We start from the raw sequence: 57,671 nt of genomic DNA on the forward strand, positions 1-57,671 counted from the left end.
ATATGGTTTCTTAAGTATACCCTTATTTAATAAAAGAATTTTTTAAAAAAGTATTGACTTTTTATAACTGGTCTATATATTAAAAAGGAGCTAACACTACTTTAAGTGTTATGGCTCCTTTTTTATTTATAAGTTTATTAAATTTTTATAATTAAATTAATTAGTAGCTATAGTAACATTCATTAATTTTATTGCCTTTGGACCTATAAAGTTATTTTCTCTTTGTAATTCCTTAGATAAATATAATTCTTTTTGTAATTCCATTATATTACCTGAAATTGATCCACCTGTAACTGGAGTAACTTTACTACCATCAAAATACCATGCTAGTCTTATTTCACCACCAAAATTCCCTGTTAGTTTATCTACTGTAAAATCTGAAAATGCTGCTATTTCTAGATAAGGTTCTTCTTTTAATTCATCAATAGTTTTACTTCCACCTGAAATAATAAAGTTATTGATATTTCCTGTTGGTTTAATATTTAAATAATAAGCATACTTATTACTAGCAATATAATTTTTTAATACTCCATCTTCTATTACTGTTACATCTTCTAATGGAAAACCATCTTCATCAAAAAAGTTTGATTTTGTTGAATTACTCATAAATGGATCAACTTTTATAGAAATAACATCTCCTAAAACATCTTCTCCTAGGATTTTATCTCCTACTTTCCAATTAGACTCTTCTTGATAGATAGCTTGTGCATTACTTTTAAAAGTATAAAATGAAAATATTTCTGGGACTGCTCCTCTTGTTAATATTACTGGTATTTTACCCATATTAGGTGTTTTAACTGCTCTAGCCCTATCTTTACATATATTAAGCATGCCCTCTACATCATCAGATATAGAAGTTGAATCAAAGCTTGAAAAGTTCAAACATCTATAAAGTTCAACTTCCTCATCTTCTCCCATCCAAGTTGGTATATATTCAACCATACACTTATAATTTACTCCCTCTACATCTACACCTTCGGAATTTATTATACGAGTATATATCTTATTTAAGAAAATTTCACAAGAATTAATTCCTCCATTTTCATATATATCATTTTTATATACCGCTTTTATTATTTCATTAATCCAATGAGGTAAATCTTCCTTTGAAAAATTACTTTCATTATTATTTTTATATAAATTAGACTTTTTCACTAAAGGATAGTATTGATTTTTTGCAAATTGAGCCGCAAAAACAGCTTCATTTACTGCAAACTCTATTTCTTTTTCTGTCATAGTAGGATATATATTAATAGTTGCTTCTCCTCTATACTTTATACCATTCTCTTCTAAATCTTTATAAATTGCTACTTTAAAATGATGTACATCTTTTGCTCTATCCATATCAACACTTTTTTTAACTAGAAAAAGTTCATTTGCTTCAACTTTTTGCTCAGTAATTTTATATCCATCAATATTTTTATTATTTATAATTATATTTTTTATTATATTTATCATTAACCTAACCTCACTTTCGCCTTTATATATGGCCCACCATTAGATGTTTTTACAAACTCCTTATATCCCTTACCACAGTATCCTGATCCTTCCATATCCATATGGTCTGAAACCATAGTAATTGACTTTAATATATCTGGAACAAACCCAGTCATATACACCGGTGATATTAAATTTCCTGTTAGGTTTCCATCTATAATTTCTCTTCCAACTAAAGCAATACATTGCATTCCCCAATTTTTAGGATCTTCCATTCCACTATACATCTTCTCAATAAGATAACCCTTTTTAACTGAAGCTATCATATCTTCAACTTTATCATTTCCAGGTTCAAAAAATGTGTTAGTCATTCTTGAATAAGCTTTTCTTTCAAAAGATTCTCTCTTCCCATTACCTGTAGGTATTGTTCCTAATTTTAATGCTGAGAGTAAATCTGATATACCATTTTTTAATACACCATTTTCTATTATTACTGTATCTGTCCCAATTGTTCCCTCATCATCAAATAAGTAAGAAGATACATCTTTAATTGCAGCTGCTCCATCGTGCATTGTAGTTAAATTTGAGGCTACTACCTTATTTATATACTCTGCCCCTTTTGCTCTTTCCTTTACAAACATATCCATTTCTACTCCATGTCCAAAGGCTTCATGTGCAATTAATCCTGTAATATCTGGAGCGCATATAACATCATATTCGCCTGGCTCTACACTTTTAGCATCTAAAAGTTTTATACTTTGATCAACTATTTTTTTTACATTTGCTTTTGCTTCTTCTACAACTTCAAAACCTTTTAACCCAGAATAAGAATCATAATAATATTTTGTATTATTTTCTCTTCTAGCAATTGAGAACATCATACATTGACTTATTATATATGATTGATCTAAATCTTTTTTATTTGAAATAAACATCTTTGATATATGACTTGTCTCAAAAGCTATATTAAAATTTACAATTAAATCTGAATAGGATAACCCTTCATCCTTTATTGCTATTAATTTATTTATTATTTCCTCTGAAGTAATATCTTTAGGATCTATTAATACTTCCCCTAAATAACTTTGCACTATTTCCTCTTCATTTATAACTTCATATGAGTTCTTTGAATTAAATTCAGATACTTTATTTAACTTAGATTTTATTTCATCTACAATACTATTTAATTTATCCTCACTTATTTCATTAAATGAATATTCGCTATAATTTACTCCATTGTGTACTCTTACAACAAACCCTCTTTCCCCTAAAAAGCCATCCCCTATTAATATTCCCATTTTATTAACTGCATATCTTTTTGAATTTATATCTGTTCCTAAAACTGAAACATAACTATAGCTTTCTGATAAAATATTAATAAGCTTTTTAATTATAGGCTTACTATTATTTAAAAACTGTGAATTTGATACCTTCATAAAATAACCCCCTGTATATATCTTTTAATATTCTATATTTAATTAAATTTTACAATCATTAAATATATGTATATTTTTCCTTAATTTCTCAATTAATTATATACTACTTTTTATTTATATTCTACATAATAAAAAGTTATTGTTATTTATTAAAATTTATAATTAATCACCTTTTCTAATACTTATCACTATAGTATAATAATAACAAAATTATATTATATATGGAGGCCATTTATATTGTTAAAAATAATTAAATCAAAAGGAGTTATTCATATGTGGGTTATTTACGCTTTACTGTCAGCTTTTTTTGCTGCCCTTACTTCTATATTAGCTAAAGTCGGTATTGAAAACATAAACTCAAATCTAGCTACTGCAATACGTACTGTAGTTGTTTTAATAATGGCTTGGGGAATTGTTTTAATAAATGGTAGCATAAGTCAAATTAGCAATATAACTCAAAAAAGCTGGCTATTTCTAGTTTTATCAGGAATTGCTACAGGTCTTTCTTGGCTATTTTATTATAAAGCCTTACAAATTGGAGAAGCTTCTAAAGTAGTTCCTATAGACAAATTTAGTGTTGTTATAACTATGATTTTAGCATTTGTTATATTAAAAGAAGCTGCTAGTGTAAAAACAGTTATAGGTGGTATATTTATTACTATTGGCACTTTTATAATGATATTATAAGAACTCAGCCCAAAGCTGAGTTCTTATTATTTAACTTTCTACAATTTCTTTTATTATACTTTTTATTTCATTTAAGGATAAGTCTAAATTTTCTATTCCTCCTATATCGCATTGAGCTGTATTTTTTATGCTATTTAATATGCGTGCATATAATTGCTTTTTACTATCAAACTTTTCATTATCCTGAATTATATATCTATAAATCATCTTTGCTTCTTTTTCTATATACTCTCTATCTTCCATAACATCTCCTCTTAGCTTTTCATATAAAATCTATAAATTTGCCTCTTCAAATTTATGCTCCATAAAATGTATTAACTTATGGAATGGCTTCTTTAGTACTGCAATAATAATAAAAATTAAACAATATATTAAAAGTGCATTTACATTTGTAGTAACATTTTTCCAAACTGGTCCTGATATAGCTTCTCTAAAACTATTTATCGAATAAGTAAATGGCCAAAGTGGATATAAAATACCAAATATCTCTGGGTTTGTTTGAATAGGATATATCCCTCCTGCACCTGCTATTTGGAATACCATTATTATAACAGCTATAGCTTTACCTACATTTCCTAAAACAGAAATTAAAGTAAATATTATTATTGTAAAAGTAATTGATGTTAACATTGCTAATCCAAATAAAAGTGGTACATTATAAACTGGAACCTTAAGTAGTAGCCAATCTCCTAAAATTATTATAAATGATTGAATTAGGCTTATACTTAAAAATAATAGCATTTTCCCAAAATGTCTTTGAAGCATATTAGGTTGCTTTCCATCCTCAAAATCCTCACAATTTGTTGTTAATAATGCTCCTGCTAAAAGGGCACCTACCCAAATTGCTAAAACAGAATAAAATGGAGTGAGCCCTACACCAAATATTCCTTCCCCATAAACATCAACTTCACTAACAGTTATTGGTGATGATATAAAATCGGCTATTTCACTAGAATCTTTTGTTAGTAATTCAATTATTTGATCTAAACTTTCATCATTTAAATTTTCTAACTTAGAATCTAACTCTGAAACACTTTTTTGAATATCAGCTATTTTGTTACTTAACTCTTCTGCATCCTCTATAGCCTCGTTACTTGATGCTATTCCATAGTTTGCTAATGCATTTAATTGTGGAACTATTATCTTTGAAGTTTCAAGGATAGAGTTTAAACTATCTAAATTATTAGTATACTCATCTGAAATATTGTTGATAACATTACTGCTATTTTTATAATAATTATTTGAAACACCAACAATATTATTCATAACTTCATCATTAACCTTAATAATTGAATCTATTTTCTTACTTAAGTCTTCCCCTGCCATACCATTATTAACTAATGTTTTTAATTCGTTAATGGAATTTTGTTGATTATTTAAAATATTATTAAGATTTTTTAATTCTCCTACTAATTTATTTAAATTTTCATTATTTATTTTCTCATTAATCTCATTTATTTCTTTAATTGATATATCAATTATATTTTTCATCTCATTGATATAATTATAAACTTCATCTAAATTCTTATTTATTTCATCCCTTGTAGCAGATGATACCTTTATATTATCTAATGAATTATCAATTTTTTTAGATAAAGTTTGAAGCTCTATAATAATATTATTAATATCTTTATTTATAGTAGTTAAATTATTCTTGTTTTCATTTACTAAGTCCTTACTTAATTCTGTAGCTTTTTGTAAATTATTAATTTGCTCAGTAATAATAGGCAAATCATTTTTCATACTATAAATATATTCTTTTAAACTCTCTGAATCTTTAGCAGATGTATTTATATAATCTTGTATACTTGCTAAGTCAACTATTGATGTACTAATAACATCTTTTATAGATAATACCTTTGAACGATTATTATCCAACTCTATTCCTATATCATTTAGAGCACTAAATACTTCTGAATTTACTGTTTCTACAAAATTTGATTTTATTTCTTTTGTAAGTTTATCCTTAGCCACATTAGTTATTTTAGTTGCTATAGCATTTGCTTTTTCATTTACTTTATATACTATACTTGGCTTTTTAGGATTATTAGTTGTTAAACTTACTAATCCACTTGAAAAATTTTCTGGTATTTCTATTATTGCATAATATGTTCCTTGATTTAATAAATTATTTGCTTGCCATTCATCTATCATTTCCCATTTTATAGATTTATTTTCTTTTAAACTTTCTATAACTTTTTCGCCTACATTTATTTCTTCAGAATTCACCACTGTGCCTTCGTCTTTATTAACTACAGCAATTGGTAAATTACTTGTATTAGCATATGGATCCCAACATGCATATATATTTATCCATGCATATAATGAAGGAATGATACAAAGCCCTATAACTATTATTATTGCTGCATAGTTTCTTTTAATTTTAAGTAAATCTCTTTTAAATATTCTAAATAACATCTTCATAATTTAACCTCACTATTCTCCTATTCCTGACTCATGGAATTTTAACTCAAATTTTTTAACTACACTTTTTAATTTTGGCTTAAATACAAAACCTAAAATTACATAAAGTATTGAGAATAGTAATAAAATACTTATATCTAAAATTACACTACTTACAAGCGGTCCTGCAATAGCCTCTCTAAATCCACCTACAGCATAAGTAAATGGGAAAAATGGTTGTAATATTCTAAATATAAGAGGATCTACCTGTATTGGATAACTTCCTCCACAACCAGCCAATTGAAGTATCATCAAAACAATATTTATAGCTTTTCCTACATCTCCAAGTAAAGATACATTTGTAAAAATTATTATTGAAAATGTAATTGCTGATACTATAGAAAAAATAACCATTAAAATAGGAGATACAGAGTATACTTTTAATAAAAATATATTTCCTAAGGCTATTATAACCCCTTGTATGGATGCTAATAGTATAAAAGTAAACATTTTTCCAAAGTGTTTTTCTCTTATATTTATCTCATTTCCCCAATCAATTTTAGGTGCTTCTGTTTTTAAAATTGAAGTTAATATTAAGCCCCCAACCCATAATGCTAAAACTGAGTATATCGGAGTCATTGCTGAACCATAATTAGGTACAGAATATACACTTACTTCTTTAATATTAAAAGGATCTGAAATAAAATTAGAAATCATATCTGGATTACTTTGCAATATTGCAAGAATACCATTTAAGTCTTCATCATTTATTTTAGATAATTTCTCTCCTAAGCTTTTAATATCATCTTTATAATATTCTAATTGTTCTAAAAGATCACTTGAAACCTTAGTTGCAAGTCCACTTCCTTGTTCTGCTGTATTTAATAAATTTGTTATCCCATTAACAGATTTTTGTGAATCATCTAGAAGTTCATAAGCCTTTTTAGTAGCATCAACTAAATTATTATTTATATCATTTAAAATTGGAACCGTTGTATCTTCAAAATTATTCTGAAGTCTTTCAATATTTTTAGAAATTTGTTTTAAGTTTTCCTTTAATTGATTTATAACTTCTTCATTTTCTTTATTTCCACTAGAATAATTATTCCAAATTGATTCAACTAAAGTTTCTTGTTCACTAATATTACTTTGTAATACTTTCATCTCTGAAATATTTTGTGCTATAGCCTCATTTGGAGTTTCTTCATTTATAGCATCTAAATAATTTATATTAGAATCTGTTGAATCATTTATTGAAGTTAATGTATTTTTTATATCTCCTAATTTACTATTAACTTCTACTGTACTATTAGTACTACTTATAGTATCTAATATGGATATTATTCTATCTACGCTAATTTTACTTTGATTTAGGTTTTGATTTAATATGTAAATAGAATTAGAAAAACTATCTGTTGTTGTTTTTATTAAATTTTGTGCATTTTGAATTACAGATTCACCTGATGATATTCCACTTGCTAATAAAGGTAATGTTGATTTAACTTCTTTTAGATAGTTATTTAAATTACCAGCATTTGAATTTACACCATCTAAAACATTTATAACAGAATCTATCCCTTTAGATGTTGTTATTATAAGATCCTTAAGCTTTATTATATCAACCCTATTATTATCAACTTTTTCTTGATAACCATCAATTTTTTCAAAAGCTTTTTTATTTACTGTTTCAATAAAATTAGTAGTTATTTGATCTATTAATGTTTCTTCTGCTACTCCAGCTATTTTACCTGCTACCGGATTAGCCTTTGTGTCTAATTTATAAATTATTTCAGCCTTATTAGCTTTATCTGTTGTTATACTAACTAAATCTTCAGAAAATCTTTCTGGAATTTCTATAGATGCAAAGTAAGTTCCATCCACTACTCCAGCATCAGCATTTTCTTTACTAACAAACTTCCAGCCTATATTATTATTTTGTTTAAGTTCCTCAACAACCTCTTGTCCAACATTTATTTCTTCACCTAGAACTACAGCTCCCTTATCATTATTAACTACTGCTATTGGCATTGTACTTGTATTACCATATGGATCCCAACATGCTTTTATATTTACCCATGCATACAAGGCTGGTATAACGCATACACCAGCCACAATGATTAAAGCTATTGGATTTTTTACAATACTTTTTAAATCTCTCTTAAATACCTTAATTATGTTTTTCATACTGCCTCTTTCCTTTTGCTACTTTAAATATTATACATTTGACTGACTAGTACAATTTTAACTCCACAGTATGAAAATTTCAATAAAGATTATTAATTATTTTAGCCTTTAAAAAGCTATTAACTATTAAATTCTATTATAAATGTAGTATCTTTCCCAATATTACTTTCAGCATATATTTTTCCATTATGACTTTCTACTATAGATTTAGCTATAGATAATCCTAAACCATATCCCCCGGTTTCTCTTGCTCTTGATGAGTCTACTCTATAAAATCTTTCAAATATCTTTTCTAAATCCTCTTTCTTTATTCCTTCCCCAGTATTATTCACCTTAAGTTTTATTTTATTTTTTTCTTGTACTAAGTCCACATTAATTTTTCCATTTTTATTAGTATATTTAATAGCATTATCAAGTAATATTATAACTACTCTCTTTATGCTTTCTTTATCTCCCTTTAACTTAATATCCTTTAAAATATTAGATTCTAGTTGAATTCTATTTTCAAAAATAACTGCTTCAAAAGTTAATAAAATATTATTTACTAATTTGCTAAAATCAAACTCTGAAAACTCTTTAAGTTCCTTATTAGTATCTAATTTTGCTAAAGTTAACATTTCATCTAATAACTCTGACATTCTTTCTATTTGGTTATTAATATAATTAAGCCATTTCCCTTGACTTTCAACAGTAGCACTCTTATTAGATAATACTAATGAATTATTAGTTTTTATAATAGCTAATGGAGTTTTTAGCTCATGGGAAGCATTTGCTATAAACTGCTTTTGCTTTTCAAAAGTTTCTTTTATAGGCTTTATAGTTCTATTAGTTAAATAAATACTTATTAAAAGTAATAAAATAAGGCTTATACTTCCAATTGATATAAACACTTTCAAAAGATTATTTAATACATTCATTTGTGGCTGCCTACTCATAAGAGCTATTTTAATTCCCTTTGTACTATAATCCTTTAGATAACCATAACTACTTCCTTCTAACTTAATTTTTCCATATTTATCTTCCTGTTTTATTATTTCATATATAGTATTTTCAAGTGATTCTTCTTCAACCTCCATAAATGTTGAAACCTTTGCTATATTATTTTCAGAATCTAACTCTATAATTATACTGCTACTTAACATTGGCATATCAAGTCCTGGCTTTTTTTGATTATATATAAGCCCTCTTAATTCATGCTCTAATTCTCTATCCATACTTATAGTTGTAAAAATATATATACTTCCAAAGATAACTATAAAAACTAATGTTAATAAAGACATATTAATGAATATAAACTTTTTCTTTAACTTATCAAACAAAGTTAATCCTCCAATCTATAACCAACACCTCTTATTGTAACTATATTTACCTTAGAATTTAAATAAGCTAATTTTTTTCTTAAAAATGAAATGTATACTTCTATATTGTTATATTCTACTTCAGAGTCAAATCCCCAAAGCTTAGTTATTAAATCATCCTTACTAACCACACATTTAGGCCTTTCCATAAAATATTTGATAATTTCAAACTCCTTTAATGTCAACCTGATACTTTCATCATTAACATCTAAATCATAAGTATTTATATTTAATCTCATATCCCCGTAAGTTAATATATTTTCATTAATAACAGTCCCTTTTCTCCTAGTAATTGATCTAAGTCTTGCAAGTAATTCTTCTACTGCAAAGGGCTTTGTTAAATAATCATCTGCTCCTAAATCTAATCCTGTTACCCTATCTTCTATTTGACTTTTTGCCGTAAGCATTATTACAGGTGTTAATATTCCTTCTTTTCTTATTTTCTTTAATAAACTTAATCCATCTAACTTAGGTAACATTATATCTAAAATTATAACATCATATATTCCTGTTAATGCATAATCAAGCCCATCTTCACCATCATAGACAGTATCAACAGAATATTTATTTTTAGTTAATATTTGAAATAAAGCTTCTGAAAGCTCTTTTTCATCTTCAATTAAAAGTAGTTTCATAATTACCTCCTATAAACCACTATATTATCAAAATATAGTATATTTTAAACTTTATTTTACTAACTTATTACGATTTTATCATAGAAATCTTAAAATAAAATTAAAAAATTAAATTCGTACAAAATCTTTATTTTTTTAAATTTAAGATTAATTTAAGCTTATTAAATTAATATTGTTTTCGAACAGGAGGTGATAATTTATGGTGAAACCTAGACATGAAATAAAAGTTTTTATTACCCTAGCAGACTATATATCTATAAAAAATAGATTAAAGACTTTTGCAACTCTAGACAAAAATGCAGGTGATAGTGGTATTTATCATATAAGAAGTTTATACTTTGATAATTTTAATGACAAAGCTCTAATGGAGAAAATAAGTGGTATTAATAATAGAGAAAAATTTAGAATTAGATTTTATAACCACAATCACTCTTTTATAAGGCTTGAAAAGAAAAGTAAATCAAATGGATTATGCTATAAATCTTCTGCTACATTAACTAAAGAGGAATGTGAAAAAATACTAAATGGAGATATTGAATTTTTAAAAGATTCTAATAAAGATGTACTTAAAGAATTTTATTGTAAATTAAAATATCAATGTCTTAAACCTAAAACTATAGTTGATTATACTAGAGAAGCTTATATATTTAATGCTGGTAATGTAAGAATAACATTTGATTATAATATAAAAAGCGGTCTATATTCTACGAATATTTTTGACCCAAATCTACCAACCCTTGGCTTAGTAAATGACAATCCTATAATTTTAGAAATTAAATATGATAATTTTTTCCCTGATATTATTAGGGATCTTGTACAAACCAATACACGTAGACAAACTGCAGTTTCAAAATATGCAGCTTGTAGATTATTTACAGTATAATTTATATTTTGGAGGTAACAAAAATGACTTTTAATGATATTTTTAAATCTAGTTTTTTAGAAAAAACAACATCTATTAATATGCTTGATATGGTTATTGCTCTTGGACTTGCTTTTGCAATAGGATTATTTATTTTCTTAGTTTATAAAAAGACTTTTAGAGGAGTTATGTACTCTGAGAACTTTGGTGTATCTTTAGTTGCTATGACTTTAGTAACAACGCTTATAATCTTAGCTGTAACTTCAAATGTTGTGTTATCACTTGGTATGGTTGGTGCTTTATCTATAGTGAGATTTAGATCTGCTGTTAAAGAACCATTAGATATTGCTTTTGTTTTCTGGTCAGTAAGTATTGGTATAGTTCTTGGTGCTGGACTTATTCCTCTTGCTGTATTTGGATCTGTATTTATAGGAATTATAATGCTTGTATTTGTTAATAAGAAAAGTACAGACAATCCTTATATTTTAGTAATAAATTGTGAAGATGAACATAGTGAAAATTTAGTAATGAACAATATTAATAAATCAGTAAAGAAACATGTTATTAAATCAAAAACTGTATCAGCTAGTAATGGTATAGAGCTTACTGTTGAAATAAAATTAAAAGAAATGTCAACTAAATTTGTAAATGAAATTAATAAATTAGAAGGAGTTAATAACGTTGTTTTAGTAAGCTACAATGGTGACTATATGAGTTAACCCTTAAGGTGGTGTTATGAAATGATTTCAAATAAATATATAAATACTATTATAGCTACAATAACAGCTATAGCTATATTTTTCACTTCTTTATTTTATATAAAATCTAAAAATATAACTATTGCAAATACTGTATCTTCTAGTAATTTTAAATATCTTGATACTGTTTTAAATAAAGAAAATATAACTGAAATAGATATAGAAGTTGATGAAGATAATTGGAATTATCTTTTAGAAAATGCTACAGATGAAGAATATATAAATGCTAATATAACCGTAAATGGAACTAAATATTATAATGTTGGTATTAGAGCAAAAGGAAATTCAAGTCTTTCTACAGTTGCAAGTGATGATACTACTGATAGATATAGCTTTAAAGTAAAATTTGATGAATATGTAGATGGACAAAATATGGATGGGCTAAGTAAATTTGTCTTAAATAATATTATTTCTGATGCAACTTATATGAAAGAATATTTATCTTACGACTTACTAGATAAAATGGGAGTTCCAACTCCAGCCTTTGCCTTTACTAATATAACAATTAATGGTGAAGAATGGGGATTATATTTTGCAGTTGAAGTAATTGAAGAAGAATTCATAGAAAGAAATTATGGCTCTTTATCAGGAAATCTATATAAACCTGATGGCATGGAAATGGGCGGAAACAAAGATAATAATGAAAATATGAAACCTAATATGAATAATGAAGATATGGGTAATCCTCCTGATATGAGTAATATACCAGGTGGAGATAATGCTAACTCTCCTAACATGAACAATATGCCAAGTGGAGATAATACTAATCCTCCTAATATGGACAATATACCAAGTGGAGATAATGCTAATCCTCCTAATATGGACAGTATGCCAAGTGGAGATAATTCTATCCCTCCTGATATGGGTAATATGCTAAGTGAAGATAATTCAAATACAAGTGATATTAACACCTTAACTAATAACGATAATAATACAACCGATACTCCAACAAATAATACTACTCAAGGAAATCAAGCTAATATTAATGGCTTTAGAGGTGGTATGATGGGTGGAGGCGGAGGAATGGGTTCCTCTAATGGTGGAAGCTTAGTTTACACCGATGATAATAAAGAATCATACTCAGATATTTTTGACAGTGCTGTATTTGATACAACTACCGATTCAGATGAAGATAAAGTTATTGAAATGATTAAAAATCTTAATGAAGGAACTAACTTAGAAGAATACCTTAATGTAGATGAAATTCTTAGGTATTTTGCAGTAAATACTTTCCTTGTAAATTTAGATAGCTATGCTTCTAATATGAAACATAATTATTATCTTTATGAAAGAGATGGTGTTTTTGAAATACTTCCTTGGGACTACAATCTATCCTTTGGAGGATTTACTGTTGGAAGTGCTAGCAATGCCATAAACTTCCCAATAGATACTCCTGTTACAGATACTACTGGAAATAGTCCTTTAATAGAAAAATTATTAGAAGTTGATGAATATAAAGAAACTTATCATAAATATCTTCAAGAAATTGTTGATTACGTTAATGATGGAACTTATGAAAATACAATAAACTCAGTGAATTCTCTTATATCTGAATATGTAAAAAATGATCCTACAGCATTCTATACTTATGAAGAATATGAAGCTTCACTTCCTGAGTTAATAAACTTTGGAATTGATAGAGCAAAAAGTATATCCGCTCAACTTGAAGGAACTCAACCGTCAACTTCCTATGGAACTATTGAAACTACTGTTAACTTAACAGCAATGGGTAGCCAAGGTGGTGGTGGTAAGGATAAAAACATGAATATGCAAAAACCTACTGATACTAATAATGTAGATACAACTACTAGTGCTAGTATAGAAAATACTAAAGATAATAATGGTGAAATAAATAATATGGTTACTAATGATCAAGGTCAAATGCAACCTCCTACTAATAACAATGTAGAAGGTAATACTGAACAACAAAGACCAATGCAAAGACCTAATGATAGTAACACTGTAAATTCAAATACTAGTTCTAGTACAGAAAATCCTACAAATAATCAGGGTGAAATGCAAAATCCTACTACTAATAATGAAACAAGTAATACACAAGAAAATTCAATTCAAAAACCTAATAATGATAATAATAAACAACAAGGTATAAATAATAACCAAGAAAGACCTTCTAATATGAATGGATTTTCTAATAATCAGATAAATATCAAAAGTAAATTACTTGAATTTGGTGGATATATATTATTCTTACTATTAAGCATAGCTTTTGTAGCTCTATTTAAAAGAAAAAGATTTAAAGCCAAATAAAAAAGAGATATAATTTCCTAAAAAATAATAATTTTTCTTGCTATTTTTTTAATTTAATGTTATTCTATTTAAGCAGTTGGTACGTAAGTGCTAATTACTTGAGGAGCTTGGGTTGTCTTTCGCCGGATACCAAGCTCCTCTCTATTTATATTGATTCAACGAAAGGAAATATTTATGAATTTTATAAATTTAAAAATAGATAATAAATTAACTGACTTATTAAAGAAAAATGGGATAATAAGTCCTACTAAAGTCCAAACAGAAGTGATTCCTATGGTTATTAATAAAACTGACTTAATAGTAAAATCTAAAACTGGTTCTGGTAAAACCCTATCTTTTTTACTTCCTATTTTACAAAGCATAGATCCTAATTCTAAAAATACAGAAGTATTGATCTTATCTCCTACGAGAGAATTAGCAATCCAAATTAGTGATGAATCAAACAAATATAATATAAACAATTTAGGAATATTAGCTGCTTATGGTGGTAAAGATGTTGGGTCTCAATTAAAAAAGCTTAATAATGGTATTAATATTATTATTGCTACTCCTGGAAGATTATTAGATCATTTGGAAAGAAAAAGTATAAAACTAAATAATCTTACTACAGTTGTTATAGATGAAGCAGATCAAATGCTTTTAATGGGCTTTAAAAATGAAATAGAAAGAATAATGTCTTATACTCCTAAAAAAGTTCAAACTCTTTGCTTTTCCGCTACAATAGATTCTAAAGTTAAAAAACTTGCTTATAGATATATGGATAATCCAGATATTATTGATATTACAGAAAATGAAGAATCTGAAATTCCTAATATAAAACAAGAAGTTGTTAAAACTACTGATAGATGGAAGGTTGATGCTTTATACAAAATTATAGAAGAGGATAATCCTTTTATGGCTATAATTTTCTGTAGAACTAAAAGACGTGCTGATGAATTAGAAATTAAACTTGCAGCTAAAGGTATTATAGCTTCTAAGATACATAGCGACGTTCCTCAAAACAAAAGAGAAAAAATAATGAAAGCTTTTAGAAATTGTGATATACAATTCTTAATAGCAACAGATGTAGCTTCAAGAGGTATTGACGTTACAGGAGTTACTCATATATATAATTATGATGCTCCTGAAAATGTTGAAAGCTATATACATAGAATAGGAAGAACAGCCCGTGCTGGTGATAGTGGTTATACATGCCTTATTACAGACCCTAAAAACTATGATATTTTAGAAGAAATAGAGGAATACTTAAACTTTAAAATTCCAGAAAGAGAAGTTAAGATTTCGAAGCAATCTTAAGATGTATAATGTATAATTAAGAATGTAAAATTAAGGTTGTTTTGCACAGCAAAACTTAATTTATATTGGTGCGCAGCACCTCTTATAAAATCCGAAGGATTTTTTTCCTTAATTCTACATTCTTCCTTCTTAATTTTTCATTATAAAAATGTTTGCATTTTTATCTATAGTTTCCATATTTCTTTGTTGTATTCTTCAATAGTTCTATCTGATGAAAAAAATCCTGCTTTAGCTATATTTATTAAAACTTTTTTATTCCAAGTATCTCTATCTTCAAAGTCTTTAAATACTTTTTCTTTAGTCTTGATATAGTCTTCTAAATCTAATAATGTCATAAACCAATCTTTATTAATTAATTCCTTATGAAGCCTAGATAAATTTTCTTCATCACCAACAGCTAACATTTCATCACTAACTATAAAGTCAACTAATTCTTTAATTTCTGTTTTTTCATAATATTTCTTTGAAACGTAATCACCTTTCTTGTAATGTTCAATAACTTCTTCACTTGATTCACCGAAGATATAAATATTATCGTCCCCAACTAATTCATGGATTTCAACATTTGCTCCATCTTCAGTTCCTAAAGTTAATGCACCATTTAACATAAACTTCATATTTCCTGTTCCTGAAGCTTCTTTTGAAGCTAATGAAATTTGTTCTGAAACATCACAAGCTGGAATTAATTTAGATGCAGCAGTTACATTATAGTTTTCTACCATTACAACTTTTAAGTGCTTATTTACTTCTGAATCATTTTCTATTATTTCTTGTAAGCATAAAATAGTATGGATTATATCTTGAGCAATTATATAAGCCGGTGCTGCTTTAGCTCCAAATATCATTGTAATTGGTCTTTTTGGAATATTACCATTTTTAATATCTAAATATTTATGAATTATATATAATACATTCATTTGTTGTCTCTTATATTCATGAAGTCTCTTAATTTGAATATCAAATATAGAATTTTCATCAATATCAATATTTTGAGTTTTCTTTAGATAATTCTTTAGTTCTATTTTATTACTTTTTTTAATTTCTTCTATTTTATTTAATACTTCTTTATTATCAACATACTTTAATAAGTTTTCTAGCTTTGTAGCATCTAATTTATATTCTTCTCCAATTAATTCATCTATATAATTTGAAAGTTCATTATTGCAATGAATTAGCCATCTTCTAAAAGTTATACCATTAGTCTTATTATTAAACTTTTCTGGATATATATTATAAAATGGCTTAAGTTCTTCATTTTTTAATATATCTGTATGAAGTGCAGCAACTCCATTTACGCTGAATCCATAGTGAATATCCATATGTGCCATATGAACTCTAGAATCTTTATCTATAATCTGTACTTTTTCATCATTATATTTTAACTTTATTCTATTATCTAATTCTCTTATTATAGGCATTAATTGTGGTACAACTTTATCTAAATATTCTATAGGCCATTTTTCTAATGCTTCAGCTAATATAGTATGATTTGTATATGCACATGTTTTACTTACTATTTCTATAGCTTCATTAATTTCAATACCTTTTTCCCCTAGAAGTCTTATTAATTCTGGAATAACCATAGATGGATGTGTATCGTTTATTTGTATTACAACATGATTATATAGTTTATGAAGGTCATATCCATTTTCTTCTGCTTCCGTTAATATTAATTGTGCAGCATTACTTACCATAAAATATTGTTGATAAATTCTTAGTAAGTGTCCAGCCTTATCACTATCATCGGGATATAAGAATAAAGTTAAGTTTTTCTTTATTTCTTCTTTATCAAAATTTATTCCATCCTTAACTAAAGTTTCGTCTATAGTATCTATATCAAATAAGTTAAGTTTATTACATCCCTTATTGTATCCAGTAACATCAATATCATATAAGCTTGATACTACTTTAAACCCGCCAAATAGAACTTCAAATTTTATATCAGTTTTATTTAGCCAACTATCACTAGTTATCCATGGATTTTTTACAGCTTTTTGCTTATTATCTTGAAATTCTTGCTTAAATAACCCAAAATGATAATTTAATCCTATCCCATCTCCATTTAACCCTAGAGTTGCAATTGAATCTAAAAAACAGGCTGCAAGTCTTCCAAGTCCACCATTTCCTAATGAAGGTTCTAACTCTATTTCTTCAATTTCTGTAAGCTCTTTTCCATTTTCCGATAAAATCTTTTTAACATCTTCATATAAACCTAAATTAATTAAATTGTTAGATAATAATTTTCCAATTAAAAATTCAGCTGAAATATAATAAAGTTTTTTATTTCCTCTGTTTTTACCCTTTTTCTTAATTGAATTCTTTGTTAATTCTAATAAAGCTAAATAGATTTCTTCGTTACTTGCTTCTTTTAATGTCTTTCCAAATCTATTATCTAGAATTTCAAATAATTTTTCTTGCACCATTTTTCTATCCCACCCTTAAATTAATTTATTCCTTATTATTAATATTATTAATTCTTGTTATTAGTTACTAAAGTATTTAAATCCTTTACAATTATATATTATCAATTCTAAATAAATTAATTTGTCTATTTATTCTTTTATTTGTATATATTTTATATAACTTTATAAAAAAAAGAGATACACATTGTATTCCTTGTTCCGTCGCATACGCTCCAAGTCACCATCATACAATGTGTATCTCTTTACAAACTAAAGAATAGAAATTATTTTTTCGTCCAAGTAACTACATATTTATATTTAGTTTGCAAATTAGGATTCTTAAATTCAAACTTCCCACTTACTCCTTTTTCTTTAAAATATAAATCAATATGACAAAGAGCTATTCCTATATCTATTCTATTCATTTTTCTTTTTCCACTGTTATATATATGAAAACTTAATCCATCTTTCACTATTCTCCAAGGTTGACTATTAACTGATGATGGAGCAAGTCTTACCATTTCTAAAGCTTCACAATATTCATCATTATCTTCCTTCATTTTATTATTGAAATCTTTTTCAAAAAATAGTTCAGAAAAAGCTTTCCTATTATTACTGTTTCCTTTTATAAAGGATCCAAGAAATGACTTTTCACTCCCCTTATAGCCAATTGGAGATATTACTGGTAAAGTTTCATCTTCTCTTAAATTAATTGTTTTTTCAAAGCTACTTTTATTAAATGTTCCTCCAAGCCATACAGTCCCAAGCCCCAAAGAAGTACAGTATAAAATTGCCTTTTCAAAGCTATACCCTAATGCTTCTAAATTAAACTCTTTATTTTCACATACTCCTATTAAATAGTATTTAGCTCCATTAATTACTCCATATGTTCCTAATCTAACTACTCCATCATACTTTTCTTTTTTTATTAATCTTATTCTTACCTTTACATTAAAAGGATTCTCTAAATCTTCTATATATCTTTCTATTTCATCTATAATATTCTCTGATATAGAATCTTCATTATAACTCCTTACAGAATGCCTCTCTTTTATAATTTCTGTTATTGACCTTACACATAAACTATTCACTATTAATTTATTCCCCCTATCCCCAATTTTCAATACTCTAATTTAATTTTATCATTTTAGATTTTAAATATCTATTGTATAAAATTTAGAAGTTATTAATAATATATTGTGTAATCTATAGATTTATTTTTATTAATTCTTTTAATATAGCTAAATAACCGTCACGATATAAGTATTAAAGTATTATATCTAGGTTCCTCTTTACTCATAAGTTACCTTTCTATAATACTTAACACTTTAAAATGAGGTATTAAATTTATAATAACTCTCCATATCTATTTATAAATTTCTTCTTTAAAATTCCTACTAAAAGCATATATAAGGTAATTATTATACCTAAATATACAAAATACATTAAAGGCATTGCCACCATTTTTAATGTATTTCCTAAAGTTGTATAAGGTATAACTGTTCCAACTATTATTGCCAAAGTTGTTAATGAAGTTAATTGCCATGAAGCTCTACTCTTGGTAAAGGAATTTTCCTTAGTTCTAATCATATGAATTACAAGGGTTTGAGACCATAAAGATTCAACAAACCATCCAGCATGAAATAATCCTATAAAACCTATTTGCTCTATATTGTTTAAACTATGAAATTTTCCACCAAATACAAATGGACAAATAAAGAAATACATCAATATAAATGTAATAACATCAAATAGTGAACTTGTAGGTCCCATCCAAAACATGAATTTACTTATAGAACTTGCATCCCATTTACGTGGCTCTTTAATATATTCCTCATCAACATTGTCCCATGGTATAGTTATACAAGAAATATCATAAATTAAATTTAACATTAACAATTGTATTGGTAACATAGGTATAAATGGTAGGAATATACTTGCTATTAATACAGAAAAAATATTTCCAAAGTTAGAGCTTGCCGTAATTTTTATATACTTAATAATATTGGCATAAATTTTTCTTCCTTCAATTACACCATCTTCTAATATCATAAGATCTTTTTCTAATAAAATTATATCTGCCGATTCTTTTGCAATATCAACTGCTGTGTCTACTGATATTGAAACATCAGCTTCTGTCATAGCAGATGCATCATTTATCCCGTCTCCCATAAATCCTACAGTATGTCCATTTTCTCTTAATACTGATACAATTCTAGTTTTTTGAATAGGTGATAATTTAGCAAATACATTCGTTTCTTCAACTACTTTTCTTAATAATTCATCATCCATTTCTTCTATATCAGAGCCTAATAATAAATTGTTAACCTTAATACCAACTTGTTTACAAATAGCTGCAGTAACCTTTTCGTTATCACCAGTTAAAATTTTTACATTAACTCCATATTCATTTAATATATTAATTGCACTAGCTGTACTTTCCTTTGGTGGATCTAAAAATGCTAAAAAACCCATTAAAACCATGTCATTTTCATCCTTAACTGAAAGTTCATTTATCCTTGATGGATTATTTTTTTGAGATATACCTAATATTCTCATTCCTTGATTATTATATTTAGAAACTCTATCTAAAATTTCATTTTTAATTTCTTTTGTTATAATTCTTATTTCTCCATAATATTCTACATGAGTTGATACCTCTAACATTTCTTCAATAGCACCTTTAGTAATAAGTTGTGTCTTTCCATCCTTACTTTTAACAACTACACTCATACGACGTCTACTAAAATCAAATGGAATTTCATCAACCTTCTTGTAATCTCTCCATAGTTCTATCATATCACTTTCATTTGCATGATTTATTATTGCTATATCCATTAAATTTTTAAGTCCAGTTTGATGATAGCTATTAAGAAAAGCATGTCTTAAAACTCTCATATCATATTTTCCATGTATATTTAATGAATACTCTAAAACTACTTTATCTTGAGTAATAGTGCCTGTTTTGTCTGTGCAAAGAATATCCATAGCTCCAAAATTTTGTATTGCACTCAAATCTTTTACTATTACATTCTTCTTTGCCATAGATACAGCACCCTTTGTAAGGTTTGCAGAAACTATCATAGGCAACATTTCAGGGGTTAATCCTACTGCTACTGATATTGCAAATAAAAATGCTTCCATCCAATTTCCTTTTGTAAATCCATTCATAAATAAAACTACTGGAACCATAACTAACATAAGTCTAATTAACAACCAAGAAACTGAATTTATTCCTTTTTCAAAACTAGTTACTACTTTTTTACTAGATAAATCTTTTGCTATTGACCCAAATATTGTACTATCTCCAATATTAATTACAATTGCTACTGCTGATCCACTAATAACATTACTTCCCATGAAAGCTAAATTTTCCAACTCTAAAGGATTTTTATAATTAGAATTTAATGATGAACTTACTTTCTCTACTGGTTCACTTTCCCCAGTTAAAGATGATTGGCTTATAAATAAATCCTTACATTTTAATATTCTAACATCTGCTGGTATCATATCTCCTGCTGATAAATTAATTATATCTCCAACTACTATTTCATCTATTGGAATTTCTCTACTTCCATTTTCCAATCTAGTAACACTTATAGTAGTCTCAACCATTTCTTCTAATTTTTCAGCTGCATTACTTGACTTGCTTTCTTGTATAAATCGTAGTACTCCACTTAGTAAAACCATAGATGTAACTATAATTACTGATGTTCCATCCTTTTTACCTGATTCTACAATAATAATATCAGTAATAAATGATATTATTGCTAATATTAATAAAATTATAGTAAATGGATTTATAAATGCTTCTATTAACCTTTTTATTATAGACTTTTCTCTTTTATGAGAAAGTTCATTTTTACCATACTTTTCTCTCATAAGCTCAACTTTACTTACATCATAACCTGAGTAAGTATTATTATATCTTTTTAAAATTTCTTTTCTTCTTAATTTTGAAGCATTTAATAAGTTATTAGTTAATTGATTATTTTCTATTTCACCTTTATTTACTTTCTTAAATAATTTCTTTTTCATACGTCTTACCTCCTATTTTAAATAATTTTAGATGTAAGACATAAACCCAAAAGAAGTATTATAATCTATATTTAATTTTCAATAATGAGAGGAATGAAATTCCACCTCTAAATATTTTTATATTTTCTTCTAAGGAGTTTATGACCTTACTACTCCCCTCTTCCATTCCTCATCACCTCCTGAAATAAAAACTTTACTAAATACTTACATCATATGGATATTATTTAGAATTGTCAATATTTTCTTAATTTTCATTAAATATTGTTATTTATATTAATAAGTGCTACTATTATTTTAAATATATTTTATTGAATTAAGGTGATATTATGAATAAGAAAAAAACTCTACTAATTTCTACTGGAATTTTAGGAACTCTCTCCATTGGTGCTTTAACTGTTATAGGTAATTATTTTTATAATTTGGCCCTTAATCCTAAAACGTCTAAAGAATCTATATTTGGATCAAAGGAAGAAGAAAATTCTACTAGTGGAGAATTAATTAATGAAGATTTAAATTGGCTTTTAAATTATTCTAACTATTCTAATGTAACTATAAAATCTTTTGATAACTTAAATCTTAATGGCTATAAAATTTTGAATAATTCATCTACTGATAATTGGGTTATAACTGTTCATGGATATACAAGTAAAGGAATAGATATGAGTAGTTATGCCAAGAAATTTTATGATATGGGATATAATATATTAATGCCTGATTTAAGATCTCATGGTAATAGCGAAGGTACTTACATTGGTATGGGATGGATAGATAGATTAGATATTTTAAAATGGATAAACTTTATATTAAAAGATAATAAAGAAGCTAAAATTATACTACATGGTGTTTCTATGGGTGCTGCAACTGTAAGTATGGTTTCTGGAGAAGCTTTGCCTAATAATATTAAAGCAATAATAGCTGACTGCGGTTATACATCTGTTTGGGAACAATTTTCTCATAAATTAAAAGATTTGTATTCATTAAATGATTTCCCTATAATGAATGCTTGCTCTATTATCTCTAAATTTAAAGCAGGCTATAGTCTAAATGAAGCATCTTCTTTAAAGCAAGTTTCAAAATCTAAAACTCCTATTTTATTTATACATGGAGATAAAGATGATTTTGTTCCATATAAAATGATGGCTGATTTATATAATGCTGCTAATTGCCCAAAAGAACAGTTAACTATAAAAAATGCTGGACATGCAGAAGCTTCAAAGATAGATCCTAAACTCTATTGGACAACCATTACAACTTTTATTGCAAAGTACTTAGACAGTAATTTATAAATAAAAGTTAATTTAAATAATTCTATTAATATTTTTTAATTAAATTATTAAGAGGCTGTTTTTAACAGCCTCCTTTTATGTATATTAACTAATATTTTTATTCATATCCATTAACTATTACATCTAACTTTCCTGTTTCTGGATCAATTGCTAATCCATGAACTACAATTTCCTTTGGTATTAAAGGATGTTTTTTTATTGTATTTACACTATCTTCTATAGATTTTTCTACTGAATCAAATCCATGAAGCCATTTTTTTATATCTATTCCTCCATTTTCAAGAGTTTCTATAGTTTCTAATGAAATTCCCCTCTCTATTATTTTTTTCATTAAATTATCAGTACTTAAATTACACATCCCACAACTATGATGTCCAATAACAAATATTTCATCTACATTGAATTCATATACAGCAACTACAATACTTCTAATTACACTCCCAAAAGGATGCATAATTGAAGCCCCTGCATTTTTTACTATTTTTACATCACCATTTTTTATATTTAAAGCTCTAGGTAATAAATCAGTAAGCCTTGTATCCATACATGATAAAATTAAAATTCTTTTATCTGGCTCTTTTGAAGTTTTATATATCTCATATTCTTTGTTTTCAACAAAATTCTTGTTAAATTTTAATATTTCATCTAATTTGCTCATTTATTTCCTCCATAATTTTGTTTATTTTTTATATTTTACAACATAATTATAATTTTCCCTATATTTATCCAATAAATCTATATAAAAAAATAATTTCCTAGCTTTTTTTGGAAATCTATATTATTATATATACAAATACAAATTAAATTTAATATGAATATATTCTTATTAAAAAACATATTTTAAGGTGGTAATTATGGAAACATACGCAATAACATTTTATTTAAACGAACAATCTCATTCATGTGGATGTGACGATCATGATCATAATCATGAACATCACCATCGTGATGATTATGATATAGTTTCAACTATAAAATCTCTTGGAGCTTGGGCTAACTTTATGCCAGATAGCTATTTAGTTAAAACTAATACTTCAGCTAAAGATATAAGTGAAAAAATTAAACCATTTTTACAATCAGGAGATTTATTATTTGTAACTAAAGTTTGCAAAGATGATGTAGCTTCATTAACTCCTGGAGTAGTTGAATGGATTAATTCTTAAAATAAAAGGTTGCGAAAGCAGCCTTTTATTTTAAAATTCAAAGAATTTTTCAATGATTCTTCATTTTAAATTCTAACTTTACATTATAGAAAGGAAGTGATAATTTGTTAAATGCACTATCTATTTTTATTTTACAATTAATTTATGTTCCACTTTTAACATTAAGAACTACCTTTGTTGTTAAAGGTAAAAAAATACAAGCATCTATGTTTGCTTTTTTAGAAGCTGTTATTTATATAGTAAGTCTTGGAATAGTCTTTTCAGATTTAAAGAATTTTTTAAATATAGGAGCTTATATTTTAGGATATGGTATTGGTATTTATATTGGTGGAAAAATTGAAGAAAGACTTGCAATTGGATATAGATCAATTCATGTAAACTTAATAAACTATAACTCTGAGCTAGTTAATAAATTAAGAGAATTAAAATTTGGAGTAACTACATATGAAGGTGAAGGTATGAATAAAGAAAAAAGATATAAACTTGAAATAGTTTCCCATAGAAGTAGAGAAAATGAAGTTATAGCCTTAATTCAATCTTTTGAAAAAAATGCTTTTATTGTTTCATATGAACCTACTCAATTTAAAGGTGGATATATTACTAAGCAAATAAAAAAATCATAAAAAATAGCCATATAGATTTTATCTTATGGCTATTTTTATAAATCTAAATTATCTCTACTAATAGTTACTGCCAAAAAGGTAAATAAGCTAGCTAAAAATGATTTCCAAGATGATATAACTTCTCTATCATTTAAATCATTTCTATGTTCACATTTACTTTCTTGTAACAAAGTGTAATTTAAAATTAAGAAGATTCCTGTTGTAAATAAAAACATGGTGTTAGTTAATCTCGGAAAATTAGTTGTATCTATAAAATTTTCTTTAAAATTTGTATTAAATAACTCATCTGAAATTTGTGCTTTTAAACTATAAACGTAATACAAATTTAAAATTGTAGCAATAACTACTATAGTTACTAGATCTATGCTTAAATTCACAATACCTAATTCTTCTAAAAGTTCATCCCGGTTAGGTGATTCAGTAGTCGCACCATCTTTCATAACAGTTTCACTTTCTTCTTGTGTTGTTTCTGATGAATCTATGATTATTTCTGCTCTTCTTCCTCCAAAAAGATCCGCTGCTGCTCTTCCTCTTCTTTTTCTATGTTTCTTTTTAGCCAAAAATACCCCACCTTAAAGACATAGTTATAATATAAACTATGCACTTTCTATTGGTGGGGTACTATATTATAAATATTTAATTTCCTTTCTATTTATCTGCAAATTGGCTATTGTATAGATTTTAATGAAAATCATATTCATCGTAGACTTTCATTGAAAAATCCTATAATATTACTTTTTCAAAAGCTAATCTCTTACTTCCATCTTCTAGATATATTACTCCACAATATATATAATTATTTTTTAATAATAACCCTTGCATTGCTTTATTATTTTCATGAGTATCTATTTTTATATTTTTTATATTTCTTAATAAACATATTTTTTCAACTTTTTTAAGTATTTCTGTCCCAATACTTTTTATTTCATCTATTTTACATGCAGCAATTCTATGAACTACAGCATATTTTCCATTAGATATCCACTTACCTTCATAAATTGTCTCATAAGTTTTTTCCCCATTAAAGGAAAGTGCTGTTGTACCTATAATTTTATTATTATGTTCTAATACATAACTTTCATCATTTAATATATCTCTCAATATAACTTCTTCATTTGGATACCCATTTTGCCACTGATCAATACCATTATTTTTTAGTAATATCTTCCCTTCATTAATTATCTTCATTACTTCATTTACTTCTTCTTTTTTTGTTTTTCTAAAAATCATATGCTACTCCTAAATTATAACTTAATATTATTTTCTAACTTTTCTATAGCTTCTTCCATTCTTTTCATTTTCGTTTCTTCTTTTTTTGCTGAAGTTATCCATTGAAAATACTTTCTTTTTTGAGAATACGATAAACTTTCATAAAAACTATATGCTTTATTACTTTTCTTAAGTTTTTCCTTAAATTCTAATGGAAGTTCTATTATTCTTTCTTCCTCATCTTTTTGTAATTCTACTCTTACCATATCACCATAAGTTTTACCAATTTTATTTCTTGTCTCTTTAGTTATGCCTATCATATAACAAGGTAATCCCATTTTTACTATAGATCCTCTATAATCTACATCATCAAATTTTACTTTTACCTTTACTCTTTTTGCTCCAAATTCTTTTTCAACGTCTATTGGCACTTCTATATATGTAGCATCTTTATCTTCATATTTTTTTATTATAGCTTCAAAATCATACTTTTTCATATTATACTCCTATTTTAATATTAATTTTTATTATTTATTATATCTGATATAATAAATAATAAAAATATTTATAGGTGACTTTATGAATAAAAAATTTAAAAAAATACCTCTAAAAAAGCTTGGTGGTTTAAATAACTCTAATTACCTTTTTGAACTCCAAAATAAAAAATATGTTTTGAGGGTTCCTAGCAAAGATAATGATAATAATTTTTATTATGAAAATAAAATACTAAATTTAATTAAACCTTTAGATATTTCCCCAGAAATAATTTATCATAATAAATATACTGGAGTTTTAATAAGCAAATATATTAAAAGCAATAAATTTGATATTAATTTTTACAATTCAAGTACTTTTATTAATTCAATAGTTAATATATTATTTACTCTTCATAATCAAAAGAGTAATAATTATTTTAATCCTTTTAATGAAATTTATAAAAATATAGAATTTTTAATTAGCATAAATTTTAATTTTAACCATGACATAAACATTTTAATAAATAAATTAAAATCTCTTGAAAAAGAATTAACAAAAAAAATTCATTATGGTTTATGTCATAATGATTTAAATACTTCAAATATTTTATATTGTGATAATTTAGTTTATCTAATAGATTTTGAATTTTCAGGAATGGGAGATATTTTTTTTGATCTTGCAACAATATCTTGGTTTTTAAAAGATACTTTTCAAAAGGAACTAATTGAAACATACTTTGGACATTATAATATCGATCTACAAAATAAGTTAAACAATTATCTTTTTGTAGTAAAATTATGGAATGCAACTTGGAGTTATATAAAATCACTAAATAGTAACTCAATTTATGATTATAAACTTGGTGCCAATATGATATTAGACGATTTATTTAAATAAATTTAACACCCTTAGTATATCTATCATATAATATTTTGAAAGATTCTAGGGAGGTATTAAATTTGGATATTAGCTACATAGAAGAATATATTAAAAATCTTGATTTAAGTATTACAGAACTAGAATCTCTAGGTGCCTCATTTAATGTACTTGGATATTCAATAATTTTTTATGGTTCTAAAAAAGAAAATTATGATTTGCTTATAAATAATGAATCCGATGTAACCCCTTCTGAACTACTTTTACTAGGACAATATATTATAGTAGTAGGTTATTTAATTCTATGTTTTGTTGGAAAAAAACGATTTGAGTCAAGTTTACTTAAAGTAGAATATTTAGATATGCAAAGAAATTTATCTGCATATAAATTACTTGAAAGGTCTTATATAATAAGTTCTTTTGCAAACTTTTTAAGACTTGAGGCCTTTTATGAAATTTTCTTAGAAATAAATTCATTAAGTAATGAAAATGAATAGAGGCTATTTGAAACAGCCTCTATTTTATATTTCTTAAATAAAAAAAGAGATAAACATTATATTCCTTGTTCCGTCACATGCGCTCCAAGTCAACCTCATACAATGTTTATCTCTTTGCAAGCTGAAAGAAGGAAATTATAAAAACTTATTCACAGGGTAACATTTTACAATTTTCTATAAAATAAAAGAAGCACAATATCTTTGTTCTTATACAAAGATATTGTGCATTAAATTACTTTAATAAATCATGCTTTTTTATACTTTGAATTGCTACACAACTTGGACCGCCCTGTGTAATAAAAACAGGTCCTAATTCTTTTATTTCAATATCAGCATCAGGAATTTCACTTAATATAACACTTTTTGCTTCCTCTGCTAAATCTATATTTAAAGCATGTGTAATATAAATCTTATATTCATTATTAACATTTTTTTCCATAAAATATTCTGCTATCTTTTTTATAGCTTTTTTAAATGTACGTTTTGCAGTAAACTTAGTTAATGATTTTCCATCTTCTGCAAGCATCATAACTGGTACTAATTTTATTGCACTACCAATTTTACCAACTAATGAAGATATTCTTCCACCTCTTACTAAAAAATCAAAATCATTTGGTATTAAAAACGATATAGAAGTTTCTATATATTTATCTATTTCTTTTATAATTTCAGTCTTACCATAACCATTTTCAACTAACTTAACTGCTAAGTCTACTAAGTATCTCTGTGGTCCACATAATGTTCTTGAATTAATTACTTCTATTCTTTCTGGATTACTATCCATATTTTTTGCCATACATGCAGAATTATATGTTCCTGATAATCCATCTGCCATAGAAATATTAATTATCTCATCATCTGGATATTTATTATATAAACTAGCAACTTGTCCAATTGGAGGCTGAGAAGACATAGGTACATGACCTTCATTTATTAACTCAATAAACTCTCTTGAAGATATATCTTCATATTCTATATAAGTTTTATCATTAATAGTTACTACTAATGGTGAAATATCTACACTATTCGCTTGTCCTTCTTCTACTGAGTAAAGTGCAGATGAGTCTGACATAATTTTAATCATCTTTTCTCTCCAATTCATATCTTTATATTATTTAAACAATTGTTTTACCATTTCAGAGTACCATGTAAATATCTATTTGGTCAATATATTTTTTGTAAACATTTAATTTTTTAATCTCAAAATTCTCTCTAATTAATAACTACTTTACTCCCTGCTGGAATATTATCATATATCCATTTAGCATCTACCTTTGTCAATCTAATACATCCATCTGATAAAGCCATTCCAAGTCTTCCATCTCTAACACTTCCATCTAAGTTATATATAATTGAATGGAAAAGATAGTTACCTTTAAATTGTGTATAATACCAACATTTATATCCCTTTTCAATTCCAAAATAAAGACCTTTTATACCAACTTCATATGTTCCTACAGGTGTAGGCGTAGTCTTCTTTCCTATAGTACAAATATAACTTTTTATTAATTGCCAGTTATTTTTTGATCCCATTAAAATATTAACCTTAAAATTCTTTAAATCTACCCAAATAAAATATTTTGTCTTACTTACAAATCCTGCTGAATTTATATAATCTGTGGTTTTATCGATATAATTTTTTTCACCTCTATGCTTCCAATAATTCTTGTTAAAAATACTCAATTTAATACCTCCATATAAGTTTATAAAATATATTATGCAGATATAATACAAATTTCTAAAATTATTAAAATTTTCTTATTTAATTAATTCTATAAATCACATTCTTTTAATTACATTAAAAATAGTTTTATTAGTTTATTTTAGGTATATTATTTATACTAAATTCATATATTTTTCTAGTATAAATAATCTATAAATAAGATTCTAGTATACTATTTATAAAATTTTATTATATTTCATTTAATTTATACGTTAATTTCCCACTTTAATAATATTTAACTTTTATTATTAATTTATCATAATTATTTCACATTACCATTAATATTTGTTTTAATTTTCTGAATTTTATTAACAATTTATCATTACCATTATTTGCTTTTTATTATATACTTATGTAAAATTATAATAATATGAAGGAGGCTGATGCATATGTGGGGCTTAGATTAAGCTCTATTATTGTTTTATAGTAGTAATACCTTAAATTTATAGAGCTTAATAATCAATTCATTAAAAAGCTATTTAAGGAGGTACTTATAAATGACAAATTTAAATTTTAAAGTATATGAAAGAAATGTAAAAGAAAATCAAAATAGACTTAGGAAAACTGGACAAATCCCAGGAATAATATATGGTGAATTTCTAGAGGAAACTATACCAGTTAAAATGTGTAATGCTGAACTTAGAAGAATGCTTAGAAAAAATAGCAGTGGATCTATATTAAACGTTTCACTTGAAGATAAAACAATTAATTGTGTAGTTAAAGAAGTACAAAAAAATGATAGACATGAAATTATTCATGTAGATTTTCAATATATAAAACCAAATGAAATTATTAAAATGAGGATTCCAATTAAGTTTATTGGACAAGATATCTTAGAATCTAAGAGACTTACATTAGAAACTCATAATTTATATATAGATTTACAAGGAGATGTTGAAAAAATTCCTGAATCTATCGAATTAGATGCATCTCAAATGAGTCTAGATGATAAAGTATTAATTGAGGATATTGTTATTCCACAGGATATAACAATTTTAAGTGACCCTAAAACTTTACTTGCAGTAGTAAGTAGCCAATATTTTAATTAAATTATATTTTATAATTTTAAAAGGATGATTCTTAACCTATAAGAATCATCCTTTTAGTTAATTAAAATATAATTATTTTATAAATTTTCTCCATTACTATTTATAACTTCTTTATACCAATAAAAACTTTTTTTCTTTCTTCTTTCTAATGTTCCATTTCCTTCATTATCTTTATCAACATATATAAAACCATAACGCTTTTTCATTTCTCCAGTTGAAGCAGAAACTATATCTATACATCCCCATGGTGTATATCCTATTAAATCTACTCCATCAATTATTGCTTCTTTCATAGCTTTTATATGCTCTCTTAAATACTCTATTCTATAATCATCATTTATAGATCCATCCGCTTCTATTATATCATTGGCTCCAAGTCCATTCTCTACTATAAATAATGGCTTTTGATATCTGTCATATAGAGAATTACATGTTATTCTAAGACCTAGTGGATCTATTTGCCATCCCCACTCTGATACCTTTAAATTAGGATTTCTAACAGTTTTAAATACATTCCCTGCAGTTTGTCCTTTTAATATTTCAGGATCTGAACTTGCACATCTACTTGAATAATAACTAAAACCTATAAAATCAACAGTATTATTTTTTAGTATTTCTTCATCATCTTCTCCAAATACTATCTCAATACCATTTTCTCTTAAAAATCTTTTTGCATATCCAGGATATTCTCCTCTTGATTGTACATCTATAAAGAAAAGATTTTCTCGATCTTTTTCTTTTGCTAATATTACATCCTCTGGATTACATGAATATGGATAGAATTCTCCAGCTGCAAGCATACAACCTATCATAGAGCCAGGAATAATTTCATGAGCTAATTTTGTAGCTAAAGCACTTGCTATAAGCTCATGATGAGCTGATTGATATTTAATTTGAAGTTCATTTTCTCCATCTTCAAATCTAACTCCTGCCCCCATAAAAGGTAAGTGTAATATCATGTTTATTTCATTAAATGTCATCCAATACTTAACTTTATTCTTATATCTTGTAAATATGGCCTTACAATAATTTAAATAAAAATCTATAAACTTTCTATTTTTCCATCCACCAAACTTTTCTATTATACCTATTGGTGTATCAAAGTGGCAAATAGTAACTATAGGTTCTATTCCATGTTTTATCATTTCATCAAACATTGAATCATAGAATTTTAACCCTTCTTCATTTGGAGTTTCTTCATCTCCATTTGGAAAAATTCTTGACCATGCTATAGATACTCTTAAGCATTTAAATCCCATTTCTGCAAATAAAGCAATATCTTCCTTATATCTATGATAAAAATCGATTGCTTCATGAGATGGATAATATTCATCTTCTAAAGGCTTTAACACATCTATTTTACCTTCCATAACTTTTCTACGGTTCACACCAGCAGGACATAAATCTACAGTTGTTAGTCCTTTGCCTCCTTCTTTATATCCACCTTCACATTGATTTGCTGCTAAGGCTCCTCCCCAAAGAAAGTTTTTTGGAAATTTATCAAATTCTTTTTTCATATTATTACCTCCAAATATGCTTAAGTTATATTACAAACTTAAAATATCTATCAAATAAATTTATTTATATCTTAATTATCTATTAAAGGGCTGATTACTCAGCCCTCTAACTTTTAGATTATACTTATAATAGTATCTCCTTGATTTACCTCTTTATTTTCACTTGCTATAACTTCTAAATAATCCATAGTATTTGTTACTATAATAGGTGTTACTAATTCATAACCTTCATTTTTTATAGCTTCCATATCAAATTCTACTAAAGTATCTCCAACTTTTACTGTATCCCCATCTTTAACATGTGCAGTAAAATGCTTTCCTTCTAATTGAACTGTATCCATTCCTATATGAATTAAAATTTCTGCTCCATCATCAGACTTTAATCCTATAGCATGCTTAGTTTTAAAAAGCATTTGAACTTCACCATTTATAGGTGATACCACTTTACCTTCCTTAGGATTTATTGCAACACCTTTTCCCATCATTTCTGATGCAAAAGTTTCATCATTTACTTTATTTAAAGGCACAATTTCTCCTTTTATTGGACTAGATATAGTAATTTTATTAACTAAAGACTTTTTCTCTTCATTTTCATTAACTTTAACTTCTTCTTTAACTTTTTCTTCAGCATCCTTATATAGTACTAAACAAGCTACAAATGAAACAACAACACTTATTACAGCGCCTATACATGCATATACAAAATTCATCATTGATTCTCCACCAATATAACTTGGTAAAGTTAAAAATCCTGGAGATCCACCTGAATAATTACATACACGGAATAATCCTAGGAATAATCCACCAACAGCTCCACCTATCATTGATGCATATAAAGGTGTTTTAAATCTTAAGTTAACACCATATAATGCTGGCTCTGTAATACCACAAACTCCTGTAATACCTGCTGATGATGCTAATTGTTTAATTTCTGATTTTTTTGTTTTAAATGCTACTGCTAAAGCTGCTCCACCTTGAGCTACATTTGATGCCAACATACCAGGATATATTATTGTGTCATATCCCATAGTCATACGATTGTTTATTCCTATTGGAATAAGTCCATAATGAGTTCCTGTCATAACTAATAATGGTGTTAGTCCACCTATTAATGTTGGTACTAACCAACTTGCATACGATTCTACTGTTTTAATTGCTAATCCTACTTTATCGCTTACAATATATCCTATTGGTCCAATTACCACTAATAAAACTATTCCTGTTACTAATGCTGTAATTAAAGGCTTTGTAAAGAATTTTATAGCCTTTGGTGATACCTTATCTGCTATTGGTTCTACATATGCCATAAACCAAACTCCAAGAATTATTGGTAATACACTTGAACTATATGTTGCTAGTGATATAGGTAATCCAAATACTCCTATAGACGTTCCCGCTTCTTTAGCAGTACTTACCATAGATACAAATGTTGGATGTAATAACATTCCACCAAGCATCATTGCTAAATATTGATTACATTTAAACTTCTTAGCTGCTGAGCTTGCTAATAATATTGGTAAGAAGTAAAATGCTGCATCCGCCATAAAATCTATAACTTGATAACTTTGCGATTGTGGTGTTAATAAATTAAATGCCTTTAATAAAGCAAGTACTGCTTTCATCATACCAGCTGCTGTTATTGCTGGTAAAATAGGTGTAAATATACCTGTAATAGTATCTATTACTTTAGCTATTGCTTTTCTATCATCTACTTCTTCAGTATTAGAATCTTTTCCTTCTAATTTACTTATTTTCATAATTTCTTTGTAAACATTATTCACATCATTTCCTATAATAACTTGGTATTGTCCACCTTTATCTACAACACCCATAACACCATTTAGAGCTTTTAGTGATTCTGTATTAGCCTTTTTTGTGTCTTTTAAATTAAATCTTAATCTTGTTGCACAATGTGTTAAATTCGATACGTTTTTTTCTCCGCCTACTTTTTCTAAAATTGATTTAGCTAAATTTTCATAATTCATAGCTTAATTCCTCACTTTCAAAATTTATTATTAGTAAATTTGAAGAATTAAGGTTTTGCCTGATCGAATCAGTTACAATCCTATGAAACTTCTGGTTATAAATTTAAATATCTACTATCACCTCTTCTAAAAATTATTATCAGTATTTTTATATAAAAAAACCTAAATTAACATAAATACTTAACTCTAAACTAGATAGTAATGCGCAAATATATCACTATATATTAGTTAAATATTATTGTTAACTTAGGTTTTGCCTGATCGAATCAGTTACAATCCAAAAGTCATTATTATTGATTTTCTTTTACAACTCTTGCAGTATGTACTATTAAATATAACTTTTCTTCTTTAGTCAAGTCGCTATTAAACTTTTGTTTTATAAATCCTTCTATCTTCTTTGTACATTCATAAGATTTAGGATACTTATTTTTTATAATTTCAAATAATTCATTATCATTATCTTCATAATAATTTCCATTTACTAATCGTTGAGCAAAAAACTTTAAATGTGTAACAAATCTATAATAATTTATTGATTCCTCATCAAACTCTATATTGAAATGATATTTAACTATTTTTAACATTTCATTTATTAAGTTTACTATATCTACAATCTGAGGCATGTCTTGATTTAATTCACCATTTAAAATATGCATTGCTATAGTTGCTGCTTCATCTTCGGGAAGTTCTACTCCTAGTCTATTCTTTATCATTTCTAATGCTTTAAGACCTATTTCAAACTCATTTTTATGAAGCCTTTTAATATCCCATAATAGGACATTTTTCATTTCTAAATGACTTTTATATCTTAATACTGAAAAACTTATATGGTCAGTAAGTGTTAAATATATATTCTCATTTAATTTAGTGGCTAACTTTTCTTCTGCATATTTTATTATCTCTTCTGCTATTTCTAAATTTTCTACAGGTATATCTTTAATTAGTTCTACTAATTTATTATTTATACTTTTATTTTTTAGTACAAATATTTTATCAATCTTTTCCTCATCTATAGCATCACCTTTCTTTTTTTGAAAGGCTATCCCTCTCCCCATAACCACTGCTTCTTCATTATCTTCATTAATAATAGTTATAACATTGTTATTTAACACTTTATTTATAAGCATATCTCTAACTCCTTCTCTTATTGTTATATTAGAAATATTTTATCATAAGAATATTTTTGAACACAAAAAACCTAAATTAATAGCAAATAGTATAGTACTTGTACTAATACTAATTTGATATCAATTTAGGTTTTGCCTGCTTCCCAGTAACAATCCTTAAATGAATCATCATTAATATACTATTATATTATTATATTCTGTAAACATTGTCAACATGTTTGTAGGATAATTTTAATTAAAATATAATTTTTTTATAAAAAAATTATATTTTCGACTTTTTCTTTAAACATTTTATTTATAATAAGAACTATTCTTCCTACTAATATAGCTGATAATACTGTTCCAATCCCAATTCCATCTAAGTTCTTACCTGAAAATAGTAATATTAAAACAGCTAAACTTACTACTACACAATCAAAATATATTTTTACTTTTCCAAACTCTTTATTAACTTTAGTACTAATAACTTTAGTTAATCCGTCTGGAGCAACAGGTACTATATTTGATGTTATAGTTAAAAATACCCCCATTGCAGTAATAAAAAAACTTAATATAACCAATATTACTCTCATAAAATAATTTTCTAAATTTATATTAATAATTATATTAAAAAAATTAACTAATTGTCCGAATACTACTGCAAATATAATTTGAAGTAATTGAATCTTTTTAAAATCTCTTTTTAAAATAATCATTTGAATAATTACATAAAATATAAATAATATAGTTGATGCAACTCCTAAGCTTATATTACTTACTTTTGTTAAACTAAATGGAATTGAACTTATTGGGGATACTCCAAGTTTAGATTTAATTGCTAAAACACTACCTAATGCCAATAAAAATAATCCTATAATATAGAATATAATTCTATTTAAATTCTTCATTAATTTCTCCTAAGTTTATTAAATTTATATTTGCGCATTACTAACTTAAAATTATACTAAATTTTTTTTCATTTTTCTATCTTTTGTTTTAATTAATACACTAATAAAAATTTTTATAAAAAAAGAACTGTTTACTCACAGCTCTTTTTATACTATGTATTAAGAATTTTTCATTATTACACTTTCAACTACATTTGCAACATTTTCGCAAACATCACAGCATCTTTCAAAATATTTAAAAGTATCTGTCCAAGTCATTAATTCAACTGGATCTTTTGAATTTAAATAAAAATTTCTTATAGTATTAATATATAGCTTGTCTCCATCTTCTTCTAAATCATTAATATCAATGATAAGCTTTTGGATTTTAGAAGATTTCTTAAAGTTATAAAACTCTTTCATAACTTCCTTTAATACATCACAATTCTTTATTATAATATTGGAGAACTCTAAAGCTTCTTTTTTTATTTCAACTATATTATACATATATATTCTTGTTAATACATCTTCTATAGAATCAGTAACATTATCTATTTGATGTGCTAAATCTATAATATCTCCTCTTTCAATTGGAGTAATAAATTCCTTAGCTAATTTATTCATCATTTCATGTTTTTTTAAATCGGCATTATGTTCAATTTCATGCATTTCTTTTATTTTATCTTCTATTTCATTTGAATTAAAATTTACTAATGTACTATGAAGTAAATTTGCAGCATCACAAGAATAATCTACTAATTCTGCTAGCATTTCAAAATAATTATTTTCTTTTTTACCTATCATTAAATTTCACTCCTATATATTAAATTTAAAATATCCAAATAAATAATTCTGCCATTAAAAACCCTATTATTCCGCATCCTGGAAATGTTAATATCCATGTCCAAATCATTTCTTTAACAACACCCCAATTGACAGAACTTAATCTTTTAGCAGCTCCAACTCCCATTATTGCTGTAGTTTTTGTATGAGTTGTACTTACAGGAATACCTGTTACTGAAGATAATAGAAGACATCCTGCTCCTGCTAAATCTGCTGCAAACCCTTGATACTGTTCAAGCTTGACCATATCCATACCAACAGCTTTTATTATCTTATATCCACCTATAGATGTTCCTAGGGCCATAACTAAAGAACAAAGAATCATTAACCATACTGGTATAACAAAGCTTTCAATGTCACTTCTTCCATTAGCTAGAAAAATACCTAACATAAATACCCCCATAAATTTTTGTCCATCTTGAGCTCCATGCATAAATGCCATAGCAGCCCCTCCACATATCTGAGAGTATTTGAAAAATCCACTAGTTTTTCTACGATCAAATCCCTTAAATATAAAACCAATTATTTTAACAGTGATCCATCCCATAAAAAATCCTAAAAACGTAGAAAGTATTAGACCATATATTACCTTCATCCACTCGCTACCATTTATCCCCTTAAGTCCACCTTGAAGTGCAATAGCTGCACCTGATATCCCTGCTATTAGTGCATGACTTTCACTAGTTGGAATTCCAAAATACCAAGCTGTTGTTGCCCAAACAACTATAGCAAATAAAGCAGCACATAAAGCTATTAAAGAATAATGTGCATCCCCTTTAAAATCAACCATATTATATATGGTTTGTGCAACATTTGCATTAATCATAGTCATTACAAATACGCCTAAAAAATTAAAAATTGTAGCCATTAAAATAGCTGCCTTTGGTCCTATTGCTCTTGTAGATACACATGTTGCAATTGCATTAGGTGCATCTGTCCATCCATTTACTAAAATTACCCCTAATGTTAAAATAACCGTAATTAATAATGGAATATTATTAATTAACTGTCCTAAAAATTCAAAAAAAGATATACTCATTAGATGTCTCCTTTCAAGTTATTCCTCGTTAACAAAATATTAATTATATATTAACATTTTGTATTTCAATATTAAATATTTTTAACCAAATCTTAACATTGCAAATTGAAATAATTTTTTTATTAAAAAAAGCCTATGTATAAATCATAGACTTTTACTATTACTATAAAATTTCATGCCCTGCATTATTTAAGCAGGCCTTTATTTGAGTTTCTGTAGCAGGCTCATTATATATTACCTCAACACTTCCTCTCGCCATATCAACACAAACTTGGTTAACCCCATCTATTTTTTCTAAAGAATTTTTTACTTGTGTTTTCATATTTTCATTTGTAATTCCATTAATTTTATATTGTGCTCTTTCCATTTTAATTCTCCCTTCTTATTTTAGTACAAATATATTATGCTCAATTTATATTTAATTATTTTTCCATATTGTATTATCTTTATAATAGTTTATTCCTTCATACTCCATTCTAATTCCCTGTTTTTCCAATCTTATTTTATATTCATTCCAATTTCTTTCACTCTTAGGAGTCCATCCAATTTCAGCATATCCAAGTAGCCTTGGATAAATCATATATTCCATTTGTTTTATATCACTTATATTTTCTGTCCATAAAGGAGATTCAATTCCTAAAACTAAATTCTTAGGTGCATAATCTGTAGGATCCCAGTTATATGCTGTTTCTATAGGAATATATCCTGCCCAATCTAAACCATATGGTGTATTCTCATTATATTTCATGTCTAAATAAGCTTTATTTGCAATAGAAATTATCATTTTCATATTTTTCTTTCTAGCTGCTTCATTTGAATCTTTCCAATTTTGAAGTATAACACTTGAATTTATTTCTGGTGAAGTATCTATAGGATCCCAACCTATAGGTGTTTTACCATACTTCTCAACTATTTTAGATACCCTTCCTACAAAGTAATTATAATCTTCTTTTTTAGTGCTATCAGCTTCATCTCCTCCCATATGAAAATACTTTGAAGGAGAAATTTCAGATATTTCTTTTACTACAGTTTCTATAAATTCATAAGTCTTCTCACTATCAGTCATCAATGTACTAAATCCTACACTAGTTCCAGTATATAAAGGCTTCCTTTTTCCATCTGGATTCAAAAATCCATATGATGCTAAGGCTGCATTAGTATGACCTGGCATATCTATCTCTGGAATAATTTCTATGTACCTTTTAGCTGCATACTCAACTATACTCTTAAACTGTTCTTGAGTATAATATCCTCCAGGCCCTCCACCAACTTCAGTACTTCCTCCTATTAAAGTTAAATCCGGATAAGCTTTAATTTCAATACGCCATCCTTGATCATCTGAAAGATGTAAATGAACTTTATTAATTTTATATTGAGCCGCATAATCTATTTGCTTTTTTATTTCTTCTTCAGTAAAAAAATGTCTGGCTACATCAATCATTACCCCTCTATAACTATATTCCGGTTTATCATAAATTTTTGATATAGGTAAACTCCACTCTATATTATTTACTAAATTTGACTTTTCAATATCTGAAGGTAAGAGCTGAATCATAGTTTGAATTCCTCTAAATAATCCTTCTGGTTTATATGCAGTTATTTTAACTCCATCTTTAGTTATATCTATTTCATATCCTTCATTACCTAACTCCGATTTTCCATCTAAAGTAGTTAAGTAAATATAATTTCTAGCTAAGCTTTCTTTTTTATTTATAGTAAGGTTATATCCAGTTGAAGGGCTTAATTTTTCTTTTAGATATTCTGCTATCTTACTTATTTCTTCTGTTTCTTCTTTATTATTTCCATTTACTAATATATTAGTATCTTTATTAACTGTAAATTTTCCTTCTTTTCCTTCATAGGATAAAGGTTTTGGTATAATAGTATTATTAGTATTTTCTACTTTTGCTGATACTTCTATTTCCTCTTTATTATTAATTGTTGTTAAGCCAACAAAGTAAATACCAATTAACCCCAAAGTAACTATTAAGTATTTCTTAGTTTTCATAAATAATTTTTATCCTCCTTATAATTTATTTTCCCGTAATTTTATTATTTGAGTTTTTATTATAAATAATTCATTTAAACATTCCTCTTTATATACTCTTATTATCTTAATACAAATAGCTTAATAATATTCCCACTCTATTTACTCTATAGATAAACTTATATAAATATATAAAAACAAAAGTTCAATAATATTATCTACATAAATAATATTATTGAACTTTATTATTTTATTTAATATTTAAATATCTTTTTTCAGCATTTCTAAAGCTATCTTTTCTGCTGTTATTGGAAGTGTTCTAATATTTACTCCCGAAGCATTATACACTGCATTTGCTAGTGCTGGAGATGGTGTATTTATAACAACTTCTCCTATTGACTTTGCTCCAAAAGGACCTGTTTCTTCATAACTGCTTTCAAAGTCTACAGTTATTGTTCCTACATCTAATCTTGTTGGAATCTTATACTGCATGAATGAACTATTCTTCATTTTACCATTTGCATCATAGGTTATATCCTCATATAATGCCATTCCTATTCCCTGTGCTATTCCACCTTCTGCTTGTATTTTAGCAAGAGCTGGATTAATCACTGTACCACAGTCTACTACACCCACATAATTAATAATTTCTATATTTCCTGTTTCCTTATCTAGTTCTATTTCAACAAGTCCAGCCATAAATGGTGGTGGTGAATATGGACTTGAATGAGATTCAAGTGCTGATATACATCTTCCACTTCCACCTGCAATTTTATAAGCTAAATCTCTTCTGCTTATTTCTTTACTACCATCTAAAGCAAATACTTTTTTACCGTCAAACTCAACTTCATCTATTGCTAATCCTAAAGCTTTTGCTCCTTCTTGAATAATCTGTTCTCTTATTTTATCACAAGTTTTAAGAAGTGCCATACCAGTTACATAAGTAGTGCTTGAAGCATAAGAACCTGTATCATAAGGTGATTGATCTGTATCTACACCATTTACAACTATATCACTCATTTCACATTCTAAACTTTCTGCAAGCATTTGAGATAATATAGTATCACAACCTGTTCCCATATCCGCTGCACCTATGTTTAATGTATAGAAACCATCATCATTTAATTTAACTTCAACAGAGGCTATATCTACATTAGATATTCCAGAACCTTGCATTGTCATAGCAACACCAACTGAACGAACTTTTCCATTGCCCATATCTCTGCAAGGATATTTTTCATCCCATCCAATTAACTTTTTACCTTTTTCAAGACATTTATCTAATGCACAACTTCTTAGTAATTCATCATAATAAGCTGGCATAACCTCTCCAACCTTAACCATGTTAATAGCTCTTATTACTGTTGGATCCATTTTTAATCTTGCTGCTAATTCATTAACTGCTGATTCTAGTGCAAAACATCCTTGAGTTGCTCCATACCCTCTAAATGCTCCAGCAGACATTGTATTAGAATAAACAACATCATATTTAAATCTAATAGCCTTTGCTCTATTATATAAAGGCATACTTTTATGCCCTGAAAGACCTACAGTTGTAGGACCATGTTCACCATAAGCCCCTGTATTAGATAAAGTATACATATCTATAGCCTTAATAACACCATTTTTATCTGCACCTAATCTAACCTTTATTTTCATTTCATGTCTTGATGTAGATGCTCTAAATGTTTCTTCTCTATCAAATACCATAAGAGCTGGTTTTCCTGTTTTCATTGTTACTAAAGCAGGAAATATTTCACTAACAACTGTTTGTTTAGCACCAAAACCTCCACCTATTCTCGGCTTAATTACTCTTACCTTTGATTTAGGAATATCTAATGCATTTGCAAGTATTCTTCTAACATGGAAAGGGATTTGTGTTGCACTAACTATATTAAGTCTTCCATAAACATCTAAATGAGTAAATGTTCTAAAAGTTTCCATCATTGCTTGTGCATTAGCCTTTGTATGATAAGTTTCTTCTATAACTACATCACAATTTTCAAGTTCCTTTTCCACGTCTCCATTCTCAAAAGTATCTGAAGCACAAATATTTCTTTTAACTTCATTTCCTATTGGAAAATTAACCTTATAATCTTCTTCATTATGTATAATAACTTTATTGTCTATAGATTCTTCGAAATTTAATATTGCATCAAGTTTTTCATATTTTACTTTAATAAGTTTCATAGCTTTTTTAACAGCTTTTTCATTTTCTCCTGCAATTATCGCAACAGGATCTCCAACATATCTAACTATATTGTCTAATATTAGTCTATCATAAGGACTTGGTTCTGGATAAGATTGACCAGCCATAGTAAATCTAGACTTAGGTGAATCTTCATAGGTTAAAATGCACTCAATCCCTGGCACTTTCATCGCTACATCTTTGTTTATTTCTAAAATTTTAGCATGAGCATGAGGACTTCTAAGTACTTTAACTACTAAACATTCTTTAGGAGCTAAATCTTCAGTATAAACTGGCTTCCCTGTTACTAGGGATATAGCATCTACTTTTGCTATTGCCTTATTTACTATCTTCATAAAACTATACCTCCTTATCCATCGCTAAGTATTTTTTTATGGCTCTTAATTGTCCCATATAACCTGTACATCTACATAAATTACCTGATAAATATTTCTTTATTTCTTCTTCTGTAGGATTTTTAAGTTCTCTTTTCATTGCTATAACATTCATTATAAAACCTGGACTACAAAATCCACATTGTTCTGAACCTTCACTTGCCATAAATCTTCCAAACTCTAAAACTTCTTCCTCTAATCCTTCTAAAGTTGTAACTTTCTTTCCATTAGCTCTTACTGCTAAAGTTGAACAAGATAATATCGGAGTTCCATCTAACCAAACTGTACATAATCCACAATTAGATGTTTCACAACCTCTTTTAACACTTAAATATCCTTTAGATCTTACATAATCTATTAAAAGCATATCTGCTTCAATATCATCAGTATATAATTTTGAGTTTATCCATATCTTAATTTGCATATGATGTTCCTCCAATTATCTTTTCTATACATCTTTTTACTAATACTTTTGCAAGTAGTTCTCTGTATTCCTTTGTTCCTCTCATATTAGTACCATAAACTAATTCGCTGGCTACTAAATCTAAAGCAGTTTGAATTTCTTCATTTGTAGGATTATTAGATAAAGCACTCTGCGCTTTATATGCAAGTTCTGCTTTTATCGGTCTTCCTCCTACAGAAATCTTCCATCCATTTTCTGAATTACTTACAGCAACAGCTAATACAGGAAAATCTGTTTTTGATTTTCTATGAGTTAAATATGCTGATTTACAATTATTTTTCTTTATAATTATATTAACTAGAATATCCTTCTCATATGGCATATTACAAAAATCCTCTAATGAAATTATTCCACCCTTATACATTTCTACCTTAGTATCTAAAGCTAAAAGTGCTGTTAGAATATCTGAAAATCCAAATCTTGAATATATACTTCCACCAATAGTTGCAGAATTTCTAAATTGAACTCCAACTATATTCTCAACTGATTCTTTTAAAATATTATTGAAGTATTTATTTAAACTTTCATTAGTTTCTATATCTCTAAGAGTTGTCATACAACCAATCTTAAATTCTTCATCATTTTCCTCTATTTTATTTAATCCTAAATTAGATAAATCTATTCCTGTTCCAATTGCTTTGTTCCCCATTTTCATCCAAAGCAATCCACCTAAAATAGAATTTGCTTTTCCCTTTGTCAATAAACTATAGGCTTGTTCTAAACTTTCTGCTAGAACATATTCCCTCATTGTAAACAAACTTATTCCTCCCCATTTTAACAAATTATTTTATTTAACTAATTCTTCTTTATCTATTGAAAACTCTATGTTTTCTTCTAATTTTTCTTTTGGTAATATAAAATTCATAAATGCTGCTACTATAAATGAAACTACTATTCCACTTTGGGAAAATATAAGACTAGCCCAACTTGGTAAATGTTGTAGTGCATCAGGAACTGAACCTAGTCCAAAACCTAATCCTAAAGATACAGCAATTATAATAGGGTTTCTTCCACTCATATCTTGTTTAAATACTAACTGCATTCCACTAACAGCAATCATTGAAAACATTATTATAGATGCTCCTCCCAACACAGATTGTGGAACTGCTGAAACAATTGCCCCAAGCTTTGGTATAAATCCCGATAATATTAAAAATATTGCTCCAGTCATAATAGAAAATTTATTTACAACCTTTGTCATTGCTACAAGTCCAACATTTTGACTAAAAGATGTATTTGGTAAAATACCAAAACACGCTGCTATAAAAGACCCAATCCCATCTGCTAATACTGCACCTGATAACTCTTTATCTGTTGCATCTCTATCAAGTCCTCCAACTGTTATTCCTGATACATCACCTATAGTTTCTACAGCTGTTGCTATGTACATAATTAACATAGGTATTATAACTTCAATATCAAAATTAAAACCAAAAGCAAAAGGCTTTGGAATACTTATCCATCCCGCTGCTTTCACTCCTGAAAAATCAACTTTTCCCATAAAAAAAGCTACTATATAACCAACTATAATTCCAATTAATATTGCTGATGTCTTTGCAAAGCCTTTTGTAAATTGCATTAAAAATACAATAATTGCCATTACTAAAAATCCTAAAAATAAATTACTTGGTGAACCAAAATCCTCTGCACCAACTCCCCCAGCAAAAAACTTTATTCCTGTTGGAATAAGTGAAAGTCCTATAGATATAACAACTACACCCGTAACTACTGGTGGAAAATACTTTTTTAATGGCTTTACAAAAAATCCTAATATAATTTCTAGTATAGCTCCAATTAAAGAAGCCCCAAGAACAGATGAATATCCATATGTAACTGCCGTCGCTTGTACTGTTGGTACAAAACCCGAACTAGTCCCCATTACTATCGGAAGTCCTGCTCCAACTTTCCATATTGGATAAAGTTGAATTAAAGTTACTATTCCTGCTATAAACATTGCATTTTGTATTAACATAGTTTTTTGATCAATTGGCATTTGTAATAATCCACAAACAATAATAAGTGGTGATACATTTCCAACAAACATTGATAACACATGCTGCATTCCTAATGGAATTGCTTGCTTTAAAGATACCCTTCCCTCTAATTGATAAATACTGCCTTTCTTCACTTTTAAATCCCCCTAAGCAATCTCATATATCTCCTCCATCATTTATTTATAGCCACATATTATTCCAAATAACAAAATACTTCCATATAATAAAAACATCCTTTTACAAGGATGTTTTCTAAATCAAAATAAATGTTATTTTAATAATAACAGATTTTGTTCGGAAATATTAACCTCGTAGTCTCCTAAATATACGGTAGGAGGTAGAAACTTCAGCCCATTTTGCTGATATATACGATTTATTTATTCTTTACACGAATAATAATAACATATTTTTCTTTATTGTTCCATAATTTAGATTAAATTTTTGAAATTTTTTATACATTAATAAAAAACGTTAGGAATTAGCCTAACGTTTCAAACTTTAATTAATATTTAAATTTATAACAACTTCCATCTGGAATATCTACTTCCCTATGTCTTTGGAAATAATCTATTATAAGTTCACTCATATCCATATTTATTTCTTTTACTACTTCTGCATTTTCATAAGCTGGATATATTGCTGTATTACTTGCTCTATAATTATTTAAAACTATAGTATAATCCTTATTTAAATCTAGATTTTCATCATCTTTTTTCATTGAAATTACTCTATCATAAAACTCTTTATTTAAATCTACTTCGTAACTTAATCCTGCAAAAGTATCATAATTATAGTTTTGAACTTTTGGAACTAAAAATTCTTCATTTATTTTAATTTCATTATTTTCTAATACAAAGTATGTTGCAGCTTTTTCAATAGCTTCTTTTATTTTACTACCTTTAACTTTAAGAACCTTTAATGTATTAGGATAAGGATAGTTAATTAAAACATCTCTAATTGAAACATTCTTTTTAAATCCAATTGCAGTATCGAATAATGATAATGCTGAAAAATCAGCATTTGAAACTTCTAATTGTACTTCATGTAAAAAGTTTATAAAAGGATGTCCTTCAAGTCTAGCTTTAAAGATATTATCTAAAATTATATCATTTTTAAAATGACCTATTTCTTTATCTAAATACTCTTGTAATTCTTCATTAATCTTAGTGAATCTTTTTTCTAAATCACTATTTATTTTATTATTTAATTTTGATACATCAACTAATTCATAAGTAGATTCCTTTGTTTCTGTATCAATTACAATCTTAGTAAAATTTTGTCCATTATGCATAGGTTGAGCACAAATAATTCCATTTAACTTAGTTATAAATGATCTATGTTGATGTCCACTTAAAACTATATCTATAGAATCATACTTTTCTAATAATTCACTTGCTTGATTTTCTTTTGTTAATTTTTCAGTTGGTATATTTTTACCATCTATGCTTTTCTCAAATCCACCATGATAACATACTATTATCATATCACTTTGTTCTTTTAATTCTTTTTCATATTTTCCATACATCTCTACCGGATTTAAGAATTCCAAATCTTTTATATTTTTCTCTTGCTCCCAATTAGGAATAAATGATGTTGTAAATCCTATACACCCAATCTTAAAACCATTTATATCAAAGATTCTATAAGGTTTACTTTCAAAAGGTAAGCCTGTAATATTTGCATTTATTATTTTATTAGATATACTCTTGTAAGCAGTAGTTAAATAATCTAACCCATAATTAAATTCATGATTACCTAACACATATGCATCATAATTGATATCCTTTAATAATTCTACAATAGGATTTGAATCTATATCCTTTTTAGATAAATAATGAGTTAAAGCTGAACCTTGAACTAAATCTCCACAATCTATCTTTAAAGATACATCATATTTTTTTTCATCCTCTAAAATATAACTTCCTATTTTTAATATACCAAGAGATTGTTCTGTTACATAATTAGTTGGATATACAAAACCATGTAAATCGCTTGTTTGATAAATAACTAATTTCATAATGCCCTCCTTTGTTAAAAGAGGATGTTAAAAAACTAATTCTAGCCTTTCAACATCCTCATATTTATACTTTAAAAATATACTCTATTTTATTCCCAAACTGAGTTTAAAGTAGCTTTGAAGTCTTCTAATGCTTTATTAACATCTGCTGTATCAGGTTGAGCTAATACGCCTTCTAATACTGTACCAGCTTCACGGTATGCAGCATCTGCACCAGTTAATAATGGGTTAGTATATAGGTTAGCTGTTGCATCAGAAAGAATTGGAGCTATTAAGCTACCTGAATTCTTATATGCTTCTGACTCTACAGCACTTTGTCTAATTGGCATATATCCAGTTTCTGAAGCCCATTGAATTTGCTTATCTGTAGTTGTTATGAATTTTAAGAATTCATAAGCTGCAGTTTTTTGTTCTGCTGTAGCACTTTCAAATACATATATGTCTGTTCCTTGTTGTAATGATGCATTTGTTGGATATGGTGAAACACCAATTTCAAATTTACCATTAACACCTTGTTTAACATAATTTTCACCAGCCATAGAACCAATATACATTGCTACTGTTTCATTAGCAAATGGTCCTGATAAGTAGTTATCTGTTCCTGCGATTCTAAAGTATCCTTCTTTTACACCTTCTAAATAGTAGTTAAAAGCTTTTGCTGATTCTTCACTAGTTACATCAAAGTTATTATCAAAAACTTTTCCTTCACTCTTTAAGAAAGTTGTGTAATAAGTGCTTAATGCATCAAATCCAACTCCTGGAATTCCTTTTTCTGCATATATTTTCTTAGAAACTTCAACTAATTCATCGTATGTAGTAGGAACTTTTAATCCTAATTCATCAAGTAATGTTTTATTATACCATATAACTTCTGTTGATTTATTAAATGGCATACCATAGATTTTACCATCTATTTTAGCTGCTTCTCTTAAGCTTGGTAATATATCTTCGTAGTTATCAAACTTTAAAGTTTCATTTTCAATGTATGGAGTTAAATCAGTAACTAATCCATCACTTATAGGATTAAATACCCAATCAGGATATGCTTGAGTCATAGTAGGTAAATTACTAGGACTTGCAACTGTTGCTGTTATTTTTTGTTGTAAATCTTTATAGCTTGATTGGTTTTGTAAAGTTACAGTTATATTTGGATTCTTTTCCATAAATTCATCAGTTAATTTTTGTAGAGATTTTTCTAAATCCCCATTCATTGCATGCCAGAAAGTAATTTCAACTGGTGATGTGATTTCTGTAACAATTTCTTCATTAGTTTTTTCTGCACCTTTAGTTGAACATCCAGTTAATAAGCCTAAAGATAATACTAAAGCAGTTAGTTTTTTAAATTTCATTTTTTACCCTCCAATTATATAGTTTGTTTTTTTTCTGGTAATAGAACATCGCCATTTTCATTATAAAGTTTTTCAGGACGATATGAATGTATTGGTATAAGCAACTTAGGTTTAATTAAGTTAATTATTTTTATTAAATCCTTAGGATGCGCATGTCCACTACAAGACACTCTTTCAAACTTAATGTTTCTATCCTCAAAACTGTTTATAAATGGTAAATATGCAGGATCATAATCACCTAATGGTGTAGCATTTGAGTGAATATATACTCCACCCTCCTGAAGTTTATCCATATGTTCAATGGCAAGTTTATCTAATTGCCAGAAAAATTCATTTTTGTCTTTTAATAATTCTTCAAAACTTATTTCTAAATCCTTATTTAATCCGTAATCTTTATTATCTAGCGAATAATAATAAGATTCATATCCAGTAGCTTCTTTAAGTACATATGAATAATATGAGTCTAAAACTACTTTTCTAGGATTAGTCTTAATTATATTTAATATTCTTTCTATATTTGAAATATAATAATTAAATGTTATTTGTTTATTTGGATTTTCATTAACTATGTTATTTATTTTATCTATAAGATCTAATTCATTTGTAATTTCTTTTTCACTTGGTTCATCATCAAAATCTTGGAATGAAACACTAACACCTTCGATTAATAAGATATCACAATTTTCACTTTCCTTACAGAAATTTAATGTAGCTTTTTCCCTATAACCATGAAGTCTTATATCACCAGTATAAGAAATTACTAAGTCTGGAGTTTGAATTAATAATCCACATGCTCCATAAGCATCATGATCAACTGGCATAACTTTAACTTTTATTTTACCAATTTCTACAATTTCGTTTTCTTTAACTCCGATTATATCTCTAGTATTTTTCCCCTTATTCTCATGTAATGGGAATAGAAAATCATTGTTAATATTTAAAGTATTTAATAATGATTTTGTTCCTTCTAATGTATATAAAGGTACTTCTGGATTTAAATAATTTATAATTTTCGAATGATCTAAATGCATATGTGATAAAAATACTGCTGTATTTTTAAATTTGTTTTCTTTAGATTCATATCCTTTTAAAGGTATACTAGGATCAAACATATTATCTAAATACGGAACTAAGTTTAAATCTAATAAATCTTGTAAATCCTTAGGTTGCTTAGGATCTCTTGGATTATATTCACTACCAAAATCAAAGAATATATGGCTATCTTCATATACAATTTCAATTATTGTTCCACCTATAGTTAAAATACCATTATGAAAAGTAATTTTGGTCTTTTTATCCTTTAACGCCACTCTTAACAACTCCTCTTATGATTTGTTTTCTAAATACTAAATATAAAATTAATATTGGAACTATAGCTATTGTTGATGCTGCCATTTGAAGGTGTACATTCGTACCGCTTTCTGTTGCAAAAGAGCTTAATCCATTACTTAATAATCTCATTTCTTTACTATTTGTAACTAGTATTGGCCACAAGAATGAATTCCATCCACTTATAAAGCTTAATATCCCCATAGTAAATAATGCTGGTTTAGCTAAAGGAACTAATATTCTTCTGATAAAATCTAAATCTGAACATCCATCTACTTTTGCTGCTTTATAGTAAGATATAGGTATACTTGTTAGATACTCTTTTAAATAGAATATATAAAATATACTCGCAAGAGATGGTACTATTAAAGCTGTATAAGTATCTAGTAACCCTAATTGTGCTATAGTTTGATAATTTGTAAATATCGTAACTTCATAAGGCACCATTAATAAAGCAGCCATAATAAGTATTAAGATATTTTTATATTTGAATTCTAATTTAACTAATGCAAAACCACCTAAAATAGAAGTAATAAGAGTTCCGATTGTAGATATTCCTGAAACAAATATTGTATTAAAAAAATATCTTACAAATGGTGCTTGTTCCATTGCTAACTCAAAGTTACTCCATTGAAACTTTTCTGGAAATAATGTTGGTGGTATACTAGTTGCCTCTTGATAAGTCATAAAACTTGACAAAATCATATATACAAAAGGAAACAGTGTAATTATCGCCATTAGAACTATAAAAGTTTTTGATAAAACTGAACTAATTTTTTTCATCTTTTCACCTACTTAGATATTCTTTTTAATATACGATTTTGAATTAATGTGAAAACTAAAATCAAAATAAATAAAATTACTGCAGCAGCCATCCCTTGACCATAACGATTCTCTACATAGAATTTATTATAGACATAGAACACAGCAGTTGTTGCACTATCAGCTATACCTGCTTTTCCATTGAATATAGAATAAACTTGTGCATAAACCTTAAAGGCATTAATAAAGTTAACCATTAATAAAAATGTAATAATTGGTATCATTTGAGGTAAAGTTATTCTAAAGAATTGCTCCATTTTGCTTGCTCCAAACATATCAGCAACTTTATAATAGCTTTTATCAACATTCCTTAAACCTGAAAGTAATATTATTATATTAAATGCAAGACCTGACCATATACCAAATATCATTAATGTTATCATACTCATATTAGGATCATCTAAAAAATTAAATGGTCCTATATTTAGAAAACCTAATATATAATTTACAAATCCATATTCTCCATTTAATAAAAATCTAAATACTATACCAACAGCAATTATGCTTGTTAAGTAAGGTATAAAAAATATTGTTTCAAATACATCTTTATATTTAATTTTTTCATATATTGTCACAGCAATAAACATAGATATTATTAATGCAACTGGTACTACAACAAAAGAAAATAACGCAGTGTTTCCAATCGCAGTATGAAACTTAGGATCTTTTAATACTATTGCAAAATTTTTAAATCCATTAAAGCTTAAGTTGTTTAAAGTTCCTTTTTGAAATGACATTATAAACGTCTTAATTAAAGGTAATACATTAAATATTCCAACGATTATTAAAGCCGGCATCAAGAAAAGCCATGCTTGCGGGGAATTCTCCGCTCTATATTTAAACTTCTTCATTAGTACACTCTAACTCCATTCTCTGTGAATATATAGATTCCATTGTAATTTATATCAAAGCCTACTGTATCTCCTTCCGATACTTTTTTGCTTATATCAGTTATAGACTTTGCATTTATATCATTAACTTTAAAGTTTATGATACAATCCTTACCTATTAATTCATTAGATTCAACTTCAACTTTAAATAATGGATTTTCACTTAACTCAAAGTATTCTGGTCTAATACCAACTATGTAATTTTCTTCTTTTAATTCACTTTTAAATCTTTCTTTATTTAAAAGACTTAAGTCAATAGAAAAATCTCTAGATTTAAGTACATTACCTTCTTTTTTCATATCAATTAAGTTTATTATTGGATTTCCCATAAACTTAGCTACAAAAAGATTTGAAGGTTCTAAATAAAGATTTTGAGGTACATCAAATTGTTGAACTATCCCTTCATTCATTAATACAATTCTATCACTTATAGAAAGTGCTTCTTCTTGATCGTGAGTAACAAAAATAGTAGTTATTCCAATTTCCTTAACAAGTCTTCTTATTTCTTCTCTTATTTTTAATCTTAACCTAGCATCTAAGTTACTTAATGGTTCATCAAGTAATAATATTTTAGGATTTTGAACTAGCGCTCTTGTTATAGCAACTCTTTGTTGTTGTCCACCAGACATCTCTCCTGGTTTTTTATCTGCTAATTCTTCAATGCTAGTAATTTTCATATATTTTTTTGCTATTTCCATAGCTTCATTTTTTGGTTTTTTATTTTTTCCAACAGTAAGTGGGAACATTACATTTTCTAAAACTGTCATATGTGGATATAAAGCATAGTTTTGGAACACTAAACCAATCCCTCTATCCTTTGGATGCTTCCCAACAACAGATTCATTAGCAAATTTTATATCTCCACCACTTGGATCTAAAAGACCAGCTAATAAATTAAGAATAGTAGTTTTACCACAACCACTAGGACCTAAAAGGCAAACTAGCTCTCCTTCATTAATTGTAAGATCAATACTCTTTAAAGCTTCATAACCATTGCTATAAACCTTTTTAAGTTTTTCAATTTGTATCATGTGCCACCTCTAATATTTATTTTTTATCTATAACTATTTATATGTACTATGTACTATATACTATACTAAATATCTATTTTTATGACAATATATTATCTATTTTTCATTTCACTTTTCTCAAATTTAACTTTCTCTTAACTTTTTTATATTAAATTTAATATATTCCTTTAAATAAAGTTTTAAAATGACTTTATAACTATTAACTTTATTATTTTTACAAATTTTATTTTCTACGAACAATTTCAGTATTTTTAGTTTAATTATCTGTAGCATTTAAATATACCATATTTGTAATATAAAAAAAAGATTTTTTTCTATATTTTCTCAAAATTAATTAGAAATATTATCTTAATTTAAATATATAAATTAAAATATTTATATGATATTATTTATTTTAGAGGTGAATTAACATTGAAAAAAATTATAAAAGTTGTAGGGGCAATAATTGAAAATAGTGAAAAAGAAATTTTATGTGCTCTACGTTCAAAAGATATGAATCTTTCTGGATTTTGGGAGTTTCCAGGTGGAAAATTAGAGAAAGGAGAATCTCCTGAAAATGCTATAGTTCGTGAAATACATGAAGAATTAAACTGCGATGTAGAATTTAATTCTCTTTTTAGCGCAACTACATATGAATATGATGAATATATAGTTAATCTAATGATAGCTAAATGTAATTTGATAAGTGGTCAACCTTCTGCCAGAGAACATGCTAAATTATTATGGCTTCCAATAGATTATATAGAAAGTTTAAGTTGGGCTCCTGCTGATATTCCAGCTGTAAAAAAACTTATTCTAAAAAATAAAATCTAATTCAGTTTTATTTAATATTAAATAAATTCTATTTGTTTAATTTGTTTTAAAACTCTTTTTAATATAATAAATTAATATATTACTAAAATAAATTCATGCTAGAATTAATTATTATACAAGAAACGAGGTTATTATGCATACCAGTCTAAAATTAAATAACAAGGTAAAATTTAAAGAATTTATAAAGAAAGAAGCTGTACTTATTTTATCAATAATATTAGCTTTAATTAGTTGTTTTATTTCAAAACCAAAATTATCTTATATAGATTTTAAAGTCTTATTCCTGCTATTTAATCTAATGATAGTTGTATCAGCATTTAAAGAATTAAATTTATTAGATTCAATAGCTATAAGCTTATTAAAGCAGTGTAAATCTTATACTTCAATTTCGTTAGTATTAATATTTTTAACATTTATATCTTCTATGATTGTTACAAATGACGTTGCTCTTATAAGCTTTGTACCATTAAGTATTATAATTTCCAAAAAGAGTAAATTTAATCCTTTAAAAATAATTATATTACAAACTCTTGCTGCAAACTTAGGAAGTAGCTTTACACCTATGGGAAATCCTCAAAACCTTTTTATATATTCATTTTATAATTTAACCATAAGTGATTTTTTTAAAAACATGCTTCCACTTACTATGATATCAATAATTATATTAATCTCTCTAATATTAATAGATAAAAATTCTCAACTAAATTTTGAATTAGAAAATATAAAAATAGTAAATAAAAAACTAGTTTTTATTTTTTCAGCATTATTTGTAATAATTATATTATCAGTTTTTAATATAATAGGATATAAAGTTACCTTCCTAATAACATTAATTACTGTATTTTTATTTAAAAGAAATTTAATATTAAAAATAGATTATTCACTTTTACTTACATTTGTTTGCTTCTTTATTTTCATTGGGAATATTTCAACTTTAGGTAGTGTGAAAAATTTTATGGAATCAATTTTACATAACGGAAAATCAACCTTTTTCTCTTCTATATTATTAAGTCAAGTAATTAGTAATGTTCCAGCAACTATGTTGTTATCTAGTTTTACTAGTTACGTAAAAGAATTACTTCTTGGCGTAAATATTGGAGGACTTGGTACTTTAATAGCTTCACTTGCAAGTGTTATTTCATATAAAATCTATATTAATGATTTCGCTGAGTTTTCAAATAATTACTTGAAAAAATTCACACTTTATAATCTTATATCTTTAATCACTATAATACCTATAATATATTTTTTATTTATAAATTAATTAATAAAATTAAGGACTGTTAAAACAGCCCTTAATTTTATATATTACTATAATACTCTTCTTTTTGTCTTTCCCAGTATATTTTATCTTCTTTTGTAATTTCTCTTAATACTCTACAAGGATTCCCTACTGCTATAACATTATCTGGAATATCCTTAGTTACTACAGATCCAGACCCTATAACAACATTATTTCCTATAGTTACTCCAGGATTTATAACAGTGCTTCCACCTATCCAAACATTATTGCCAATTTTAACAGGCTTTCCAAATTCCAATCCAGAATTTCTAACATCCACATCAATAGGATGTGCAGCTGTATAAATACATACTCTTGGTGCGAACATTACATTTTCACCAATATCTACTTTACATACATCTAAAATTATACAATCAAAATTAGCATAAAAATTATTTCCTACAGAAATATTAGAACCATAATCACATCTAAATGGTGGTTCAACATATAAATTTTCACCTGTTTTTTCAAATAAATTTTTTAATAATTCAACCCTGTACTCTTTTTGCTCTTCAGTGGTATTATTAAATAATCTAGTTAACATTCTTGATTTTTTCGCATTAGCTTTAAGCTCTGAATCATTAGCACTATATAATTTTCCTGACAGCATTCTTTCCTTTTCAGTCATATTCCACCTCTTATAAATAATTTTATATCATCAATTTTTAACTATTAAAAACTTCTTTTTTTATTTCAATTAAATTATTAAAACTCTTATAACAATATTTTTTTATTTCCTTATCTGCATCTTTTAAATCTACAACATGGATAGGAAGCATATTTCCTTTGTAAGCTGCCTTTAATCCTGCTAAAGAATCTTCTATTACAATACATTCTTTAGGATCTACCCCTAGTTTATTTGCTGCTTTTATGAAAATCTCAGGATTAGGCTTAGTTTCTTTCACCTCATCTTTACAAACTAATTCGTCAAATATGTCTATAAAGTTAGCTTTTTTTAATTGCTTCTCCATTCTTTCTTTTGATGCAGAGGTTGCTAATGCTATTTTATATTCTTTATTTTTTAAATGTTTTAGCAATTCATAAGCTCCATTTTTTACTGGAATACACTTATTTAATTCCTTTGCTAAAATTTCATCCTTTTCTCTATACATTTCTTCAATAGGTATACTATTTCCAAACTCTTGCTTAAATACTCTTTTTACATTTTCTCTCCCCGTTGCAATTACCTTACAATAAATTTCTTTAGTCATCTTATATCCATATTTTTCACAAACCCTTGTCCATACATCTAAATAGACTTTTTCTGTATCGAACAATACTCCATCCATATCAAATATTACTGTTTTTATCTCCTCTAACCTTTGCTGCATATAATCCTCCATATATAACTAAATACATTAATATTTATATTATATATAGAAGATAAGTTCAAGAATTAAGATTAATTAAATTAGAATAGCTCAATGAATTTAATATTATTTATATTCATTGAGCCTAATATTACTTATTTTAGCATTTTATCCATTTCATTATTTAAAACGTTATATATAGCTTTTGCAACACCTAAATTGTTATTAGTATCAGTAATATACTTAGCTATAGCTTTAACCTCTGGTATAGCATTTTCCATAGCTACAGTTTCTTCAAATATTTCAAACATTGAATAATCATTAAAGCTGTCTCCTAATATCATAACTTCTTCTCTATCAATATTCATTCTAGTAGCTACTTTTTCTAATATTATTCCTTTTTGTGCATTTATATCAGTTATTTCTATGTTGTCACTAAATGAAGAAGATATTGCTAATCCCTCTATTTGGCTTAATTCTTTTTTTATATTATTTATAATATCTATATTATTATGAAAAGCTACAAACTTTCTAATCTCTATATCTTCATCAAAAAATTTATTAATATCTTCAATATATTTTAGTATTGTAAAGAAACCTAAATTTTCAGCAATTTCTCTAGCTTCATCTTCACTTATTCCTGGATTAAAACTCATAGTTCTATATATAATTTCTTTTAAAGCCTCTTCTTTCGTAGATGTAGTAAAAATCCCCTTATTGGTGAAGATACGTGCAGAAAGTTTATTTTTATCTAATATACTTATAACTTTTTTTGCACTTTCTTGTTTTATATTTATTACATCTAAAATATTTCCTTCTTCATCTCTGTATTCAGCTCCATTAGAAAGCACGCATTGTACCTTCATATTATGTTTATCTAATACTTCTTTAACACTTTCATACTCTCTACCTGTTGATATAGCAAATATTATTCCTGCTTCTTCTGCTTTTCTAATTGCCTCTAAAGTTTCTTTGTCTATATCATGATTACTATTTAATAAAGTTCCATCCATATCAGATGCTATCAGTTTTATCATTAAAATTCCTCCTACTTGCCATAAATTATTATGTTATATATATATTATCATATTTTTTTATAAATTTATATTCTAGTATTTTACAAATTAAAAAGTAACATACTAGAATTATAATATGTTACTTTTTTCTATATTATATATTTATTCAAAAGGATATATTAAACCTATTTGCCTTCTCACTTCATCCATTATTTCAGCTAGCTTCAAAGTTATATTATGAGATGCTACATCACTTTCTAAAACTCTATTCTTTAAACATTTATTTACTTCTTCTATTTGATACTTATATCCTTCTCCTTTATAACTATCAACATACTTTTCAACTTCATCACCTAAATAAAGATAGCTTTCCTTAGCACTCCAAAACTTAGGTATAACTATCTTTCCCTTTTCTCCATAAATAACAGCTATATTATCAAGTTCTGAAGAAATAGAGCAACCTAATGAAGCTAAAGTTCCATCTTCATATTTTAAATTAATAATATCAGTTTCATCTACCTTTGTTCCAGTAAAGTTTCCAACAGCTTTTATTTCTTTAGGAAAACTATCTTTTATATAGTTAGAAAATAATATTGGATAAATACCAACATCTAATAAAGCACCACCTGCTAAACTTGGATTATATAATCTAGAATTTATATTTTCTTCACTTTCAAATCCAAAACTCGCTGTAATTAGTTTTATTTTTCCTATCTTACCTTCCTGAATCCACTTCTTTGC

51 protein-coding genes and 1 riboswitch (1 of these 52 running past the window's edge) are annotated in these 57,671 nt (G+C 26.7%); of the genes, 13 read left to right on the forward strand and 38 right to left on the reverse strand.

The genetic code is table 11. The annotated features are described in order from the left end of the window. Window positions 1-156 precede the first annotated feature (156 nt). Together H9660_RS04245 and H9660_RS04250 are read right to left on the reverse strand one after the other, a co-directional pair. The gene (locus tag H9660_RS04245) at window positions 157-1,458 is read right to left on the reverse strand and encodes a metallopeptidase TldD-related protein (RefSeq protein ID WP_191748864.1); all 1,302 of its coding nucleotides are present in this window, start codon (window positions 1,456-1,458) and stop codon (window positions 157-159) included. Further along, window positions 1,458-2,873, reverse strand: coding sequence for a TldD/PmbA family protein (locus H9660_RS04250; RefSeq protein ID WP_191748866.1), 1,416 nt, complete (start codon window positions 2,871-2,873; stop codon window positions 1,458-1,460). Before H9660_RS04250 ends, H9660_RS04245 begins: the two co-directional genes overlap by 1 nt. 273 nt (window positions 2,874-3,146) lie before the next feature. Between H9660_RS04250 and H9660_RS04255 the strand changes: the two genes are divergently transcribed. Continuing rightward, window positions 3,147-3,560, forward strand: a complete 414-nt coding sequence (locus tag H9660_RS04255; RefSeq protein WP_191748999.1) for an EamA family transporter — start codon at window positions 3,147-3,149, stop codon at window positions 3,558-3,560. A gap of 30 nt (window positions 3,561-3,590) precedes the next feature. On the opposite strand, the gene H9660_RS04260 is transcribed toward H9660_RS04255, so the two are convergent. From H9660_RS04260 to H9660_RS04280, 5 genes are all read right to left on the reverse strand, one after another. Beyond that, window positions 3,591-3,803: a hypothetical protein gene (locus H9660_RS04260; RefSeq protein WP_191748868.1), complete on the reverse strand. Its 213-nt coding sequence runs from the start codon at window positions 3,801-3,803 to the stop codon at window positions 3,591-3,593. A 30-nt stretch (window positions 3,804-3,833) separates the two neighbouring features. Beyond that, window positions 3,834-5,984: a YhgE/Pip domain-containing protein gene (locus tag H9660_RS04265; protein ID WP_191748870.1), complete on the reverse strand. Its 2,151-nt coding sequence runs from the start codon at window positions 5,982-5,984 to the stop codon at window positions 3,834-3,836. Between the two features lie 12 nt (window positions 5,985-5,996). After that, the gene (locus tag H9660_RS04270) at window positions 5,997-8,147 is read right to left on the reverse strand and encodes a YhgE/Pip domain-containing protein (protein WP_191748872.1); all 2,151 of its coding nucleotides are present in this window, start codon (window positions 8,145-8,147) and stop codon (window positions 5,997-5,999) included. 119 nt (window positions 8,148-8,266) lie between these two features. Continuing rightward, window positions 8,267-9,466 (reverse strand): sensor histidine kinase, encoded by a 1,200-nt coding sequence (locus H9660_RS04275; RefSeq protein WP_191748875.1) that lies wholly within the window; start codon window positions 9,464-9,466, stop codon window positions 8,267-8,269. Window positions 9,467-9,468: 2 nt separating this feature from the next. Further along, complete coding sequence (locus H9660_RS04280; RefSeq protein WP_191748877.1) at window positions 9,469-10,140, reverse strand: response regulator transcription factor; 672 nt, start codon at window positions 10,138-10,140, stop codon at window positions 9,469-9,471. Between the two features lie 199 nt (window positions 10,141-10,339). On the opposite strand from H9660_RS04280, the gene H9660_RS04285 reads away from it, so the two are divergent. The 4 genes from H9660_RS04285 to H9660_RS04300 all read left to right on the forward strand — a co-directional run bounded on the left by H9660_RS04285 (window position 10,340) and on the right by H9660_RS04300 (window position 15,324). Beyond that, window positions 10,340-11,023: a polyphosphate polymerase domain-containing protein gene (locus tag H9660_RS04285; RefSeq protein ID WP_191748880.1), complete on the forward strand. Its 684-nt coding sequence runs from the start codon at window positions 10,340-10,342 to the stop codon at window positions 11,021-11,023. Window positions 11,024-11,046: 23 nt separating this feature from the next. After that, a complete protein-coding gene (locus tag H9660_RS04290; RefSeq protein WP_191748882.1) occupies window positions 11,047-11,721 on the forward strand; it encodes a DUF4956 domain-containing protein in 675 nt (224 codons plus the stop codon). Between the two features lie 21 nt (window positions 11,722-11,742). Then, on the forward strand, window positions 11,743-14,028 hold the full coding sequence (locus H9660_RS04295; RefSeq protein ID WP_191748891.1) for a CotH kinase family protein: 2,286 nt from the start codon (window positions 11,743-11,745) through the stop codon (window positions 14,026-14,028). Window positions 14,029-14,202: 174 nt separating this feature from the next. Further along, entirely contained in the window at window positions 14,203-15,324 is a 1,122-nt protein-coding gene (locus tag H9660_RS04300; RefSeq protein ID WP_191748893.1) for a DEAD/DEAH box helicase, read from the forward strand. A gap of 164 nt (window positions 15,325-15,488) precedes the next feature. On the opposite strand, the gene H9660_RS04305 is transcribed toward H9660_RS04300, so the two are convergent. The 3 genes from H9660_RS04305 to mgtA form a co-directional block, all read right to left on the reverse strand. After that, on the reverse strand, window positions 15,489-17,747 hold the full coding sequence (locus H9660_RS04305) for a glycogen/starch/alpha-glucan phosphorylase (RefSeq protein WP_191748895.1): 2,259 nt from the start codon (window positions 17,745-17,747) through the stop codon (window positions 15,489-15,491). 263 nt (window positions 17,748-18,010) lie between these two features. Continuing rightward, window positions 18,011-18,817 carry a nitroreductase family protein gene (locus tag H9660_RS04310; protein WP_191748897.1) on the reverse strand — a complete coding sequence of 269 codons (807 nt, stop codon included), beginning with the start codon at window positions 18,815-18,817 and terminating at the stop codon, window positions 18,011-18,013. A gap of 256 nt (window positions 18,818-19,073) precedes the next feature. Next, window positions 19,074-21,764: a magnesium-translocating P-type ATPase gene (mgtA, locus tag H9660_RS04315; RefSeq protein WP_191748899.1), complete on the reverse strand. Its 2,691-nt coding sequence runs from the start codon at window positions 21,762-21,764 to the stop codon at window positions 19,074-19,076. 326 nt (window positions 21,765-22,090) lie between these two features. Here mgtA and H9660_RS04320 point away from each other — a divergent pair, with 326 nt between their 5' ends. Beyond that, complete coding sequence (locus H9660_RS04320; protein WP_191748901.1) at window positions 22,091-23,050, forward strand: alpha/beta hydrolase; 960 nt, start codon at window positions 22,091-22,093, stop codon at window positions 23,048-23,050. 97 nt (window positions 23,051-23,147) lie between these two features. Here the strand turns inward: H9660_RS04320 and H9660_RS04325 are convergent, their stop codons facing one another. Then, window positions 23,148-23,708, reverse strand: a complete 561-nt coding sequence (locus tag H9660_RS04325; protein WP_191748903.1) for a beta-class carbonic anhydrase — start codon at window positions 23,706-23,708, stop codon at window positions 23,148-23,150. Between the two features lie 196 nt (window positions 23,709-23,904). On the opposite strand from H9660_RS04325, the gene H9660_RS04330 reads away from it, so the two are divergent. Together H9660_RS04330 and H9660_RS04335 are read left to right on the forward strand one after the other, a co-directional pair. Next, the gene (locus H9660_RS04330) at window positions 23,905-24,213 is read left to right on the forward strand and encodes a hypothetical protein (RefSeq protein ID WP_191748905.1); all 309 of its coding nucleotides are present in this window, start codon (window positions 23,905-23,907) and stop codon (window positions 24,211-24,213) included. A gap of 104 nt (window positions 24,214-24,317) precedes the next feature. Further along, a complete protein-coding gene (locus tag H9660_RS04335) occupies window positions 24,318-24,836 on the forward strand; it encodes a DUF5698 domain-containing protein (RefSeq protein ID WP_191748907.1) in 519 nt (172 codons plus the stop codon). A 35-nt stretch (window positions 24,837-24,871) separates the two neighbouring features. Here the strand turns inward: H9660_RS04335 and H9660_RS04340 are convergent, their stop codons facing one another. The 3 genes from H9660_RS04340 to H9660_RS04350 form a co-directional block, all read right to left on the reverse strand. After that, window positions 24,872-25,396 carry a hypothetical protein gene (locus H9660_RS04340; protein WP_191748909.1) on the reverse strand — a complete coding sequence of 175 codons (525 nt, stop codon included), beginning with the start codon at window positions 25,394-25,396 and terminating at the stop codon, window positions 24,872-24,874. Between the two features lie 163 nt (window positions 25,397-25,559). Beyond that, window positions 25,560-26,066 carry a GNAT family N-acetyltransferase gene (locus H9660_RS04345; RefSeq protein ID WP_191748911.1) on the reverse strand — a complete coding sequence of 169 codons (507 nt, stop codon included), beginning with the start codon at window positions 26,064-26,066 and terminating at the stop codon, window positions 25,560-25,562. A gap of 14 nt (window positions 26,067-26,080) precedes the next feature. Then, a complete protein-coding gene (locus H9660_RS04350; RefSeq protein WP_191748913.1) occupies window positions 26,081-26,542 on the reverse strand; it encodes a YdeI/OmpD-associated family protein in 462 nt (153 codons plus the stop codon). Between the two features lie 82 nt (window positions 26,543-26,624). On the opposite strand from H9660_RS04350, the gene H9660_RS04355 reads away from it, so the two are divergent. Together H9660_RS04355 and H9660_RS04360 are read left to right on the forward strand one after the other, a co-directional pair. After that, window positions 26,625-27,419 carry a phosphotransferase gene (locus H9660_RS04355; protein ID WP_191748916.1) on the forward strand — a complete coding sequence of 265 codons (795 nt, stop codon included), beginning with the start codon at window positions 26,625-26,627 and terminating at the stop codon, window positions 27,417-27,419. A gap of 62 nt (window positions 27,420-27,481) precedes the next feature. After that, the gene (locus H9660_RS04360) at window positions 27,482-27,895 is read left to right on the forward strand and encodes a hypothetical protein (protein WP_191748918.1); all 414 of its coding nucleotides are present in this window, start codon (window positions 27,482-27,484) and stop codon (window positions 27,893-27,895) included. 232 nt (window positions 27,896-28,127) lie between these two features. On the opposite strand, the gene H9660_RS04365 is transcribed toward H9660_RS04360, so the two are convergent. Together H9660_RS04365 and H9660_RS04370 are read right to left on the reverse strand one after the other, a co-directional pair. Further along, the gene (locus H9660_RS04365) at window positions 28,128-28,979 is read right to left on the reverse strand and encodes a DegV family protein (protein WP_191748920.1); all 852 of its coding nucleotides are present in this window, start codon (window positions 28,977-28,979) and stop codon (window positions 28,128-28,130) included. 128 nt (window positions 28,980-29,107) lie between these two features. Beyond that, a complete protein-coding gene (locus H9660_RS04370; protein WP_207729406.1) occupies window positions 29,108-29,578 on the reverse strand; it encodes a L,D-transpeptidase in 471 nt (156 codons plus the stop codon). Between the two features lie 537 nt (window positions 29,579-30,115). Here H9660_RS04370 and H9660_RS04375 point away from each other — a divergent pair. Next, complete coding sequence (locus H9660_RS04375; RefSeq protein ID WP_191748922.1) at window positions 30,116-30,667, forward strand: 50S ribosomal protein L25; 552 nt, start codon at window positions 30,116-30,118, stop codon at window positions 30,665-30,667. Between the two features lie 77 nt (window positions 30,668-30,744). On the opposite strand, the gene ascB is transcribed toward H9660_RS04375, so the two are convergent. From ascB to H9660_RS04465, 18 genes are all read right to left on the reverse strand, one after another. Next, window positions 30,745-32,184, reverse strand: coding sequence for a 6-phospho-beta-glucosidase (ascB, locus tag H9660_RS04380; RefSeq protein ID WP_191748924.1), 1,440 nt, complete (start codon window positions 32,182-32,184; stop codon window positions 30,745-30,747). Window positions 32,185-32,297: 113 nt separating this feature from the next. Further along, window positions 32,298-34,169, reverse strand: coding sequence for a beta-glucoside-specific PTS transporter subunit IIABC (locus H9660_RS04385; protein ID WP_191748926.1), 1,872 nt, complete (start codon window positions 34,167-34,169; stop codon window positions 32,298-32,300). A 290-nt stretch (window positions 34,170-34,459) separates the two neighbouring features. Further along, complete coding sequence (gene licT, locus H9660_RS04390) at window positions 34,460-35,296, reverse strand: BglG family transcription antiterminator LicT (protein ID WP_191748928.1); 837 nt, start codon at window positions 35,294-35,296, stop codon at window positions 34,460-34,462. Between the two features lie 251 nt (window positions 35,297-35,547). Beyond that, complete coding sequence (locus tag H9660_RS04395) at window positions 35,548-36,183, reverse strand: YczE/YyaS/YitT family protein (protein WP_191748930.1); 636 nt, start codon at window positions 36,181-36,183, stop codon at window positions 35,548-35,550. Between the two features lie 159 nt (window positions 36,184-36,342). After that, window positions 36,343-36,966, reverse strand: coding sequence for a DUF47 domain-containing protein (locus H9660_RS04400; protein ID WP_191748933.1), 624 nt, complete (start codon window positions 36,964-36,966; stop codon window positions 36,343-36,345). 25 nt (window positions 36,967-36,991) lie between these two features. Next, entirely contained in the window at window positions 36,992-38,044 is a 1,053-nt protein-coding gene (locus H9660_RS04405) for an inorganic phosphate transporter (RefSeq protein WP_191748934.1), read from the reverse strand. Window positions 38,045-38,207: 163 nt separating this feature from the next. Then, on the reverse strand, window positions 38,208-38,411 hold the full coding sequence (locus tag H9660_RS04410) for a heavy-metal-associated domain-containing protein (RefSeq protein ID WP_191748936.1): 204 nt from the start codon (window positions 38,409-38,411) through the stop codon (window positions 38,208-38,210). A gap of 51 nt (window positions 38,412-38,462) precedes the next feature. Next, a complete protein-coding gene (locus tag H9660_RS04415; protein ID WP_191748938.1) occupies window positions 38,463-40,052 on the reverse strand; it encodes a family 20 glycosylhydrolase in 1,590 nt (529 codons plus the stop codon). Window positions 40,053-40,292: 240 nt separating this feature from the next. Further along, window positions 40,293-42,575 carry a xanthine dehydrogenase family protein molybdopterin-binding subunit gene (locus tag H9660_RS04420; protein ID WP_191748940.1) on the reverse strand — a complete coding sequence of 761 codons (2,283 nt, stop codon included), beginning with the start codon at window positions 42,573-42,575 and terminating at the stop codon, window positions 40,293-40,295. 4 nt (window positions 42,576-42,579) lie between these two features. Next, on the reverse strand, window positions 42,580-43,038 hold the full coding sequence (locus H9660_RS04425) for a (2Fe-2S)-binding protein (RefSeq protein ID WP_191748942.1): 459 nt from the start codon (window positions 43,036-43,038) through the stop codon (window positions 42,580-42,582). Further along, the gene (locus H9660_RS04430; RefSeq protein ID WP_341479571.1) at window positions 43,028-43,825 is read right to left on the reverse strand and encodes an FAD binding domain-containing protein; all 798 of its coding nucleotides are present in this window, start codon (window positions 43,823-43,825) and stop codon (window positions 43,028-43,030) included. The genes H9660_RS04425 and H9660_RS04430 overlap by 11 nt, the downstream gene beginning before the upstream one ends. Before the next feature lie 39 nt (window positions 43,826-43,864). After that, window positions 43,865-45,205, reverse strand: a complete 1,341-nt coding sequence (locus tag H9660_RS04435) for a solute carrier family 23 protein (RefSeq protein ID WP_191748946.1) — start codon at window positions 45,203-45,205, stop codon at window positions 43,865-43,867. 158 nt (window positions 45,206-45,363) lie between these two features. After that, a riboswitch (purine riboswitch) is annotated at window positions 45,364-45,463 on the reverse strand. A 110-nt stretch (window positions 45,464-45,573) separates the two neighbouring features. Further along, a complete protein-coding gene (locus H9660_RS04440) occupies window positions 45,574-47,088 on the reverse strand; it encodes a bifunctional metallophosphatase/5'-nucleotidase (protein ID WP_191748947.1) in 1,515 nt (504 codons plus the stop codon). 89 nt (window positions 47,089-47,177) lie between these two features. Further along, window positions 47,178-48,437 (reverse strand): ABC transporter substrate-binding protein, encoded by a 1,260-nt coding sequence (locus tag H9660_RS04445; protein WP_191748948.1) that lies wholly within the window; start codon window positions 48,435-48,437, stop codon window positions 47,178-47,180. A gap of 14 nt (window positions 48,438-48,451) precedes the next feature. Beyond that, complete coding sequence (locus H9660_RS04450) at window positions 48,452-49,747, reverse strand: MBL fold metallo-hydrolase (RefSeq protein WP_191748949.1); 1,296 nt, start codon at window positions 49,745-49,747, stop codon at window positions 48,452-48,454. Next, window positions 49,731-50,549: a carbohydrate ABC transporter permease gene (locus tag H9660_RS04455; RefSeq protein WP_191748950.1), complete on the reverse strand. Its 819-nt coding sequence runs from the start codon at window positions 50,547-50,549 to the stop codon at window positions 49,731-49,733. The genes H9660_RS04450 and H9660_RS04455 overlap by 17 nt, the downstream gene beginning before the upstream one ends. 8 nt (window positions 50,550-50,557) lie before the next feature. Further along, window positions 50,558-51,439, reverse strand: a complete 882-nt coding sequence (locus H9660_RS04460; RefSeq protein WP_191748951.1) for a carbohydrate ABC transporter permease — start codon at window positions 51,437-51,439, stop codon at window positions 50,558-50,560. After that, window positions 51,439-52,509: an ABC transporter ATP-binding protein gene (locus tag H9660_RS04465; RefSeq protein WP_191748952.1), complete on the reverse strand. Its 1,071-nt coding sequence runs from the start codon at window positions 52,507-52,509 to the stop codon at window positions 51,439-51,441. The genes H9660_RS04460 and H9660_RS04465 overlap by 1 nt, the downstream gene beginning before the upstream one ends. A 411-nt stretch (window positions 52,510-52,920) precedes the next feature. Here H9660_RS04465 and H9660_RS04470 point away from each other — a divergent pair, with 411 nt between their 5' ends. Together H9660_RS04470 and H9660_RS04475 are read left to right on the forward strand one after the other, a co-directional pair. After that, window positions 52,921-53,322 carry a (deoxy)nucleoside triphosphate pyrophosphohydrolase gene (locus H9660_RS04470; RefSeq protein ID WP_191748953.1) on the forward strand — a complete coding sequence of 134 codons (402 nt, stop codon included), beginning with the start codon at window positions 52,921-52,923 and terminating at the stop codon, window positions 53,320-53,322. A 133-nt stretch (window positions 53,323-53,455) separates the two neighbouring features. Further along, window positions 53,456-54,586, forward strand: a complete 1,131-nt coding sequence (locus H9660_RS04475; RefSeq protein ID WP_191748954.1) for an SLC13 family permease — start codon at window positions 53,456-53,458, stop codon at window positions 54,584-54,586. Between the two features lie 37 nt (window positions 54,587-54,623). On the opposite strand, the gene H9660_RS04480 is transcribed toward H9660_RS04475, so the two are convergent. The 4 genes from H9660_RS04480 to H9660_RS04495 all read right to left on the reverse strand — a co-directional run. Then, window positions 54,624-55,232 (reverse strand): sugar O-acetyltransferase, encoded by a 609-nt coding sequence (locus H9660_RS04480; RefSeq protein ID WP_191748956.1) that lies wholly within the window; start codon window positions 55,230-55,232, stop codon window positions 54,624-54,626. A gap of 37 nt (window positions 55,233-55,269) precedes the next feature. Next, window positions 55,270-55,935, reverse strand: coding sequence for an HAD family hydrolase (locus tag H9660_RS04485; protein ID WP_191748958.1), 666 nt, complete (start codon window positions 55,933-55,935; stop codon window positions 55,270-55,272). Window positions 55,936-56,069: 134 nt separating this feature from the next. Then, window positions 56,070-56,951, reverse strand: coding sequence for a Cof-type HAD-IIB family hydrolase (locus H9660_RS04490; protein ID WP_191748959.1), 882 nt, complete (start codon window positions 56,949-56,951; stop codon window positions 56,070-56,072). 141 nt (window positions 56,952-57,092) lie between these two features. Beyond that, window positions 57,093-57,671 carry the 3' portion of a Gfo/Idh/MocA family protein gene (locus tag H9660_RS04495; RefSeq protein WP_191748961.1) on the reverse strand. The gene runs 393 nt beyond the window's last position, so the window shows 579 of its 972 coding nt (coding positions 394-972); its start codon lies off the right edge, out of view; the stop codon is at window positions 57,093-57,095.

The organism is Clostridium gallinarum (assembly GCF_014836325.1).
Lineage (GTDB): Bacteria > Bacillota > Clostridia > Clostridiales > Clostridiaceae > Clostridium > Clostridium gallinarum.

Coding starts and splice junctions, on each gene's coding strand:
- H9660_RS04245 (WP_191748864.1), bottom strand. CDS start 1,458: ATGATAAATATAATAAAAAATATAATTATAAATAATAAAAATATTGAT.
- H9660_RS04250 (WP_191748866.1), bottom strand. CDS start 2,873: ATGAAGGTATCAAATTCACAGTTTTTAAATAATAGTAAGCCTATAATT.
- H9660_RS04255 (WP_191748999.1), top strand. CDS start 3,147: ATGTGGGTTATTTACGCTTTACTGTCAGCTTTTTTTGCTGCCCTTACT.
- H9660_RS04260 (WP_191748868.1), bottom strand. CDS start 3,803: ATGGAAGATAGAGAGTATATAGAAAAAGAAGCAAAGATGATTTATAGA.
- H9660_RS04265 (WP_191748870.1), bottom strand. CDS start 5,984: ATGAAGATGTTATTTAGAATATTTAAAAGAGATTTACTTAAAATTAAA.
- H9660_RS04270 (WP_191748872.1), bottom strand. CDS start 8,147: ATGAAAAACATAATTAAGGTATTTAAGAGAGATTTAAAAAGTATTGTA.
- H9660_RS04280 (WP_191748877.1), bottom strand. CDS start 10,140: ATGAAACTACTTTTAATTGAAGATGAAAAAGAGCTTTCAGAAGCTTTA.
- H9660_RS04285 (WP_191748880.1), top strand. CDS start 10,340: ATGGTGAAACCTAGACATGAAATAAAAGTTTTTATTACCCTAGCAGAC.
- H9660_RS04290 (WP_191748882.1), top strand. CDS start 11,047: ATGACTTTTAATGATATTTTTAAATCTAGTTTTTTAGAAAAAACAACA.
- H9660_RS04295 (WP_191748891.1), top strand. CDS start 11,743: ATGATTTCAAATAAATATATAAATACTATTATAGCTACAATAACAGCT.
- H9660_RS04300 (WP_191748893.1), top strand. CDS start 14,203: ATGAATTTTATAAATTTAAAAATAGATAATAAATTAACTGACTTATTA.
- H9660_RS04305 (WP_191748895.1), bottom strand. CDS start 17,747: ATGGTGCAAGAAAAATTATTTGAAATTCTAGATAATAGATTTGGAAAG.
- mgtA (WP_191748899.1), bottom strand. CDS start 21,764: ATGAAAAAGAAATTATTTAAGAAAGTAAATAAAGGTGAAATAGAAAAT.
- H9660_RS04320 (WP_191748901.1), top strand. CDS start 22,091: ATGAATAAGAAAAAAACTCTACTAATTTCTACTGGAATTTTAGGAACT.
- H9660_RS04325 (WP_191748903.1), bottom strand. CDS start 23,708: ATGAGCAAATTAGATGAAATATTAAAATTTAACAAGAATTTTGTTGAA.
- H9660_RS04330 (WP_191748905.1), top strand. CDS start 23,905: ATGGAAACATACGCAATAACATTTTATTTAAACGAACAATCTCATTCA.
- H9660_RS04345 (WP_191748911.1), bottom strand. CDS start 26,066: ATGATTTTTAGAAAAACAAAAAAAGAAGAAGTAAATGAAGTAATGAAG.
- H9660_RS04350 (WP_191748913.1), bottom strand. CDS start 26,542: ATGAAAAAGTATGATTTTGAAGCTATAATAAAAAAATATGAAGATAAA.
- H9660_RS04355 (WP_191748916.1), top strand. CDS start 26,625: ATGAATAAAAAATTTAAAAAAATACCTCTAAAAAAGCTTGGTGGTTTA.
- H9660_RS04365 (WP_191748920.1), bottom strand. CDS start 28,979: ATGATTAAAATTATGTCAGACTCATCTGCACTTTACTCAGTAGAAGAA.
- H9660_RS04375 (WP_191748922.1), top strand. CDS start 30,116: ATGACAAATTTAAATTTTAAAGTATATGAAAGAAATGTAAAAGAAAAT.
- ascB (WP_191748924.1), bottom strand. CDS start 32,184: ATGAAAAAAGAATTTGATAAATTTCCAAAAAACTTTCTTTGGGGAGGA.
- H9660_RS04385 (WP_191748926.1), bottom strand. CDS start 34,169: ATGAATTATGAAAATTTAGCTAAATCAATTTTAGAAAAAGTAGGCGGA.
- licT (WP_191748928.1), bottom strand. CDS start 35,296: ATGCTTATAAATAAAGTGTTAAATAACAATGTTATAACTATTATTAAT.
- H9660_RS04395 (WP_191748930.1), bottom strand. CDS start 36,183: ATGAAGAATTTAAATAGAATTATATTCTATATTATAGGATTATTTTTA.
- H9660_RS04400 (WP_191748933.1), bottom strand. CDS start 36,966: ATGATAGGTAAAAAAGAAAATAATTATTTTGAAATGCTAGCAGAATTA.
- H9660_RS04405 (WP_191748934.1), bottom strand. CDS start 38,044: ATGAGTATATCTTTTTTTGAATTTTTAGGACAGTTAATTAATAATATT.
- H9660_RS04410 (WP_191748936.1), bottom strand. CDS start 38,411: ATGGAAAGAGCACAATATAAAATTAATGGAATTACAAATGAAAATATG.
- H9660_RS04415 (WP_191748938.1), bottom strand. CDS start 40,052: ATGAAAACTAAGAAATACTTAATAGTTACTTTGGGGTTAATTGGTATT.
- H9660_RS04420 (WP_191748940.1), bottom strand. CDS start 42,575: ATGAAGATAGTAAATAAGGCAATAGCAAAAGTAGATGCTATATCCCTA.
- H9660_RS04425 (WP_191748942.1), bottom strand. CDS start 43,038: ATGCAAATTAAGATATGGATAAACTCAAAATTATATACTGATGATATT.
- H9660_RS04430 (WP_341479571.1), bottom strand. CDS start 43,825: ATGAGGGAATATGTTCTAGCAGAAAGTTTAGAACAAGCCTATAGTTTA.
- H9660_RS04440 (WP_191748947.1), bottom strand. CDS start 47,088: ATGAAATTAGTTATTTATCAAACAAGCGATTTACATGGTTTTGTATAT.
- H9660_RS04445 (WP_191748948.1), bottom strand. CDS start 48,437: ATGAAATTTAAAAAACTAACTGCTTTAGTATTATCTTTAGGCTTATTA.
- H9660_RS04455 (WP_191748950.1), bottom strand. CDS start 50,549: ATGAAAAAAATTAGTTCAGTTTTATCAAAAACTTTTATAGTTCTAATG.
- H9660_RS04460 (WP_191748951.1), bottom strand. CDS start 51,439: ATGAAGAAGTTTAAATATAGAGCGGAGAATTCCCCGCAAGCATGGCTT.
- H9660_RS04465 (WP_191748952.1), bottom strand. CDS start 52,509: ATGATACAAATTGAAAAACTTAAAAAGGTTTATAGCAATGGTTATGAA.
- H9660_RS04475 (WP_191748954.1), top strand. CDS start 53,456: ATGCATACCAGTCTAAAATTAAATAACAAGGTAAAATTTAAAGAATTT.
- H9660_RS04480 (WP_191748956.1), bottom strand. CDS start 55,232: ATGACTGAAAAGGAAAGAATGCTGTCAGGAAAATTATATAGTGCTAAT.
- H9660_RS04485 (WP_191748958.1), bottom strand. CDS start 55,935: ATGCAGCAAAGGTTAGAGGAGATAAAAACAGTAATATTTGATATGGAT.
- H9660_RS04490 (WP_191748959.1), bottom strand. CDS start 56,951: ATGATAAAACTGATAGCATCTGATATGGATGGAACTTTATTAAATAGT.